General features: G+C 60.8%; 54 protein-coding genes and 1 tRNA gene (1 of these 55 running past the window's edge). 20 read left to right on the top strand and 35 right to left on the bottom strand.

What is annotated here, in order from left to right:
* The 6 genes from Q0562_RS08390 to Q0562_RS08365 all read right to left on the bottom strand — a co-directional run.
* Positions 1–13, bottom strand: partial view of a hypothetical protein gene (locus Q0562_RS08390; protein WP_298643442.1) — the 5' portion only. The gene continues 224 nt to the left of window position 1, outside the view; only the first 13 of its 237 coding nucleotides appear in the window; the start codon lies at positions 11–13; its stop codon lies beyond the left edge, outside the window.
* Positions 13–993, bottom strand: a complete 981-nt coding sequence (locus Q0562_RS08385) for a hypothetical protein (protein WP_298643441.1) — start codon at positions 991–993, stop codon at positions 13–15. The genes Q0562_RS08390 and Q0562_RS08385 overlap by 1 nt, the downstream gene beginning before the upstream one ends.
* 34 nt (positions 994–1,027) lie before the next feature.
* Positions 1,028–1,615: a hypothetical protein gene (locus tag Q0562_RS08380; RefSeq protein ID WP_298643440.1), complete on the bottom strand. Its 588-nt coding sequence runs from the start codon at positions 1,613–1,615 to the stop codon at positions 1,028–1,030.
* Between the two features lie 200 nt (positions 1,616–1,815).
* The gene (locus tag Q0562_RS08375; protein ID WP_298643439.1) at positions 1,816–2,613 is read right to left on the bottom strand and encodes a hypothetical protein; all 798 of its coding nucleotides are present in this window, start codon (positions 2,611–2,613) and stop codon (positions 1,816–1,818) included.
* Positions 2,614–2,911: 298 nt separating this feature from the next.
* A complete protein-coding gene (locus Q0562_RS08370; RefSeq protein ID WP_298643437.1) occupies positions 2,912–3,709 on the bottom strand; it encodes a hypothetical protein in 798 nt (265 codons plus the stop codon).
* A gap of 385 nt (positions 3,710–4,094) precedes the next feature.
* Entirely contained in the window at positions 4,095–4,721 is a 627-nt protein-coding gene (locus tag Q0562_RS08365) for a hypothetical protein (RefSeq protein WP_298643435.1), read from the bottom strand.
* Positions 4,722–5,089: 368 nt separating this feature from the next.
* Between Q0562_RS08365 and putP the strand changes: the two genes are divergently transcribed.
* Both putP and putA read left to right on the top strand, forming a co-directional pair.
* On the top strand, positions 5,090–6,631 hold the full coding sequence (gene putP, locus Q0562_RS08360; RefSeq protein WP_366144741.1) for a sodium/proline symporter PutP: 1,542 nt from the start codon (positions 5,090–5,092) through the stop codon (positions 6,629–6,631).
* Positions 6,632–6,685: 54 nt separating this feature from the next.
* The gene (gene putA / locus Q0562_RS08355; protein ID WP_298643432.1) at positions 6,686–10,294 is read left to right on the top strand and encodes a bifunctional proline dehydrogenase/L-glutamate gamma-semialdehyde dehydrogenase PutA; all 3,609 of its coding nucleotides are present in this window, start codon (positions 6,686–6,688) and stop codon (positions 10,292–10,294) included.
* Positions 10,295–10,387: 93 nt separating this feature from the next.
* On the opposite strand, the gene Q0562_RS08350 is transcribed toward putA, so the two are convergent.
* From Q0562_RS08350 to uvrD, 3 genes are all read right to left on the bottom strand, one after another.
* Complete coding sequence (locus Q0562_RS08350) at positions 10,388–11,149, bottom strand: MipA/OmpV family protein (RefSeq protein ID WP_298643430.1); 762 nt, start codon at positions 11,147–11,149, stop codon at positions 10,388–10,390.
* A 17-nt stretch (positions 11,150–11,166) separates the two neighbouring features.
* Positions 11,167–11,997: a GyrI-like domain-containing protein gene (locus Q0562_RS08345; RefSeq protein ID WP_298643428.1), complete on the bottom strand. Its 831-nt coding sequence runs from the start codon at positions 11,995–11,997 to the stop codon at positions 11,167–11,169.
* Between the two features lie 111 nt (positions 11,998–12,108).
* Positions 12,109–14,277: a DNA helicase II gene (gene uvrD / locus Q0562_RS08340; protein WP_366144740.1), complete on the bottom strand. Its 2,169-nt coding sequence runs from the start codon at positions 14,275–14,277 to the stop codon at positions 12,109–12,111.
* A 134-nt stretch (positions 14,278–14,411) separates the two neighbouring features.
* Here uvrD and Q0562_RS08335 point away from each other — a divergent pair.
* Together Q0562_RS08335 and Q0562_RS08330 are read left to right on the top strand one after the other, a co-directional pair.
* Positions 14,412–14,488, top strand: a tRNA-Met gene (locus Q0562_RS08335).
* A 100-nt stretch (positions 14,489–14,588) separates the two neighbouring features.
* On the top strand, positions 14,589–15,212 hold the full coding sequence (locus Q0562_RS08330; protein WP_298643424.1) for a DUF882 domain-containing protein: 624 nt from the start codon (positions 14,589–14,591) through the stop codon (positions 15,210–15,212).
* A 58-nt stretch (positions 15,213–15,270) separates the two neighbouring features.
* On the opposite strand, the gene Q0562_RS08325 is transcribed toward Q0562_RS08330, so the two are convergent.
* On the bottom strand, positions 15,271–15,618 hold the full coding sequence (locus Q0562_RS08325) for an EthD domain-containing protein (protein ID WP_298643422.1): 348 nt from the start codon (positions 15,616–15,618) through the stop codon (positions 15,271–15,273).
* Positions 15,611–16,195 carry an alpha/beta hydrolase gene (locus tag Q0562_RS08320; protein WP_298643421.1) on the bottom strand — a complete coding sequence of 195 codons (585 nt, stop codon included), beginning with the start codon at positions 16,193–16,195 and terminating at the stop codon, positions 15,611–15,613. Before Q0562_RS08320 ends, Q0562_RS08325 begins: the two co-directional genes overlap by 8 nt.
* Before the next feature lie 70 nt (positions 16,196–16,265).
* Between Q0562_RS08320 and Q0562_RS08315 the strand changes: the two genes are divergently transcribed.
* On the top strand, positions 16,266–16,601 hold the full coding sequence (locus Q0562_RS08315; protein ID WP_298643419.1) for a MerR family transcriptional regulator: 336 nt from the start codon (positions 16,266–16,268) through the stop codon (positions 16,599–16,601).
* A 114-nt stretch (positions 16,602–16,715) separates the two neighbouring features.
* Complete coding sequence (locus Q0562_RS08310) at positions 16,716–17,489, top strand: transferrin-binding protein-like solute binding protein (protein WP_298643417.1); 774 nt, start codon at positions 16,716–16,718, stop codon at positions 17,487–17,489.
* Between the two features lie 75 nt (positions 17,490–17,564).
* Here the strand turns inward: Q0562_RS08310 and Q0562_RS08305 are convergent, their stop codons facing one another.
* The 12 genes from Q0562_RS08305 to Q0562_RS08250 all read right to left on the bottom strand — a co-directional run bounded on the left by Q0562_RS08305 (position 17,565) and on the right by Q0562_RS08250 (position 28,142).
* Positions 17,565–18,644, bottom strand: coding sequence for an AAA family ATPase (locus tag Q0562_RS08305; RefSeq protein ID WP_298643415.1), 1,080 nt, complete (start codon positions 18,642–18,644; stop codon positions 17,565–17,567).
* On the bottom strand, positions 18,641–19,222 hold the full coding sequence (locus Q0562_RS08300) for a DUF4291 domain-containing protein (RefSeq protein ID WP_298643413.1): 582 nt from the start codon (positions 19,220–19,222) through the stop codon (positions 18,641–18,643). Before Q0562_RS08300 ends, Q0562_RS08305 begins: the two co-directional genes overlap by 4 nt.
* Positions 19,219–20,691, bottom strand: coding sequence for a DUF5691 domain-containing protein (locus Q0562_RS08295; RefSeq protein WP_298643411.1), 1,473 nt, complete (start codon positions 20,689–20,691; stop codon positions 19,219–19,221). Before Q0562_RS08295 ends, Q0562_RS08300 begins: the two co-directional genes overlap by 4 nt.
* Before the next feature lie 3 nt (positions 20,692–20,694).
* Positions 20,695–22,023 carry an SWIM zinc finger family protein gene (locus Q0562_RS08290; RefSeq protein ID WP_298643409.1) on the bottom strand — a complete coding sequence of 443 codons (1,329 nt, stop codon included), beginning with the start codon at positions 22,021–22,023 and terminating at the stop codon, positions 20,695–20,697.
* Position 22,024: 1 nt separating this feature from the next.
* Complete coding sequence (locus Q0562_RS08285; RefSeq protein ID WP_298643407.1) at positions 22,025–22,453, bottom strand: hypothetical protein; 429 nt, start codon at positions 22,451–22,453, stop codon at positions 22,025–22,027.
* Between the two features lie 124 nt (positions 22,454–22,577).
* A complete protein-coding gene (locus tag Q0562_RS08280; RefSeq protein ID WP_298643405.1) occupies positions 22,578–23,333 on the bottom strand; it encodes a DUF6683 family protein in 756 nt (251 codons plus the stop codon).
* Positions 23,334–23,458: 125 nt separating this feature from the next.
* The gene (locus tag Q0562_RS08275; protein WP_298643404.1) at positions 23,459–24,139 is read right to left on the bottom strand and encodes an ABC transporter permease subunit; all 681 of its coding nucleotides are present in this window, start codon (positions 24,137–24,139) and stop codon (positions 23,459–23,461) included.
* Complete coding sequence (locus Q0562_RS08270) at positions 24,140–24,856, bottom strand: ABC transporter permease subunit (protein ID WP_298643403.1); 717 nt, start codon at positions 24,854–24,856, stop codon at positions 24,140–24,142.
* A gap of 3 nt (positions 24,857–24,859) precedes the next feature.
* Positions 24,860–25,636 (bottom strand): transporter substrate-binding domain-containing protein, encoded by a 777-nt coding sequence (locus Q0562_RS08265; protein WP_298643401.1) that lies wholly within the window; start codon positions 25,634–25,636, stop codon positions 24,860–24,862.
* Positions 25,637–25,775: 139 nt separating this feature from the next.
* Positions 25,776–26,558, bottom strand: a complete 783-nt coding sequence (locus Q0562_RS08260) for a transporter substrate-binding domain-containing protein (RefSeq protein ID WP_298643400.1) — start codon at positions 26,556–26,558, stop codon at positions 25,776–25,778.
* Between the two features lie 36 nt (positions 26,559–26,594).
* Positions 26,595–27,365, bottom strand: coding sequence for a transporter substrate-binding domain-containing protein (locus tag Q0562_RS08255; RefSeq protein ID WP_298643398.1), 771 nt, complete (start codon positions 27,363–27,365; stop codon positions 26,595–26,597).
* A 3-nt stretch (positions 27,366–27,368) separates the two neighbouring features.
* A complete protein-coding gene (locus Q0562_RS08250; protein WP_366144738.1) occupies positions 27,369–28,142 on the bottom strand; it encodes an ATP-binding cassette domain-containing protein in 774 nt (257 codons plus the stop codon).
* Between the two features lie 89 nt (positions 28,143–28,231).
* On the opposite strand from Q0562_RS08250, the gene dapE reads away from it, so the two are divergent.
* Both dapE and Q0562_RS08240 read left to right on the top strand, forming a co-directional pair.
* Complete coding sequence (gene dapE / locus Q0562_RS08245) at positions 28,232–29,371, top strand: succinyl-diaminopimelate desuccinylase (protein ID WP_298643396.1); 1,140 nt, start codon at positions 28,232–28,234, stop codon at positions 29,369–29,371.
* Positions 29,372–29,405: 34 nt separating this feature from the next.
* The gene (locus Q0562_RS08240; RefSeq protein WP_298643394.1) at positions 29,406–30,818 is read left to right on the top strand and encodes a hypothetical protein; all 1,413 of its coding nucleotides are present in this window, start codon (positions 29,406–29,408) and stop codon (positions 30,816–30,818) included.
* 31 nt (positions 30,819–30,849) lie between these two features.
* Here Q0562_RS08240 and Q0562_RS08235 read toward each other — a convergent pair whose 3' ends face one another.
* From Q0562_RS08235 to def, 8 genes are all read right to left on the bottom strand, one after another.
* A complete protein-coding gene (locus Q0562_RS08235) occupies positions 30,850–31,020 on the bottom strand; it encodes a hypothetical protein (protein ID WP_298643392.1) in 171 nt (56 codons plus the stop codon).
* Positions 31,021–31,050: 30 nt separating this feature from the next.
* On the bottom strand, positions 31,051–32,532 hold the full coding sequence (locus Q0562_RS08230) for a DUF4178 domain-containing protein (RefSeq protein WP_298643390.1): 1,482 nt from the start codon (positions 32,530–32,532) through the stop codon (positions 31,051–31,053).
* Between the two features lie 435 nt (positions 32,533–32,967).
* Entirely contained in the window at positions 32,968–36,690 is a 3,723-nt protein-coding gene (locus tag Q0562_RS08225) for a phosphoribosylformylglycinamidine synthase (RefSeq protein WP_298643388.1), read from the bottom strand.
* 64 nt (positions 36,691–36,754) lie between these two features.
* Positions 36,755–37,255: a hypothetical protein gene (locus Q0562_RS08220; protein WP_298643386.1), complete on the bottom strand. Its 501-nt coding sequence runs from the start codon at positions 37,253–37,255 to the stop codon at positions 36,755–36,757.
* Positions 37,256–37,269: 14 nt separating this feature from the next.
* Entirely contained in the window at positions 37,270–38,013 is a 744-nt protein-coding gene (gene pflA, locus Q0562_RS08215; RefSeq protein ID WP_298643384.1) for a pyruvate formate lyase 1-activating protein, read from the bottom strand.
* A 109-nt stretch (positions 38,014–38,122) separates the two neighbouring features.
* The gene (rsmB, locus tag Q0562_RS08210; RefSeq protein ID WP_298643382.1) at positions 38,123–39,382 is read right to left on the bottom strand and encodes a 16S rRNA (cytosine(967)-C(5))-methyltransferase RsmB; all 1,260 of its coding nucleotides are present in this window, start codon (positions 39,380–39,382) and stop codon (positions 38,123–38,125) included.
* Positions 39,379–40,314, bottom strand: coding sequence for a methionyl-tRNA formyltransferase (fmt, locus tag Q0562_RS08205; RefSeq protein ID WP_298643380.1), 936 nt, complete (start codon positions 40,312–40,314; stop codon positions 39,379–39,381). Before fmt ends, rsmB begins: the two co-directional genes overlap by 4 nt.
* Positions 40,311–40,871, bottom strand: coding sequence for a peptide deformylase (def, locus tag Q0562_RS08200; RefSeq protein ID WP_298643379.1), 561 nt, complete (start codon positions 40,869–40,871; stop codon positions 40,311–40,313). Before def ends, fmt begins: the two co-directional genes overlap by 4 nt.
* Before the next feature lie 133 nt (positions 40,872–41,004).
* On the opposite strand from def, the gene Q0562_RS08195 reads away from it, so the two are divergent.
* From Q0562_RS08195 to Q0562_RS08150, 10 genes are all read left to right on the top strand, one after another.
* Positions 41,005–42,183, top strand: a complete 1,179-nt coding sequence (locus Q0562_RS08195; protein WP_298643377.1) for a LysM peptidoglycan-binding domain-containing protein — start codon at positions 41,005–41,007, stop codon at positions 42,181–42,183.
* Positions 42,183–43,304, top strand: coding sequence for a DNA-processing protein DprA (dprA, locus tag Q0562_RS08190; RefSeq protein WP_298643375.1), 1,122 nt, complete (start codon positions 42,183–42,185; stop codon positions 43,302–43,304). The genes Q0562_RS08195 and dprA overlap by 1 nt, the downstream gene beginning before the upstream one ends.
* A 23-nt stretch (positions 43,305–43,327) precedes the next feature.
* Positions 43,328–45,727 carry a type I DNA topoisomerase gene (gene topA, locus Q0562_RS08185; RefSeq protein WP_298643373.1) on the top strand — a complete coding sequence of 800 codons (2,400 nt, stop codon included), beginning with the start codon at positions 43,328–43,330 and terminating at the stop codon, positions 45,725–45,727.
* Positions 45,724–46,173, top strand: coding sequence for a MarR family transcriptional regulator (locus Q0562_RS08180; protein WP_298643372.1), 450 nt, complete (start codon positions 45,724–45,726; stop codon positions 46,171–46,173). The genes topA and Q0562_RS08180 overlap by 4 nt, the downstream gene beginning before the upstream one ends.
* Before the next feature lie 127 nt (positions 46,174–46,300).
* On the top strand, positions 46,301–46,801 hold the full coding sequence (locus tag Q0562_RS08175) for a DUF6636 domain-containing protein (RefSeq protein WP_298643370.1): 501 nt from the start codon (positions 46,301–46,303) through the stop codon (positions 46,799–46,801).
* Between the two features lie 7 nt (positions 46,802–46,808).
* The gene (locus Q0562_RS08170) at positions 46,809–47,900 is read left to right on the top strand and encodes a thiol:disulfide interchange protein (RefSeq protein WP_298643368.1); all 1,092 of its coding nucleotides are present in this window, start codon (positions 46,809–46,811) and stop codon (positions 47,898–47,900) included.
* A gap of 20 nt (positions 47,901–47,920) precedes the next feature.
* Positions 47,921–48,943 (top strand): metallophosphoesterase, encoded by a 1,023-nt coding sequence (locus Q0562_RS08165; protein WP_298643366.1) that lies wholly within the window; start codon positions 47,921–47,923, stop codon positions 48,941–48,943.
* Positions 48,944–48,963: 20 nt separating this feature from the next.
* Positions 48,964–49,665 (top strand): SprT family zinc-dependent metalloprotease, encoded by a 702-nt coding sequence (locus Q0562_RS08160; protein WP_298643364.1) that lies wholly within the window; start codon positions 48,964–48,966, stop codon positions 49,663–49,665.
* 58 nt (positions 49,666–49,723) lie between these two features.
* Complete coding sequence (locus tag Q0562_RS08155) at positions 49,724–50,293, top strand: hypothetical protein (RefSeq protein WP_298643362.1); 570 nt, start codon at positions 49,724–49,726, stop codon at positions 50,291–50,293.
* An 88-nt stretch (positions 50,294–50,381) separates the two neighbouring features.
* A complete protein-coding gene (locus tag Q0562_RS08150; RefSeq protein ID WP_298643360.1) occupies positions 50,382–51,131 on the top strand; it encodes a hypothetical protein in 750 nt (249 codons plus the stop codon).
* Between the two features lie 100 nt (positions 51,132–51,231).
* Here the strand turns inward: Q0562_RS08150 and Q0562_RS08145 are convergent, their stop codons facing one another.
* Positions 51,232–52,206 (bottom strand): CAP domain-containing protein, encoded by a 975-nt coding sequence (locus Q0562_RS08145; protein ID WP_366144739.1) that lies wholly within the window; start codon positions 52,204–52,206, stop codon positions 51,232–51,234.
* A gap of 370 nt (positions 52,207–52,576) precedes the next feature.
* Complete coding sequence (locus Q0562_RS08140) at positions 52,577–53,353, bottom strand: SDR family oxidoreductase (protein ID WP_298643356.1); 777 nt, start codon at positions 53,351–53,353, stop codon at positions 52,577–52,579.
* A 229-nt stretch (positions 53,354–53,582) separates the two neighbouring features.
* On the opposite strand from Q0562_RS08140, the gene Q0562_RS08135 reads away from it, so the two are divergent.
* A complete protein-coding gene (locus Q0562_RS08135; protein WP_298643354.1) occupies positions 53,583–54,047 on the top strand; it encodes a hypothetical protein in 465 nt (154 codons plus the stop codon).
* Positions 54,048–54,072: 25 nt separating this feature from the next.
* Positions 54,073–54,930 carry a LysR family transcriptional regulator gene (locus Q0562_RS08130; RefSeq protein ID WP_298643352.1) on the top strand — a complete coding sequence of 286 codons (858 nt, stop codon included), beginning with the start codon at positions 54,073–54,075 and terminating at the stop codon, positions 54,928–54,930.
* Positions 54,931–55,079: 149 nt separating this feature from the next.
* Here Q0562_RS08130 and Q0562_RS08125 read toward each other — a convergent pair whose 3' ends face one another.
* Both Q0562_RS08125 and Q0562_RS08120 read right to left on the bottom strand, forming a co-directional pair.
* Positions 55,080–56,159: a Fic family protein gene (locus tag Q0562_RS08125; RefSeq protein WP_298643351.1), complete on the bottom strand. Its 1,080-nt coding sequence runs from the start codon at positions 56,157–56,159 to the stop codon at positions 55,080–55,082.
* 118 nt (positions 56,160–56,277) lie between these two features.
* Positions 56,278–56,714 (bottom strand): S1 RNA-binding domain-containing protein (locus Q0562_RS08120; RefSeq protein ID WP_298643349.1); only part of this gene is annotated, 437 nt, incomplete at its 5' end.

Genomic DNA, 56,714 nt, shown 5'->3' with positions numbered 1-56,714 from the left:
TTTGATTACTCATCACTTACTCCTTTTGCTTAAGGCTTTTTTAAAATAAAAAAGCCAACTGATAATAAATTTTACGCCTACAATTATAGAAACAAAACCCAAATTAACCCAAAGTTCATATGGCCACGCCCCCTTATATACCATGTTTAATTTAAAGTCAATACTATTAACCAAGGAAAGTAAACCACCTATCAGTACAAACGACATTACCAAGGTGGCAGTTAGAGACCATAAAAGTGCTTTAACTGAATTAGCATTGTATAGTTTCAACGCTTCCAACCCTGCTGCGTCAAAAAAATCCCATAATAATATGGAGAATGAAGCCAGCATGGGAACAAAAAATAATGTTCTAAAAAAATTAAATAATAACACAGAATCTCCTGCCTTTGAGAATAAAAACTCTCTTTCTGTAACCAACCCACTAACTACCGTCCTGTTTAAAGATATTGAGAATAATTTTATGCTTCTAGTTTTTTCAGAAGACAAAGAGGTGTTATCAATCATCCAGGCAACAATGCTCTTAACCAGGGAGGGTTCCCATATGAGTTGAAAATTTTTTACCCAAGCGCTGATATAAAATATCTCAAATAAAAAATAACAACCAAGAAAATACAGTGCTATTTTTTGATACTTTCTACGTAGCAATTCACCTTTATTTATTAGGTATTCCTTAACACTCATTGCCAATTCTTTATTTTCTATTTGACATACTGCCAAAAGAATTTTATTTTTCAGCTTTTTATTTGTTGCAGCATTAATGAAAAATAGAGAATACCAAAAAGGGGTTAATAAAACTGCTGCACACAGAAGAAGGAAATAGAAAAAATTCAGCAGCAAGTTTTGTTGCAAGCTATAAATTGATATTTCAAAGCCTAAGGTATAGTATCCCAATACTATCCAAAAGCATATTATGGCTAAATATATTAACAGACTTTCCTTATAAAGCCCTTCATTATCCAACCAATTTAAAGCGATCTGATTTCTTGTTTTCAACAACCTCTCCCAATTAATTTAATCCATATCTATCTCAATACAGGGTGTCAAAAACTGTTGCCAAACGCCCTCCCAGGCTGTATCCGGTCAGGCTGATTTTCTCGCCATCACCAATAACCTTATTTTCACGCAAAGACTGATACCAGCGTTCCATATCATCAATTTGACCAAATGCCCAACCTTTTTCAGCAATTTCCAGCGTATTGGTTGCCTGGTTGTCACGCGTACTATCATCAATAAATTCAGTACTGTGGAAAGACATGACCAACTGGTCTTTTTCAACAATCACGTTACCTTTATTATCCTCGATAGGCTGCTTTACCCTAAACAGGGTGCCGGAAAAACCGGTATCGGTGATTGGCATATAGGAAATGACTTCCCAGTTATTTAGGAATTTTTCAGCTTGAATTTCAGTTAACTTACTTGTGTAATTATTTCCATATGTCAGTAAGTCCTTATTTATTCTTATGTCGTCTTTCTCATAGGACTTCCTAGGAGAGGGAACCCTATTTTCATTATCTTCAAGCTTTCCTTCTAAAAAATTTTCTGCTACGATTTGTAGCTTTGCCATTTCTAACATTTCAGCTGCAGAAGGAATGTTTTGCAATTGTTCATCAGGCATGGCTTAGTCTCCTTGCTTGGGTTTAACAACTTGATCAACGAAAAAGCGAATAACATCACGTTGATTTTGATTAGAACTAGGACAAACATTAGCAAATGCCCAAGGCACCCGCTGGTTTCTATTTCCTTGCCCAGGCTCCATACTATACCAAGTCTTACTTGCCATTAAAGTATCAGTCTCATTATCGTAAATATTGATAGTTAATCCTGCAACCCAGTATTGACGATCAGCAGGATTAATAATGGGGAATACTCTACGGCATAGCGCGCAGGCTTTCTATCCAGGGGAGTTGTTATTATTGTATCCCTATCTTTTCTTTCACTAGCACTTGGATATTGATAACGTAAATAAGAACCATCCGGTTGTCTGACATCAGTATAACTGTATCCATCATAAACTCTATCATCAATTTCTAACTTTTTTTCATACCCAAATATGCGTTTAAACGTTTCTTTATTTCTTGGGCTGGGATCAACATCTCTTAGAGAACGTTGAGGAGTATTAGACTTACTTCTTAGTTCCCAATCTAAGAAATTTCTTATATAATTATTACCCCCACCAGAATAAGGTAATGCGGCCCCTTCCCACATTGGATCATCAATTAATGCATGTGTATATTCCTGTGGTACATTCAGGAGCGTAATTCCCTCTACGCCTTCCACGGTGTGATAAATCTTTTCTCCTGCCGTTTTGCAGCGTTCATCAAAAATGGCTTTGGCTTTGTTGTAGCGCGCCTGAAATTCATCCCGTTTGGCTTGCTGTTTACGGATATAGGTTTGCCGCTCTATATAGTCTTTGCCGATGGGGATCATAAAGAGTGCGGTAACAGCAAGGCAGGCCACGCTTTGCAGCCGTCGTCGCCATCGATGATTCTCCATCGCTTTGCCGACGATTATCCATGCGATAAGCAGACAAAGCAGGAACGTGAATAAGTATGTGTAGAACAGGATATTGCCCAGCAGGGCCAGTGCGTTGAAGATATTGGCAGGAGTTAGCATAATGACATCTTGGCTATTTCATCGTATGATGGCTTGTTATTAGGCCATTTCCAGCATTTTAGCGGCAGAAGGAATATTTTGCGGTTGATTGTTGGACATGATTAGTCTCCTTGCTTGGGTTTAACAACTTGATCAACAGAAAATCGAATAATATGCCTCCTATCTTCTTCAAATGGAGGACACATATTGGCAAAAGCCCATGGGACACGCTGGTTACTATTTCCCTGTCTAGGTTACATACTATACCAAGTCTTGCTTGCCATTAAAGTATCAGTCTCGGTATCATAAATATTAATGGTCAATCCCGCAACCCAGTATTGACGATCAGCAGGATTAATAATGGGGAATACTCTACAGCATAGCGCGCAGGCTTTCTATTCAGGGGAGTTGTTATTATTGTATCCCTATCTTTTCTTTCACTAGCACTTGGATATTGATAACGCAGATAAGAACCATCGAGTTGTTTGACATCTGCATAACGATATCCATCATAAATAACATCATTTTTTTCTAATCTTGGCTCGTATCTAAATATGCGTATAAAAGTTTCTCTTGCTTGAGGCCTAGTATCAACGTCTCTTAGGGTTCTCTTTAGTTCATTAGTTTTATTCCTGACCTCCCAATATAAAAATTCACTAATATAGTTTTTTCCTGTGCTTGATTGCGGTATTCCTGCGCCCTCCCACATTGGATCATGCCCTAACGCATCTGTATATTTCTGCGGCACATTCAGCAGCGTAATTCCCTCTACGCCTTCCACGGTGTGATAAATCTTTTCTCCTGCCGTTTTGCAGCGTTCATCAAAAATGGCTTTGGCTTTGTTGTAGCGCGCCTGAAATTCATCCCGTTTGGCTTGCTGCTTACGGATATAGGTTTGCCGCTCCATATAGTCTTTACCGATAGAGATCATAAAGAGTGCGGTAACAGCAAGGCAGGCGGCACTTTGTAGCAGACGGCGCTGTTTATGATCTACCATCGTTTTGCCGACAAATTTCCATGCCGCCCGCAGGGAGAGCAGGAATACGGCCAGATAGACGAGAGACAGGATATTACCCAGCAGGGCCAGTGCTTTGAAGATATCGGCGGGGGTCAGCATGACAGATTCCTCCCGGTGCAGGGGATGGCGGGGGAAACGTAGAGATGCTGCCGGATGGCGTAGGGATTCCGCAGCAGCGGAAGGTGAGGGGCGGTGTTGGCAGTGGGCTGTTGCATGAACGCCTCCTTGCGATTGGTTTATTAGATTATTCTCTCAAGGTCATATCACGTCAATGTGTTTTTTTTTACGATATTTACATCATTTATTCAGGTTCTCTATTTGTTTTTGTTGTTCTGAGTGTTTTTGTTTGCCCGGTTACGGTTGCCTGCCGCCGATGTGTTGCGCGCAGTAGCGTTGAGTTGTCGTCAGGTGGGGCTTCAGCCGCAGTAATAATGCCGAGGCGGGCTGAGAAGCCCGCCCTGCGTAAGTTATTCTTTTCCGGGAATTATTCCGCCTTGATGCGGCAGGCGCCGTGTGTTTGTTCGTCGCAGGGTTCGCAGTGCTCGCGTTCGTGGTAGCTCGCGGCGAGTTCGTGCAGCGCGGCTTTGCCGGCGGCGTGGTCGGCACCTTTGCCCAGTTGCAGCACGAAGAAGTCGAGGGTGTTTTTGCCGGGGAAGTAGGCGGCCATTTCTTCGACATCGGGGCCGGCGTAGCCGGTGTAGTGCCACAGTTCGCCGTGTGCGCCGTCCCTGCCCGTGATGTCGGCTTCTTTGGTGGCGCTAACCGTCTGTTTGGGTTCGGAATCCCGGTACATGGCGATGGTTTCGTCCACCTGCTTCTTGATGATGGCCTGCGCGTCGGCGGCGGTGTCGTTGTTTCTGGTGCGGGTGTACATGACCATCGGCGCGTTTTTCCAGGCGCTGCCTTCGGGCAGGAAGATCATGGGGATGCCTTCGGCGGCCAGGGTGGTGTTGTCCATTGTCCAGCCGCCGGGGGCGGTGAAGCCGTAGCAGTGGTTTCCACTGTGGGCATAGCCGGAAAGCGGGGTAATGCCGCTTTGTGGCGCGCTAGCGGCGGTGTGGGCAGAGGCAGCAAGGGCAAGCGCGCAGGCGGTGATGAGGGGTTTGTGCATGGTGTTTTCCTTATGGCTGGGGGGCAGTTGATTGACCGGGCGACGGGCGGGTGGTGTCCGGTCGGTGCCAGACGTATGTTAGCGCTTTTGCGCGCGGGTTGGGCTAACGTTTGGGGTTATGCGTTCTTTATATAGGGATTTTCGTGGGTCATTGTGGTTATGCGCGGTAGTACTTGTTACCGTTTTCCGTCTTGTTCCGTGATTATAAAATTTTTCGTGTATCTCTTTGTTTTTACAGGGATTGACTTACGTGGGTTTTTCTGTATAAATTGTTAAATGCACGTTATCTTCTGTGCAGGTTAACGTTGCTGTACCCGTCCGCGCTGCGGATTTTTATCTCAATATTTATTCATGATGAGGGCTTTTTTATGGGTAATTTCAATGCGATGCACGTAACTTTCGGTCTGTATCTGATTGTCGTGCTGTTAATCGGAATTGCGGCGTATTTTTCGACACGCGATTTTAATGACTATATTCTCGGCGGGCGCAGCCTCGGCCCGTTTGTAACCGCCATGTCGGCCGGTGCTTCCGATATGTCCGGCTGGTTGTTGATGGGTTTGCCGGGGGCGGTGTTTCTTTCCGGCCTCAGCCAATCGTGGATTGCCATCGGCTTGATGGTCGGCGCGTATTTTAACTGGCTGCTGGTAGCGGGCAGGTTGCGGGTGCATACGGAATTGAACAATAACGCCCTAACGCTGCCGGATTATTTTTTTCACCGCTTTGGCTCGCTGGGCACAGTGATTAAGGTGGTTTCCGCGACGATTATTTTGTTCTTTTTCACGATTTATTGCGCGTCGGGTATTGTTGCCGGGGCGCGTCTCTTTGAAAGCCTGTTCCATGTTTCTTATACGCAGGCGATGTGGCTCGGTGCGGGGGCAACGATTGTTTATACCTTCCTCGGCGGCTTCCTCGCGGTGAGCTGGACGGATACGGTACAGGCGACTTTAATGATTTTCGCCCTGATTCTGACGCCTGTCATGGTGCTGATTGTGGTCGGTGGTCCGGATGATGTGTCGCTCTCGATTGCCAATATGGCGCAGGAAACGGGCAAGTCGTATAGCGGCCTGTTTGCCGGCACGACTTTCCTCGGCATTGTCTCCACGGCCGCTTGGGGATTGGGCTATTTCGGCCAGCCGCATATTCTTGCCCGCTTTATGGCCGCCGATAATGTGCCTTCATTAAAAAGCGCGCGCCGCATTGGCATGACCTGGATGATTTTGTGCCTGGGCGGCGCGGTTGCCGTTGGTTATTTCGGCATTGCCTATGCAGGCGTGTTTGGCGATAAGCTCAATGCGGAATTGCAGGGCAATCACGAGCGGATTTTTATTGCCCTTGCAACGCTTTTGTTTAATCCGTGGATTGCCGGGGTGATTCTCTCCGCCATTCTTGCCGCCGTGATGTCCACGCTGTCCTGCCAGTTATTGGTGTGTTCAAGTGCGATTGCCGAGGATTTTTATAAGGGCTTTTTGCGCCCGGCGGCGAGCCAGTTTGAAATGGTATGGGTTGGCCGCCTGATGGTTTTGGCGGTCGCGGTGATTGCCATCGTGATTGCCGCCGACCCGAACAGCCGCGTGCTGGGGCTGGTGTCCTACGCCTGGGCGGGTTTTGGTGCCGCTTTCGGCCCGGTGGTGATTCTCTCGCTGTTCTGGAAGCGGATGACCGCCGCCGGCGCGCTGGCCGGGATGACCATCGGCGCCATCGTCGTCGTCGCCTGGGCGGAAGGGGTCAATCCGTGGCTCGCCGCACACGGTTATGCGACGATGTATGAAATCGTTCCCGGTTTTATCGCCTGTGCGCTCGCCATCGTGCTGGTGTCGCTGCTCTCGCCCGCCCCCTCTCGCGCCGTCATCGAGCGCTTCGAGCAGGGCGACCGCGAATACCACAGCAAAAAACACGGCCAATCCGCATAAATCACCATATAATGCGTTTTAACGCATTTATTTTCACAACGAAGGAGTTTCATCATGTTCGCATTTTCCCATCCTCAATCCGCCCTGCGCGACGCTATCACTACCGCTTATCGCCGCGACGAGGCGGAGGCCGTCGCCGATATGCTGGCGCGCGCGCAGTTAAGCGAGGATGAACGCCGCGAGGCGGAAGCGCTCGCCCGTCGTCTGGTCAAGCAGGTGCGCGAAAGCCGCCGCAAGGCCAGCGGCGTGGACGCGCTGATGCACGAGTTTTCCCTGTCCAGCGAGGAAGGCGTGGCGCTGATGTGCCTCGCCGAAGCGCTGCTGCGCATTCCCGATGTCGAGACGCGCAACCGGCTGATTCAGGACAAGATTTCCGGCGGCGACTGGAAAAGCCACCTGGGACACAGCCCGTCCATGTTCGTCAACGCCTCCGCCTGGGGGCTGCTGATTACCGGCAAGCTGACCGCGCCAAGCGATGAAAAATCGCTGGGCAGCGCGCTCACCCGCATCATCGGCAAGGGCGGCGCGCCGCTTATCCGCCAGGGCGTGAACTTCGCCATGCGCATGCTCGGCAAACAGTTCGTTACCGGGCAAACCATTGAAGAAGCGCTGAAAAACGGCAAGGCGCGGGAAAAAATGGGCTACCGCTACTCCTTCGACATGCTCGGCGAAGCGGCGATGACCCAGGCCGACGCCGACCGCTACTTCCAGGACTACGTGGATGCCATCCACGCCATCGGCAAAGATGCGGCGGGCGCGGGCGTCTATGAAGGCAACGGCATCTCGGTGAAACTCTCCGCCATCCACCCGCGCTACTGGCGCGCGCAGCACGAGCGGGTGATGACCGAACTGCTGCCGCGTCTGAAAGAACTTTTCCTGCTCGGCAAACAATACGACATCGGCATCAACATCGACGCCGAAGAAGCCAACCGCCTCGAACTCTCGCTCGACCTGATGGAAGCGCTGGTTTCCGACCCGGATTTGGCGGGCTACAAAGGTATCGGTTTCGTCGTGCAGGCCTATCAAAAACGCTGCCCCTTCGTCATCGATTACCTGATCGACCTTGCCCGCCGCAGCAAGCAGAAACTGATGATTCGTCTCGTCAAGGGCGCGTACTGGGACAGCGAAGTCAAATGGGCGCAAGTGGACGGCATGGACGGCTACCCCGTCTATACCCGCAAAGTCCACACCGACGTCTCCTACCTCGCCTGCGCGCGCAAACTGCTTGCCGCACAAGACGCCGTCTTCCCGCAATTCGCCACCCATAACGCCTATACCCTCGGTGCCATCTACCAGATGGGCAAGGACAAAGACTTCGAGCACCAATGCCTGCACGGCATGGGCGAGACCCTCTACGACCAGGTCGTCGGCCCGCAAAACCTCGGCCGCCGCGTGCGCGTCTATGCCCCGGTCGGCACCCACGAAACCCTGCTCGCCTACCTCGTCCGCCGCCTGCTCGAAAACGGCGCGAACTCTTCCTTCGTCAACCAGATTGTGGACGAAAACATCAGCATCGACGAGCTGGTCAAAAGCCCGCTGGATGCCGCCGCCGCGACCCACGGCAAGATGCACGCCGCGCTGCCGCTGCCGCAGAACCTCTACGGCGACAAACGCGCCAACTCGCGCGGCGTCGATTTCAGCAACGAACACGTCCTGCAACAACTCGAACGCGACATGAACGCCGCCGCCGCGCGGCCCGTCCAGGCGGCAAGCATCGCCGCCGTGCCCATAGAAAGCGACGCCCCGCACGACGTGACAAACCCGGCGGATCACCGCGACATCGTCGGCAACGCCGCCTTCCTGCAAGCCGCCTCCGTCCCCGCCATCATCAGCGCCGCCAAAGACGCCGAAAGCCGCTGGGCCGCCGTCGCCCCCGCCGCACGCGCCGCCATCCTGCGCCGCATCGCCGACCTCTTTGAGGCCCACGCCGCCGAACTCATGACGCTCGCCGTCCGGGAAGCGGGCAAAACCCTCGGCAACGCCGTCGCCGAAGTGCGCGAAGCGGTGGATTTCTGCCGCTACTACGCGAACGAGGCAGAAACTACCTGCGCCGCGCGCGCACCCGTCGGCACCATCGTCGCCATCAGCCCCTGGAACTTCCCGCTCGCCATCTTCACCGGCGAAGTCGTGGCCGCCCTTGCCGTGGGCAACACCGTCATCGCCAAACCCGCCGAACAGACCGGCCTCATCGCCTACCGCGCCGTGCAGCTCATGCACCAGGCCGGCATCCCGCGCGACGCCCTGCAACTCGCCCTCGGCGCGGGCGACATCGGCGCGGCGCTCACCGCCGACCCGCGCGTGAACGGCGTCGTCTTCACCGGCTCGACCGAAGTCGCCCAGGCGATCAACCGCACCCTCGCCGCGCGCGACGACGACCCCGTGCTCATCGCCGAAACCGGCGGGCAGAACGCCATGATCGTGGACAGCACCGCGCTCGCCGAACAAGTCTGCGCCGACGTCATCACCTCCGCCTTCGACAGCGCCGGCCAACGCTGCTCCGCCCTGCGCATCCTCTGCGTCCAGGAAGACGTCGCCGACCGCACCATCGCCATGATCAAAGGCGCGATGGACGAACTGCGCGTGGACAACCCCGCCAAACTCGCCACCGACGTCGGCCCCGTCATCGACAAAGAAGCACAGCAAAACCTGCTGGCGCACATCGACAACATCAAAAAAGTAGCGAAAAGCAGCCATCAGAGCAAACTCGCCGCCGACATCAACCCCGCACACAGCACCTTCGTGCCGCCAACCCTGATCGAACTCACGAACCTCGACCAGCTCACCCGCGAAAACTTCGGCCCCGTGCTGCATGTCCTGCGCTACAAAAACAGCGGGCTTGACCGCCTCATCGCGCAAATCAACGACAAAGGCTACGCGCTGACCGGCGGCATCCACAGCCGCATTGACGGTGCCATTGAGCACATCGGCGCACACCTCGAAGCGGGCAACCTCTACATCAACCGCAACATCGTCGGCGCCGTCGTCGGCGTCCAGCCCTTCGGCGGCCACGGCAAATCCGGCACCGGCCCCAAAGCAGGCGGGCAAAACTACCTGCAACGCCTCTCACGCGGCGGCCACTGGCAAGCCCCCGCCGTTACCCGTGCAGGTGAAGCGGACGAAGCCGCCCTCAGCCAAATCCTCGACGCCGTCGCACAAAGCGATCTCCCCGGCGACGTCAAAACCCGCCTGCAACAAAGCGCCGACGACGCCCGCAAGAACACCCTGCGCCTCGCCGTCGAACGCCTCGGCGGCCCGACCGGGGAAACCAACGAGAACCGCTGGCACATGCCCGCAACCATCGCCCTCTACGGCGGCGACCTCGCGCAAAGCCTCGCCGTGCTCATCCCCGTCGCCGCCGCCGGCGGGCGCCTCGGCGTCGGCAAAGCGCACCCGCTCGCCGCCTGGAAAGACCGCCTGGGCGGCCTCGTCCGCGTCAGCGACCAACCCGTTGCCGACGACGCCGGCCACGTCATCGCCCTCACCGCGCTGCCTGCCGAAGAAAAAACCGCACTGGCAGCACGCGATGGTGCCATCGTCAAAATCCACTCCGCCGATGCGGATGGCAACGTGGACATCCTGCCGCTCTACCGGGAAAACAGCCGCAGCACCAACACCACCGCCGCCGGCGGCAACGCCAGCCTGATGGCGATGGCCGAAGTCTGAATCTGAAGCGGCATCTGCTAACAAAAAACCCTTCCGTCCGGAAGGGTTTTTTCATGGATGCCGCCAGGCGGTGTCATGCCGTGAAGATAGGCATCAGAAGTTGTAGGTCGCGCCGACCATGCCGCTGTATGCGGCCTTTTTCTCCGTCATCGGGCTGTCCTTGACCGCGCCGGATAGTTTCTCGGCGCGCACGCCGGCAAAGGCGCTGATGTGCGGGCTGATGTGGTATTGCGCGCTGAGGTCAACATAGGGGCTGATGCCGCCTTTGGCGTGGTAGGCGGAGAGGCCGCTGCGTGCCGCTTCTGTCTCGCTCACGCCGTAGTAGTACCGGTTGTATTTTTTGCCGGCCCAGGTCGCACCCACGGCGGGGGTGATGGCGAGTTGCGGACTTACCGCCCAGGTGTAGTCGTATTGCACTTCGATTTGCGTGCCTTTGCTGTTGCCGGAGATGTCCTGCGAGAGGGTGGTTTGCAGGCTGCCGTAGCCGGTGTCGAGGCGGTAGCCGAGGTCGGCGTTGATGCCCGGTTTGCGCCGGTCGAGCTGTTGCAGGCGGGGATCGCGGCTGCGGTTCGGTTTGAACGCGTTGCCGTCGTAGCTCGCGCCCAGGGTGAGGGTCTGCGTTTCGCTGTTGTAGAGTTTGACGCCGGCCGAGGCACCGTCGAGGTAGATGTGCGGGCTTTCGTAGTGCAAGAGCGGCGCGGCGTGCCAGTGGTTGCCGTCGTAGTCTTTGTACACGCCGCCGGTGTAACCGGCGGCGATGCCGAGGCTGAAGCGGCTGTCGCTGTCTTCTCCGGCGGCATGGGTGCCTGCCGTGAGGGCAAGCAGGGCGAGTAGTGCGGGTTTGCTGTGGTGCATGGTGTCTCCTGATTGACTTAGAGGATGCCGCCATTCATCGGCGGTAGCGGGTTTTTGCGCGGTGCCAGCGGGACGCAGATATCGACGCGGTATTGTTGTTGCGGGTCGTCGTGGTGGGCGTCGAGGTATTCGAGATGGATGGGCGCGTCGGCGGCGGTTTCGCCGCACTGCGGCAGGTAGTGATGCAGCAGCCAGTCGCCGGCGTGGTCGAGATCGGCATAGGTGCCGTGATAATGCAGCACGGCGTGCTCGCCACCGGCAATGGTGCCGCTGTGCAGCGGCGGGGCGATGTGTGCGGGCGGCAGGGTCACGGCGATGTAGCAGCCGCAACGGGCGAAGACAGGCGGGATGTGGATGGAAAAAGCGCGCGATTCCCGGCAGGAGTGGCCGCGCAGGCTGAGGAGGATGCGCAGTTGGTGGAAGGTGTCGGTGAGGCGGAGGTAATGGCCTTCGTGCTTGAGAATGGCGACGGGGACGGGCGCGAGGGTGGTGATTTCGACGGGGTAGTGGTCGCGGCGGTGGTAGTCGCGGTAAGCCTGCGGGCTGAGGCCGTAGGCACGGGCGAAGATGCGGGTGAAGGATTGGGCATTGCCGCCGTAGCCGCAGGCACGGGCGATGGCGGCGATGGGGCGGTTGTTGTTGCGCAGCAGCCAGGCGGCGTGGTGCAGGCGCTGCCATTTCAGGGTTTGGTAAGGGGTTTCGCCCATCAGGGCGCGGTAGCGGCGGTGCCAGTGCCACGGCGACAGTGCCGCTTCGGCGGCGAGGCGGTTGAGGTCAATGTCGCGGTCGTAGTGGCTGTGCAGGTAGTGCAGGGCGCGGCGGAAACGGTGTTCGTCGTGTGTGTTCATGCGGGCAGGGTAGGGCAGGACGATGGATGGTTCTTGCGCTTTTGTACGGGATGTCGTACTGCCGTTTTGCCGTCAGCCCGCCCCCGGCCGCGTTGTTTTTGGGGACGGGTTTCAGGTTTTTTCCAGTTTGGCGTAGGCCAGTACCAACCATTTTTCCCCGGCGTCGGCGAAGTTGACGAGGATGCGGCGGTGCTCGCCGCTGCCTTCGAGTGCCATGACACAGCCGTCGCCGAATTTGGGGTGGCGCACGTTCGTGCCGATCGGGTAGGGGCTGCCGTCGTCATGGGCGGGCGCGGCGTGGCGGGTCTGCCGCATTTTGCTGATGCCGCTGTACACCATCGGGCGCACCGCTTCGGTCAGTTCCGCCGGGATTTCGTGGATGAAGCGCGAGGGCTGCGGGTAGGTGTCCTGCCCCTGGAAGCGGCGGCGTTCGGCGAAGCAGAGGGTGAGGTGCTGTTCGGCGCGGGTCATGCCGACGTAGGCGAGGCGGCGCTCTTCTTCGAGTTTTTCCGGGCTTTCGCAGGCGCGCTGGGTCGGGAACAGGCCTTCTTCCATGCCGACGATGTACACGTTCGGGTATTCGAGGCCTTTGGCGCTGTGCAGGGTCATGAGCTGGACGCTGTCTGTGCCTTCTTCAGCCTGACCGTCGCCTGCGTCCAGCGCGGCGTCGGCGAGGAAGTCCATGATGCGGTCGCTGTCGGGGTCGGTGGTGAGGTCTATGTAGCTGCCGGCGTTGATGAGTTCGTCGAGGTTGTCGCGCCGCGCTTCGGCCTGTTCACTGTGCTCGGCTTCAAGGGCAGCGTAAAGGCCGCTGTCATGCACGGTGTATTCGAGGGCTTTTTTCAGCGAGGGTTCGTGATTGATTTTGTGCGCGAGGTCGTCGATAAGGCGGACGAAGTCGCGCAGGGCGTTTTTGGCGCGGGCGGGGTAGTGGCTGTTGATGAGGGTGTCGTTGGTGAGGATTTGCCACAGGCTGGCGCCGTGCTGTTGCGCGTGCTGACGCAGGTCGGCCAGGGTTTTCTGGCCAATGCCGCGCGGTGGGGTGTTGATGATGCGTTCGAGGGCGCCATCGTCATCGCGGTAGCGGGCGAGACGCAGGTAGGCGAGCGCGTCTTTGATTTCGGCGCGCTCGAAGAAGCGTAGGCCGCCATAGACGCGGTAGGGCAGGCGGTGCTGCAAGAGCATTTCTTCGAAGACGCGCGATTGGGCGTTGGAGCGGTAGAGGATGGCGCAGTCGTCGTAACGGCCGCCTGCTGCCTGCCAGCGCTGGATTTCGGCGCAGATGTAGCGTGCTTCGTCGTGTTCGTTAATGGCGGGGTAGATGCGCACCGCCGCGCCGCGCGCGCCATCGCTCCACAGGGTTTTGCCGAGACGCTGGCTGTTTTGCGCAATGACGGCGTTGGCGGCATCGAGGATGGTCTGGGTTGAACGGTAGTTTTGTTCGAGGCGGATGGTGGCGAGGCCGGGGTAGTCGTGTTCGAGTTGCAGGATGTTTTCGACGCGCGCGCCACGCCAGCCGTAGATGGACTGGTCGTCATCACCCACGACGAAGAGTTGCGCACCGCCCGCGCTGATTTGTTGGACAAGGCGGTATTGCAGGGCGTTGGTGTCCTGAAATTCGTCCACAAGGATGCTCTGGAAACGCTGCTGGTAGTTACGCAGCACGTCGGCGTGGTGGGTAAAGAGTTCGACGGTGAGCAGGAGCAATTCGGCGAAGTCCATCGTACCTTGCTGGCGGCAGAGGCGCTCGTAATCGGCGTAGAAATCGCGCACGGCGATGTTGGTCGGGTGCGGATTGGGCGGGATGTCAGCCGCGCGCAGGCCATCTTCTTTCCAGGCGTTGATTTGCCAGACTAGCGCTTTCGGCTTGATATGGTTTTCGTCCCACTGCCGCGCGCGCATCATGCGCTTCACCATGCGCAGCTGGTCATCGCTGTCCATGATGATGAATTGTTCCGGCCAGCCGAGCAGCATGGCGTGACGGCGCAGGATGCGGTGGCAGATGCCGTGGAAGGTACCCATCCACAGTTGCCCAAGCGGACGTTCCAGCGCGGCTTCGAGACGCTGGCGCATTTCGCGTGCGGCTTTGTTGGTAAAGGTGAGCGCCAGCAGTCCGTAGGGCGAGATGCCTTCAACCGCCATCAGCCATTGCATGCGCTGCACGAGGACGCGTGTTTTGCCGCTGCCCGCCCCGGCGATGATGCGCAGGGCGCGCGCCGGATGGGTGACGGCTTCGCGCTGGCGTTCGTTCAGGCCGCTGAGGATTTCGCTGACATCCACGTGTGTTCTCCGCAAAAAGGCGGGCATTATAGTGGCTGGTGGCGGCGGGTTTGGTAATGTTTGCCGGCAGGGCTTGACACTCTCCCGCGCGCTCGGCATAATCGCGCGCCTTCTTCCTTCCTCTTCTCCATTAAGGCTACGTAGCTCAGTCGGTTAGAGCACATCACTCATAATGATGGGGTCCCCTGTTCGAGTCAGGGCGTAGCCACCAAATCCCTTCTTCCATTCCCGTTTCCGGCACCGGTTTGTTGCAAATTCATTGCAATTACTTTAGTATCCGCCGCCTCAAACACGAAACGGTAAATCTCAATATGTTTTTCAAGAAACCCGACACTGAACGGGCGGTTACTTTTGCCGATTTTGAACACGGCGAAGATTGCCCCTGCTGCACCCGCAATGCCCGACGCACTTTCCTGAAAACTGCTGCGATCGCGACGGCGGGTCTTTTATTGCCTGCCGACTGGGCCAAAGCTGCCATCAGCCGCGAGCGGATGATCAAGATGCACAACCCGCACACCGGCGAAAATATCCGCGCGGTCTTTTGGTCTCCGGAATATGGTTATATTCAGCCTGCCATGGATGAAATCAGCAATTTCTTCCGCGATTTCCGCCAGAATCAGATTGTTTCTGTGGATATCGACCTGCTCAATATCCTCCACTACATGCAAAGCAACGTTGGCAATAATGCGACGATCGAATTGCATAGCGGCTACCGCTCACCGGCTACCAATTCCATGTTGGCGCGTCGCTCCAAGAATGTCGGCAAGCAGAGCTATCACATGAAGGCTCAGGCTGCCGACATTTCCATTCAGGGTTATAACGCGCGGCAGTTGCGCGCGATGGCGCAGCGCCTGAACGCAGGCGGCATCGGCATTTATCGCGGCTCGAATTTTATTCACGTGGATTCCGGTCCGGTACGCACCTGGTACTACTAACGAATGAATACGAAAAAGCGGGCGTTCTGCCCGCTTTTTCATTTTGGTGCAGCCGGATTCAGATAATGCGTTCTTCCGTCCCGAACCACATCACCGATTGCGCCATATCGACGAAGCGCAGTTCGTCCGCGCGCAATTCGGCAAGCGCAGCCCGTCCTGCGGCGGTGCTGCGGGCGCGCAGGAAATCATCGCGGCTGTCGTACCACAGTTCGCCCATCGCGTCGTAGGCAAAGGGCAGGGTGTCGCGCATGGTATCGGCGGCTTCCGGCAGGGTTTTCGCATAGGCACGGATGCCGAGTGCCGCCTGATGATGCAGGACTTTGGCGGCATGTGCGCGCCAGCAGGCGAGAAATTCGTTCGTGTCGAGTTCGGCGCGTTTTTTGACGAACATGATGATTTTAAACATGATTTTCTCCGTTGATGCAGGTTTGCAGGGCTGCCCATGCGGCGGGTAGCCGGGTAATGCCGTCGGTGCTTAAAAAATGGCCGTGTTGCGGCAGTTCATGCACCGTGCCGCCGAGTCGCGCGGCGAGGGCATGGCTGTTGACGGGGGCGACGACGTAATCGTTGTTGCTGATGAGGTGGTGCATTTGCGCGGCATGGCGGCGCAGGGTGGCGTCATCAAGATGGCAGCGGTCAATGTAGGCATCTATATTGAAACCGCCGATGGTCGGCAGCGTCGGCAACCGCGTACCAAAGCCTGCCACCAGCACGAGGCCGCCCACCGCTGCGGGACGGGTCGCATTCAGGTAATGCAGCAGGCTGATGGTGCCGAGGCTGTGCGCGATAAGCAAAGTGTTGCGATCGGGCATGCCGACGGTTTGCGCCAGCACCGTCTGCCAGGCGGCAAAATCGGGATGCTCGCTGTCGGGTAGCGGCGGGACGATGGTTGGAATGCCCGCCGCCTGCAAACGTGCCTGCAACCAGGGGAACCAATGATCGGTCGGGCCCGCGCCGTAACCGTGGATGATGTAAGCGTGCATGGCATGCTCCTGTGTGAATGACGACGCAAGGGTAGACTATGACACCTTGTCAGGGTCAAGCGGAGGACGCATGAAAATAGGGGAATTGGCGCAGCGCACACAGGTGAGCATACGGATGCTGCGTTTTTATGAAGCGCAGGGACTGCTGGCGCCCGCGCGCAGCGCCGCCGGTTATCGCCTTTATGGCGAGGCGGATGTGGCGCAGGTGGCGAAAATCCGCCTGCTGCAACAGGCGGGGCTGGCACTGAAAGATATTGCCCTGCTGCACGATTGCCTGCACGACCGCCCGCAGGCGTTCTGCCCGGCGCTGCGCGACAAGCTGCGCGCCTGTCAGGCGGAGACGGCGGCGCGCATCACGCAGTTGCAGGAAACGCAGGCGCTTTTGGCACGGTTGCTGGTGGGGTAACGCCCGGCAAGGTTAAGAAAAATGACGGTTTTGTTCACCACCGCTTCATGTGGGTGGGCGGATAATGCGTCAAGTGGCAACCGCCGCTTTTTCAGTCATTTACGGAGCATTACGATGAACAAACCCACTTTCGCGCTTATCGCCGCAACGACCCTGCTGCTTGCCGCTTGCGGTGGCAAGGACGACAAAAACAATACCCCGGTTGATCCGCAGCATCCGAATAACGACAATACCGGCCGTTACAATAAAGATGCGTATCACGGTACCGCGTTCGCCATTCCCAACGGCGCGACGTTCAACAGCGCCAGCCACGCCAAAGCCCTGAACAGCACCAGCCTCAATGTGCTGCATATCGACGGCAAGTACTTCCCGTCGCAACAGAGCGGCATTTACTCCGGCGGTCTTCCCAACATCCGCAGCAATTCAATACAAATTAACGGCGTCAGCTACAAGAATTTCCTGGTCAGCGGCCACAATTACCGCAACAGCCGCTTCGGCTACATCACGCATGACAATACCGACTACATCTTCAGCCAGGGCGCCTTTACCACCAATATGCCAAGCCGAGGTATCGTCGAATATGACGGCGATGCGGCAGTTGGTCGTAATGGCGTCGCCGGTGTCGCTGATGCCGATTTCACCGTTAACTTCGGCAATAAGACTGTGAGCGGACGCATCAAAGCGGAACGGGACAGCAATATTCAATTCAACCCGATCTATCTAACCGCGACCATCAACGGCAGTCATTTTTCCGGCAGCACCAACAGCGCCGGGGTCAGCACCGCCGGGCATTTTTACGGCGACAACGCCCGCGAATTGGGCGGCATTTTCCACGACAGCACGCAGAACTTGAGCGGCAGCTACGGTGCCGTGCGTGATGATGAATGAAGGCCGTGCCTGATAAACAAACCCCGCCACGGCGGGGTTTGTTTTTGGGCGTGCGCAGACGGGCAGGCGGTGTGTTCAGCTTATGTCGCGGGCGGCGCGGTACAGGTCCTTCCAGTCATCACGCGGTTTGACGGCGGTTTCCAGGTATTCGCGCCAGACGATGGCATCCTGCACCGGGTCTTTGACGACCGCGCCGAGGAGTCCGGCGATGAGGTCGTGCGCGCGCAGGACGCCATCGCCGAAGTAGGCGGAGAGCGCCATGCCGTTGTTGACCACCGAGATGGCTTCGGCGGTGGAGAGGGTGCCGCTGGGGCTTTTCAGTTTGTTTTTGCGGTCGGCAGTCGTTCCCTCGCGCAGTTCGCGGAAGATGATGACGATGCGGCGGATTTCCGCCAGCGCCGGTTTTTCGGCGGGCAGTTGCATGGTTGTGCCGTAGTCTTCAACGCGGCGGCGGACGATGTCCACTTCTTCGTCCAGGGTTGCCGGCAGCGGCAGGATGACGGTGTTGAAGCGGCGTTTGAGCGCGCTTGAGAGGTCGTTCACGCCTTTATCGCGGTTGTTGGCGGTGGCAATGACGCTGAAGCCGCGCACTGCCTGCACTTCGTCGGTGAGTTCGGGGATGGGCAGGCTTTTTTCGGAGAGGATGGTGATGAGGGTGTCCTGCACGTCGGCGCCGATACGGGTCAGTTCTTCGATGCGGGCGATTTTGCCGTCACGCATGGCGCGCATCAGCGGGCTTTCGACAAGCGCCGCGCGGCTCGGCCCTTTGGCGAGCAGTTCGGCGTAGTTCCAGCCGTAGCGCAGCGCTTCTTCGCCGGTGCCGGCGGTGCCTTGCACGACGAGGGTGGAATCGCCGCTGATGGCGGCAGCGATGTGTTCGCTCACCCAGCTTTTGGCCGTGCCGGGCAGGCCGTAGAGGAGGAGGGCGCGGTCGGTGGCAAGCGTAGCGACGGCGATTTCCATCAGGCGGCGGTTACCGATGTATTTGGCGCTGATGGTGTAACCGTTGTCGAGTGTGCCGCCAACGAGGTAGGTGACCACGGCGGCGGGCGAGAGTTGCCAGTTTTCCGGACGCGGGTTGTTGTCCTGTTTTTGCAGTTCGTGCAGTTCTTCGGCGTTTTGCTGTTCGGCGTGTTGGCGGAGGATGTTGTTCATGGTTGGGGTTCCTGTGGGTTGGGATAGGGGCGCTCCTGCGGTAGCAGGGCTTGGGCTTCGTCGTAGCGGCGTTGTTGCACCAGTTGGTGGATGTTGTGGGCGAGCGCGGTGATGTCGGTGATGCGCGTGATCCAGTCGTTGCAATAATGTTCAACGGCGACGCCGCTCAGGCCAATCTGGATGGCGCGATGCGGCAGGGGTTGAAGGTTGAGATCGCGTTCGGGATCCCATTGGATGCGCACCGGCGCACGGGCTTTTTCGGCCTGCCAAGCTTCCACATCCATGCCGGGCGGCACACTGCTCGGCGCACTGTGGGACAGCGCCCAAGCAAAGCCGCTGCGGCGGATGTCGATGGCGAGGATGCGGCGCTGGTTATCGTCTTTCTGCGCCCAGCCGCTGCGGTACATCATCCAGAGGAAGGAGGGCTTTATCCAGGTCATGCGCGTTTTTTTGTACGGCGGCGAGACGAAGGTGCCGTGGGCAAGGGCGCTATCGGCGATAGCGTCGTTATAGGCTTGATAGACACGGATGGTATCGGCGTCGTACACGGCGCGAATTTGGCGGACGGGGATGGTCATGATTGGCTGTCCAGCAGGTCGAGGAAGGTTTGTTTTTCGCCCGCGTATTGATGAAGGGCGTCGATAAAGGTGCTGTGCGGATAGGCGGGGTGCGCGGGCAGTGCAGCGATGGTATCCGCCGTGGCGCGGGTGTCGAGGCAGACAGCGCAGCGCTCGGCGTCGTTGGTGCTGCCGTATTTTTGCAGCAGGGTGCTGTGCAGGATGCCGTCAAATACCGCCCGGCTGTACAACGGCCCCCAGGGCTGGGCGGGTTCGAAGGTTTCGCTGTTGTTGTAGCTGCGGGATAGCAGGCCGTGGTCAAGGCCGGGCGTGGCCAGCACGACTTCGCGTTCGGCAGGGGTGAGGCGCGCGAGCAGGCGGTGGCGGATGTCGTCCGGCAGTTGTGGCCAGCGTGCGGTGAGGATGGCGCGGGTGAAACGCGGGTCGTCCATGCTGTCCACCCAGTATTCGCGGTGCAGGTTGCGCAGCAGCGGGCGGTGCGTAGCGAGGATGGTGGCGGCTGTGGCGGCGTCGGTGTGCAGCACCTCCGCCCAGGCGTCCAGCGGCAGGGCGAGGATGAGCTGGCGCAGGATGTAGTCGTCGTCGCTTTCTTTTTTATCCGGGCTGATTTGCTCGATGCCGAGCTGTTTCAGCGTGTCGGTGTAGGGCTGCGGCGTGTAGTGCCACGGTTTTTTTGCGTCGCCGCTGTATTGCAGACGGGCGGCGAGTTCGCTCTGGTACTGGCGTTGCAGGGCGCTACCGGGCAGGCGGCGCAGCAGGTCGGCGGCGGTGCGGCGCACGCTCTTGCTGCGGTCGCTCAATGCCTGGGTCAGGAAGGCTTCATCGTCCGCGCCGAGGCCGATGGCGAAAAGGGCCAGATATTCGTCGCGCCGCGTGGCGGGGGCGCTTTGCCACCACTGCCCGACTTTATCGCGCGCGGCGGCGGGGTCGCTGGCACGGACGCGGCGCAGCCAGTGCTTGCGCCCGCTGTGGTTGGCTTCGTCCGGGTCGGTGGCGGTGTCGTTTTCATAATTGCGCTGCCCCAGTTCGCCAAGTAGCCAGCGCCCCCGGCTGCCGAGGAGGATGGCAGGTAAAGTAGCGGGATTGAGGGTGGCAAGCAGCGCGGGAACGGCATCGGGCGGCAGGCTGAAGCCGCGCGCGGCGAGGGCCCCGCAGGCCCAGGCGGCGAGATGACGCTGCCCGCCTTCAAGCCAGCGCAGGAGGATGGCAGTAAGCGCCGGGAGGGGATGGCGCTCCTGCGGGTCAACCGGCGCGACGGGAACGGCCTGCCATGCCCCGCCCGTCTGCACCGGACTACCGCCGCCGTAAGCGTAGGCGAAGGCGAGGGCTGCGAGGCGGTAGTGCGCCGCTTCGGGGTTATCCCCTTGCAGCTGCGGCAGATAGGCGGCCAGTGCGGGCGGCAGGTCGGGTGTGGCGGTTTGTTTGGCCGTGCCGAGCAGGGCGGTGTTGAGGATGGCGGGCGGTAGCATGGTTCAGGCGCGGTGGTAGTAGCGGTAGCTGCCGTCGCAGCAGGTGGCGAGCAGGTGGCAGCGGCGATCGAGGTGGTCGTAGCGGATGAAGGCGGTGAAGGGGCTGCCGCCGGTGTGTGCGAGTAGGGCAGCGGTTTCATCGCCGGGGTGGGCGAGGGGCAGGATGCTGCCGTCGTCGCCGAGGGCGTAGTCGTCGCCCAGGCGGTAGAGGCGGATGTGGTCGAGGCGGCCGGGGGTCATGCTGCGGAAGGGGTTGTCGCGCGCTGCCGCGTGCAGGCGGGCGGTGAGGGCAGCGAGGGTGTAATCGCCATCCGGCAGCGGTGGCAGGGTGGGTAGCGCCTGCCATTCGCGCGGCTGGGCGCGTTGGGGGGCGATGCCGGGGTAGTAGCAGAGTTCGCCGTCGTAGGCGATACCGGGCAGGACAGGCGCCGCTTGTGGCGGTGCGCCGGGGATGCGGAATTCGAGGATGTAGGCGTAACGGCCACTGTGGCTGCCGTAGAGCCAGTGGTAGTGGGCTTCGCCCCGGTCGAGGTCGATACTGTGGCTGCCGATGTTGTGCCAGTGGTCGTGCTGCGGCGGGTTTTGCAGGACGGTTTCTTTGGCGACGGGGATGCCGAGGCGTGCGGTGATTTCAGCCTGCCAGTCGGGGTCGAGGCGGTCGTAGCGGGTGTAGGTGTCGGCAAGCAGGTAGAGGGTGGTGTAAGCGGCGAGCAGGGTTTCGTGAGCGGTGGCGGGGAGGCTGGCAGCGTGTTGCAGGCGGGCGGCGATGCCGGGGAGTTGCGCGTCGTTCATGCGCCGCGCGAGGTGGTGCAGTTGCTGGTAGTATTCGCCGCGTTGGGCAAGGCCGTTGCGCAGTTGGTCTTCCAGCCAGCGTTGCAGGTCGGCAAGGCCGTCGGCAGCTTTGGCATGGCGCGCCCGGCGGCGTTTTTCCTGGACGGCGGGATCGGGGGCTTTTTCGGCTTTTTCGGCTTTGTCGGCGCGCTCGGCTTTGGCTGCGCGGGTCTGCCGGCGTTTGTCGAGCCAGGCGGTGACCCAGTCGGGTGGCGCGGCTTCCTGGAAGCGTTCGGGGCTTTCAGCGTAGCGCAAGAGCAGGGCGAGGCCGTGTTTGCAGGGGAATTTGCGGCTGGGGCAGCTGCATTTGAAGGCGGGTTCGGCGCTGAGGTCAACGGCGGTTTGGTAGGGGTTTTTGCCGCTGCCCTGGCAGTGACCCCATAGGGCGTCGCCCTGTTTTTCGAGCAGGGGCCATTTGTTGGCGCCGAGGGCAGCGGCGGCTTTGTTGGAGGCGGCGTCAGGGGCGAGGTGGGCGATTTGGGCGACGGTGTAGGTGGGCATGTCAGAGGGCGTGGATGGTGATGCCTTTGGGGGCAGCAAGTTGTTGTAGTGCGGCAATGTCTGCCGGCGCAGCGTGGATGTAAACGTGGGCGTTGCTGTGGCCGTTGTAGTCGTTGAGCGCCCGTTTGAGGGTGGCGAGGTTGACGCTGCTGCTTCTGCCGCTGATGCCGATATGGACGTTGTCGGCGGCGAGTGCTTGCAGGATGTTGTGGACGGAACCGGAGGCGGTCATGCCGCTGCTTTGGGCGGCCACTATCATGCTGTTGGCGAGGAAATCGGCTGATGCGGGGACGTCCGCGATGAGGATCTGGCTGCCGGGCGGTGCGCTGCGGGCGATACCGGCGGCGACGGCGTCGGGGGATACGCCGCCGCCCGTGGCACAGGCGACGAGCAGGCAGGCGGTGAGGGTTGTGGGCAGGATATGGCGCATGTGGTTCTCCTGGTTGTTTGGGTAAAAACCGCGTAGTTATCCCGCTTGGCGGGTGTTGGCGTTTATGGTGGCAACGCAGGACGGCGGGTTTGGGCCCGCCGTGCGAGGCAGTCTGTTCAGGCCATCAGCGGATTTCCAGGCCGTTGCTGCCTTGGGTAATCTGGTCGCCGGATACGCCCAGCATGGAGAGTATCGAGCGGGCATCGTTGGCAATGATGCCAAGTGCCTGGCTGTCGCCATTCTTTTGGGCTTCCATGTACATCGCCATTTCCAGGCTGCCTATCCAGTACAGGGTCTCGGCCATTTTCTGTTTGTCGGTATTGGACAGGCTTTGCATGGTGCTGTCTTCTTCCATGACTTCCTGCAACTGGTGCACCAGCCCGTGGGCTTTGAGCTGGCTGAGATCGAGGTTGTTGGCGATGCCGTAGCTGATAGTGATCGCATAGGCGGTTGCAGTGGCAATGCTGGTTGTGTCGTAGCCTTCAGATTCGAGAGCCTGCCGGACCTGTTTGATGAGATTGGCGTTTTTCAGGGCGGTGAGTTGCTGTTCGCTTTGATCGTTATAACTGCCTTTGTTTTTGAGTTGCTGCGCGAGTGCGGCGAACATGGCTTCATTGACTTCGTGCGTCGTGCTGTCGCTATGTTTGTATTTATGGACGTTTTGTGTGGTCGTAGCCTGTTTGGCAGATTCGCTGCTGGTTGAATGGCTATTTTCACTTTTTAATTTTTGTAGGGCTTTTTTGTTGCGTTCGATATTCTCGTTTACTGTCTTGTCAATCCAGAAGGTATCGCTCCAATCGTAAAGTATTTGTGCCTGGACTTGCGGTGTGGTGAACAGAATGCCGGTGCTGAAGAATGCGGCGAGCAGGGTACGTTTCATTGTGGTCTCCCAAATGGATTTGTGCAGGATTGCGCATCCTAATGTACGTATTTGTATGTGCCGTCGGGATTACGGTTTTTAGATGTTAAAAAGCCCGCTGTTGTCTCTCTTGGCGGGCTATCAGGTCAGAGTGAGACGCTAAGCTGTTTTTCAATGAGGCGGAAGGTGGCGACGATGCACAGTGTGATGGCGAGGTAGATGGCGGCGGCGGTGAGGAAGGGGCCGAAGGGTTCGTAGGTTTTGGTGTAGAGGGTGTTGGCGACGCCGGTGATGTCGAGCAGGGTGGCGGTGCTGGCAATCGCCGAGCCGTGCAGCATGAAGATGATTTCGTTGCCGTAGGCGGGCAGGGCGCGGCGCAGCGCGCCCGGCAGGATGATGCGGGTGCGGATCTGGTTGCGGCTCATGCCGAGGGCTTTGGCGGCTTCGATTTCGCCGCGCGGGGTGGTCTCAATCGCGCCGCGCACGATTTCGGCGGTGTAGGCGGCGGTGTTCAGGATGAAGGAGAGCATGACCCACGGCCAGGCCTGGCGCATGAGCGGCCACAGGGCGAGTTCGCGTACGCCGGGGATGCGGCCGATGACGAGGCCGATGCCGTAGTAGAAGATGTAGAGCTGGACGAGCATCGGCGTGCCGCGAAAGATGTAGCTGAAGGCCATCACGGGCAGTTTCCAGAGGATGGCGCAGCGCGCGGCGAGCAGGACGCCGCAGGGGATGGCGATGGTGAGGCCGATGGCGAGCGAGAGGCCGACCAGCCACAGGGTTTGCCACAGGCCGCCGAGCCACATGAGGAGTTCGGAGTGGTTCATTTATTGTCCTTGTTGTTCGTAGCCGACGGAGTAGCGCCGCCGCAGCCACCAGAGGATGGCGATGGAGAGGGTGGTGAGGAGGAGGAAGTAGCCCGCCATCGCGCCGTAGAACCAGAAGCCGGCGTAGAGGTCTTTTTTTTGCGCGGTGCGGGCGGCGGAATTGGCGATGCGCACGATGTCTTGCAGGCCGATGATGGAGACGAGCGCGGTGTTTTTCATCAAGACCAGCCAGTTGTTGCCGAGCGACGGCAGGGCGTAGCGCAGCATTTGCGGCCAGGAGATGTGCCAGAAGATGGTGCTGCGCGGGAGGCCGTAAGCACGCGCGGCTTCGATTTGCCCTTTGGGGATGGCGAGAAAGCCGCCCCGGAAGGATTCGGCCATGTAGGCACCCATGACGAAGCCGATGACGAAGATGCCGGTGTAGAGGGGGCTGAGGTCGAGGTGCGGCCAGCCGAGGGCGGTGGTCAGCGCGTTCAGCAGGTATTGGCCGCCGTAGTAGATGAGGAAGAGCTGGATGAGGTCGGGCACGCCGCGCACCAGGGTGGTGTAGGCGACGGCAGGCAGGCGCAGCCAGGGGTTTTTGTGCATGCTGCCGAGGCAGGCGAGGATGCCGAAGATGAGGGAGACGAGGAGGCCGCAGACGGCGAGTTCAAGGGTGACGAGTGCACCCTTGACGAGTTGCTCTTTGTAAGCGAAGAGGATGGTGTAGCCGTGCATGGGTTATTGCGCCGTGCCGCCGGAGATGTCGTATTTGAAGTATTTGTCGTTGACTTTCTTGTATGCGCCGTTGGCCTTGATGGCTTTGAGGGCGGCGTTCAGGTCTTCGCGCAGTTTGTCGTCGTCTTTGCGGATGGCGATGGAGATGCCTTCGCCGAAGTAGGTTTTGTCGTTGACTTCCGCGCCCGCCTGTTCGAAGTCTTTGCCGACATCGCGTTGCAGGAAGCCGTCTTCCATCACGATTTTGTCGGCAAAGAGCAGATCGACTCGGCCCGCGACGGCATCCAGATTCGCTTCTTCCTGCGAGGTGTAGCGCTGGATGTTGGCGTCGGAGAATTTGTCGGTCACGTAGTTGTCGAAGATGGAGGCGCGCAGCACGCCGATGGTTTTGCCTTTGACGCCTTCCGGGGTCGGCTCGATGTTGCTGCCTTTGGCGCGGACGAAGAGGCCGGGGTTGCTGTAATAGGGATCGGTGAAGGCGACGCTTTCGCGGCGTTTCGGCGTGTCGTTCATGGAGGTGACGAGGGCATCGACTTTTTTGGCTTTGAGCGCCGGAATCAGCCCTTCCCAGTCCATTTGCTCGAAGCGGCACTGGCGCTTCATCTCGGCGCAGAGGGCGAGGCCGATGTCGATGTCGAAACCGGTCATGTGGCCGCTGCCGTCGATTTCGGAAAACGGCGGGTAGGTGCCGTTGGTGGCGAGGATGAGGACGCCGTCATCGGCGGCAAAGGCCGGGGCGGTGATGGCGGCGGCAAGCACCAGGGTCAGGATTTTTTTCATGTGTCCACCTTGGGGTTATGTAGGAGCGGGGCGGTTATACCAATCCCGGAAAATTATCTGAGTGTGTTGGCGCGTCTCGCCGTACTATCTGTACTGTCTTCGCCGCGCCGCCTTCTCGGCTTAATTCCCGGGATTGGCATTATTTGGCGGTGCCGCCGGAGATATCGTACTTGAAGTATTTGTCGTTCACTTTTTTGTATGCGCCGTTTGCCTTGATGGCTTTCAGGGCGGCGTTCAGGTCTTCGCGCAGTTTGTCGTCGTCTTTGCGCACGCCGATGGAGATGCCGTCGCCGAAGTATTTTTTGTCGTTGACGTCGGCGCCTGCCTGCTCGAAGTCTTTGCCTTCGTCGCGTTGCAGGAAGCCGTCCTGCATGACGAATTTGTCGGCAAAGATCAGGTCAAGGCGGCCGGCGACGGCGTCCAGGTTCGCTTCTTCTATCGAGGTGTAGCGCTGGATGTGGGCATCGGGGAATTTGTCGGTCACGTAGTTGTCGAAGATGGTGGCGCGCTGCACGCCGATGGTTTTGCCTTTGACGCCTTCGGGCGTTGGCTCGACGCTGCTGCCTTTGGCGCGGACGAAGATGCCGGGGTTTGAGTAATAAGGGTCGGTGAAGGAGATGCTCTCACGGCGCTCCGGCGTGTCGTTCATCGAGGCAACGATGGCGTCGATTTTGTGTGTTTTCAGCGCCGGGATGAGGCCTTCCCAGTCCAGTTGCTCGTAGCGGCATTCGCGCTTCATTTGCGCGCAGAGGGCAAGGCCGATGTCAATGTCGAAGCCGGTCATTTTGCCGTCGCTGCCGGTTTCGGAGAACGGCGGGTAGGAGCCGTCGGTGGAGAAAACGAGCACGTCACCGGCGGCGATGGCCGGGGCGGCGAGGGCGGCGAGGACGGCGGTGAGGGCGAGGGTCAGGATTTTTTTCATGGTTGCACCTTGTGGTTTGTGGTGTGGGAGCGGGCGTTATTGCGCGGTGCCGCCGGAGACGTCGTACTTGAAGTATTTGTCGTTCACTTTTTTGTACTCGCCGTTGGCGCGGATGGCTTTCAGCGCGGCGTTGAGGTCTTCGCGCAGCCGGTTGTCTTCTTTGCGCACGGCGATGGAGATGCCTTCGCCGAAGTATTTTTTGTCGTTCTCTTCCGGGCCGACGGCTTCAAAATCTTTGCCTTCGTCGCGTTGCAGGAAGCCTTCTTCCATCACGACTTTGTCGGCAAAGAGCAGGTCAACTCTGCCCGCAACGGCGTCCAGGTTGGCTTCTTCCTGGCCGGTGTAGCGCCGGATATTGGCATCGGGGAATTTGTCGGTGACGTAGTTGTCGAAGATGGAGGCGCGCAGCACGCCGACGTTTTTGCCTTTCACGCCTTCGGGCGTCGGCTCGATGCTGCTGCCTTTGGCGCGGACGAAGATGCCGGGGTTGGTGTAATACGGGTCGGTGAAGGCGACACTTTCGCGGCGTTCGGCGGTGTCGTTCATGGAGGCGACGATGACGTCGATTTTTTTGGTTTTCAGCGCCGGAATCAGGGCTTCCCAGTCGATTTGCTCGAAGCGGCATTCGCGCTTCATTTCGGCGCAGAGGGCAAGGCCGATGTCGATGTCGAAGCCGGTCATCTTGCCGTCCTTGATTTCGGAAAAGGGCGGATAGGTGCCTTCGGCGGCGAGAACGAGAACATCACCGGCGGCGAAGGACTGGGCGGCAAAGCCTGCTGCGAGGGCAAGGGCGAGTGTTTTTTTCATGATTTATCCTTTCAGGCTGTTGGACAAAAATTGCCGGACGCGCTCGGATTCGCTGTGGAAAAACAGCTTTTCCGGCGGTCCCTCCTCTTCGATCTGCCCCTGATGCAGGAACATCACATGGCTCGATACCTCGCGGGCGAAGCCCATTTCGTGGGTGACGACAATCATCGTCCGCCCTTCGGCTGCCAATTCCTGCATCAGGCGCAGCACATCGCCGACCAGTTCCGGGTCGAGCGCCGAAGTCGGTTCGTCGAACAACAGGGCATCCGGCTCCATCGCCAGCGCACGGGCAATCGCCACCCGCTGCTGCTGCCCGCCGGAAAGCCTGTTCGGATAATAATCGCGACGGTCATACAGACCGACCTTGTGCAGAAGCGCCGCCGCGCGTTCCATCGCTTCCGCCTTCGGCACTTTCAAAACGTGCACCGGCGCCTCAATCAGATTTTGCAACACCGTCTTGTGCTGCCACAGGTTGAAATTCTGGAAGACCATCGCCAGCTTCGAGCGTACCCGCTGAATCTGGCGCAGACTGCCCGCTTCGCGCGTCCCCTTCTTCTCCCTGATTTGCACCACCTCGCCGGCGACGCGCACCTCGCCGCGATCCGGCATTTCCAGAAAATTCAGACAGCGCAGGAACGTACTCTTGCCCGAACCGGAGGAGCCGAGGATGGACACCACATCGCCCCGGTGCGCGGTCAGGGAAATCCCTTTCAGCACCTCGACCTCGCCGAAGGACTTGTGAATATCAACAGCTTGCAAAGCAGGAATCTCGCTCACCGGGGCCTCCAAAAGAAAGAAAGGGGGGCAATTCTACACCAAGCCCCCTGCATGTCTATACAATGTCAACCCCCTCCGGAAGCATCCTCATGAACCCCACCCTCGACCTCCTGCACGACCTCATCCGCCGCCCTTCCATCACGCCCGACGACGCCGGCTGCCAGCAACTCATCGGCGCGCGCCTGCAAGCGGCTGGCTTCACCGTGCGCCACCTCCGCCTCGGCGACACCGACAACCTCTGGGCGACGCATGGCAGCGGCGCACCGCTTGTCGCGTTTGCCGGCCACACCGACGTCGTCCCGCCCGGCGACGAAACCCTGTGGCAATCGCCGCCCTTCACCCCGACCCTGCGCGACGGCAACCTCTACGGACGCGGTGCCGCCGACATGAAAGCGGGCGTGGCGGCGATGACCGTCGCCCTCGAACGCCTCGCCGCCGCGCCGCACAGCGGCACCCTCGCCCTGCTGCTCACCGGCGACGAAGAAGGCGACGGCATCCACGGCACCCGGGCCGTGCTGCAACAACTGCATGACGAAGGCACCCGCATCGACTATGCCCTCGTCGGCGAACCCTCCTGCCACGCCCAGCTTGGCGACCGGGCGCGGCACGGGCGGCGCGGCTCGCTGCACCTGCACCTCACCATCCACGGCAAACAGGGGCACGTCGCCTACCCGGAAAACGCGCGCAACCCCATCCACGCGCTTGCCGCCGTCATCCAGCGCCTCGGCACCACCGTGTGGGACAACGGCAACGCCCACTTCCCGCCGACCTCCTTCCAGGTCAGCAACATCGCAGGCGGCAGCGGCGCGGAAAACGTCGTCCCCGCGACCGCCGCCTGCAAAATGAACTGGCGCTACAACAACGAACACCACAGCGGCCACCTGCAACAAAAAACCATCGCCCTCATCGAGCCGCTCATGGCAGAACGCGAAACCCGCGCCGAATACCGCTGGAAACTCAGCGGTGAACCCTTCCTCACCGCAAACACCGCTCTCAAACAGGCACTGCGCAGCGCCGTCGCCCGCCACTGCGGCATCGCCCTCGATTACGACACCGGCGGCGGCACCTCGGATGCCCGCTTTCTCGCCAAAAGCGGCGCGGCGGTCATCGAATTCGGCCCCGTCAACAAGAGCATCCACCAAACCGACGAGCACGTCCGCATCGCCGACCTCGCCCCGCTCGCCGCCATCTACGAAGACACCGTGCGCGAATTGTGGCGGCGGATCTGACAAACAGCTTTCCCAACAGCACAAGGAATCCAGCATGAAACGCCGTACCTTCATCGCCCAGACCGCCGCCTTGCCCCTGATAGCACTGCCCGCACACCGGGCGCTTGCCGAACAGGGCTACCGCGTAGAAGCCAAAGAAGAACCCGGTGCCGCTTACCAATCCTACCTTGCCCGCACCGTTGACCTGCTGTCCGGCTTCGACACCCGGAACGCAGACCCGCAGAAAAACGCCTTCGGCGGCTGGCAGGCGGGCAACCCCTTCGCCCGCACCGGCCGCTTTCATACAACGAAGGCCAACGGCCGCTGGTGGCTGGTCGACCCCACGGGCAACCCCTTTATCCACGTCGCCCCGGCGGCCCTCTTCACCGGCCCGTCCAAACGCAGCCAGAGTGCGCTCAAGCAAAAATACGGCTCCCTTGCCAACTGGGCGGAGCAAACCATACAAATGTTGCAGGACGCGGGTTTCAACGGCGGTGGCGGCTGGACCAGCATCAACGAAATCAAGGCGGCCCGCCGCCGCTTCACCTACTGCGCCTACATCGAGCCCATGCAGAAATTCCGCGAATACCTCAAACAGCAGGGCGATTTCCGGGGCAAAGCAGGCTGGCAGGGTTATCCCAACGACATCGTCCGTGTCTTTGACCCACGCTTTGACCGCTTCGTCGAATCCGAAGCCCGCAAACTCATCCCCTATGCCCGCGACCCCTACATGATCGGCTACTTCACCGACAACGAATTGCCGTGGAAAAATGATGCCCTTGACCGCTTCCTCACCCTGCTGCCTGCGGGCGATCCCGGCCATATTGCCGCCCAACGCTGGCTGGATGCGCGCAAAGGGCGCAAAAGCACGACTGCCGACATCGGCGACAGTGACCGTCGGGATTTCCTGGGTTACTACATCCGCACCTATTTGGAAAAAGTTACCCGCGCCACCCGCCGCTACGCGCCCGACCGCCTCTACCTCGGCTGCCGCTTCAACCAGCACCGCGAAGAACTGGCAAGCGAAGCCATCTTCCGCGAAGCGGGCAAATACATGGACATCATCTCCATCAACCACTACCACAAATGGCAGCCGGAAGCGGTGCAAATGCGCGACTGGGAACGGTGGGCGGGCAAGCCGTTCATGATTACCGAGTTTTACGTCAAGGGTGAGGACACCGGCATGGCGAACACCTCCGGCGCGGGCTGGATCGTGAAAAGCCAGGCCGAGCGGGGCTACTTCTACCAAAACTTCATCATGGAACTGCTGAAAAGCCGCGCCTGTGTCGGCTGGCACTGGCTCGCCTACCAGGACAACGACCCGGAAGGCCAAAGCGACGAATCCAACCGCGATGCAAACAAGGGGCTTGTTACCTGGGATTACCGCCCTTATCAGGCTGCGCTGGAACAGATGAAAAGCGCGAACCGGCAGATTTACCGGCTGATTGAATATTTCGACAGAGGTTGAAACGGCTGTATCGCCGATTACCGGGGCGTGATTATTTGTGCCAGCTGCTGCCACTGCCACCACCGCCCCAGTTGATGCTGCTGCCGGAGTAACTGCGGCTGCCGGGCGTCGTGCCGGGCGTCGGGTTGCTCAGGCTGTAATTGATGGCGGTACTGGTGAAGAGGGCGATGATGGCGATCAGACGGTATGTTTGCGGATTCATGGGAATGCTGCCGGGGGCAAGGGATGCGGTTCAATCATCATCCTCGCCGCTATCCGCGCGTTTGCCGATGCGGTAGAGGACGGTGAGGATGATGCCGCTGATGGCAAGTGAAGCGATGAGGGCATCGCCGTCCATCGCCAGCCAGGCGGGGAAATTCAGGATGAGGTAGATGATGAGCAGGAGGTAAAAACAGCCGAGGCGGCTGTTCTGCCCGGCGTTTCCGCCGGCCTCTTTCAGCTTGAGACCGAACCATTCTTCAATCTGCTTGCGGCCGGTCGGCACGCTGCGGCTCCAGTTGAGCTCGTGCGCGTTTTGTTCGGCGCTGAGTTTTTCCTGTTTGCCCGCGTCAAAATCGTGGTGCACGAGTTCGTCGCCTTTCCGGATGTGCCAGTAGAAGGCGCCGGCGGCGTGGCGGACGCGGCTTTTGTAGTCGTAGAGTTCGGCCATGCCGCGCGGTGCGCCGCTCGCGTCCAGCGGCGGCCAGTCGTTCAGGGTCTCGCTGACGCTCCATTCGCCGTCGTCAGTCTCGACCAGCCAGAGGAAGCCCTGTTGCGGGTGATAGAGCAAATATTCCGTCCAGCCGCTGTCTTCGCCGATTTCTTCCTTATAAATCAGGCCGATGAGGGTGTATCGATTGCCGTGGATGGCGGCTTCCGCGCCCAGCGGCAGGCTGTGGCGTTCGGCAATTTTCTGCTGCCGTTCGCCGGTGGCGCGGGCATTGGCGATGAGGCTGTCGCTCGCCAGATCGCTGCCGCAACTGGGGCAGATGATGGTCGGGGTGAGGCCGCGCAGCCAGTTGACCGGCGCGCCGCACTGCGGGCAGTTGCCGCTGGCGCGGCTGCCTTTGAGCGCCCCCGCGCTGTCGAGGATTTGCGCGTCGCTGCGGGTGTTGGCGAGATTGAGTTCGGCGAGGGTAACGCCGCGTCCGGTGAAAATTTCCGGCGGGTCTTCGCCGTAATCCAGCGTCAGGAAGTGGTTTTCCGCGCGGTAATCGGCGACGCGGTTGTGGCGGGTGCCGCTGAAAGGGTAGGGCAGTTCGCCCTCTGCACCGGCGCGGTCGAGGGTGATGTCGCGCACGTCGGCGGCGAGATAAACATGGCCATCCACGGTAAGGCGGCTGTCGCCCGCGCGGATGTCGGCGAAGCGGGGCAGGGCGGCGCTTGTCGTGGCAGGGCGGGTGAGGACGTACTGATCGCCGCTTTCGGAAAGCCAGCCGCTGCCGCCGTCATCATAGTAGAGATACCATTCGTTCCAGACACCGGCATCGTAGCGCGCTTGCAGGCGGCCGACGAGGGTGAAGCCCTGTCCCCGGTCACGCCCGGTGGTGCCGATTTGCAGCGGGCTGAAATCTTCAAAAGGGGCGCTGTCTTCGCCGCTGTCGCTGACGCTCGCGCCATCGCGGATGAGCAGGCTGCGGCAATAGGGGCAGACGAGGGTTTTGGCGCTGGCGCTGTGGCTGTGCACGGGGCCGCCGCAGCTGGGGCAGGTGGTGTGAAAAAGACCTTGGGTCATGGCGGGCTCGTAGCGGGCGGTGATTCAGGAGAGTGGCGGACAAGCGGCAGGCTGCCTGTCCCGGCGGGCAGTATAGTACGGAAAATTCACGTCGGAACAAACCATACCGCCGTGCCTATGCGGCGGCTGACGGCATTTCCTTTTGGCCGGCTTGAGCGCCCGGATTGCGGCTATGCAATAGCCGGGAAGCCATAACGATTGCCAGCCGCCTGAATCAGGCTAATGGATAACGTCTTGGGTAATGCTGATACCAAAGGCAGAAAATAATCCGCCGCAGGGCGGGCTCAGCCGACCGCGTAGATGGTGATCAGGGTGCCGATAGCAAAGAGGGTGATGATGACGGCTCTATCCATTATGGCTTTTGGGGTGTTCTGAATGGGTTTGGGCGATGGATGGGCGAGCCTTCCCCCGGTGCTGGGGGAAGGTTTTGTGCCTTTATTTGAAGGCCTTGATGCCCGCCGCGATGATGGGTTGGGCGCGGAAGTCGGGGTAGTTCTGCTGGCCGAATGGCTGGTGGCGTTCGCTGTGCCCCATTTTGCCAAGGATGCGGCCGCAGATGCTCGTGATGCCTTCGATGGCGTGCAGGGAGCCGTTCGGGTTGTGCTGCGGTTTCATGCTCGGCATGAGGTCGCTGGGCGAGGCGTACTGGAAGGCGATTTGTCCGTTTTTGATGAGGGTTTTCAGCACGGTGTCGGAGGCGGCGAAGCGGCCTTCGCCGTGTGAGAAGTTGACGTCGTGCGCTTCGCCGATTTGGCAGTCCGCTAGCCACGGGCTGTGGTTGTTGGCGACGACGGTGGTCGCGACGCGGGCGATGTGGCGGCCTATGCGGTTGTGGGTAAGGGTGGCGTCGCCCGGCTGCGGCGCTGCAATGACGCCGTTCGGCAGCAGGCCGCTTTTGATGAGCGCCTGGAAGCCGTTGCAGATGCCGAGGATGAGGCCGTCGCGTTCGAGCAGCGCCATCACGGCATCGGCGATACGCGGGTTGGCGAGCAGGTTTGCCATGTATTTGCCGGAGCCGTCCGGTTCGTCGCCGGCGCTGAAGCCGCCCGCGAGCACGAGAATTTGGCTCGCGGCAAGGTTATCGGCGAGGGCATCCAGGCTGGCGGCGAGTGCATCGCGGTTGCGGTTGCAGATGACGGTTTCGATGACTTCGCCCCCGGCACGGCGGAAGGCGCGCGCGGTGTCGAGTTCGCTGTTGGTGCCGGGGAAGACGGGCAGGCAGACGCGCGGGGTGGCGAGGCTGCTGTGGTTACGCGGGCGGCGCGGTGCGTCTTTGGCGGTGGCAAGCGGCGGGCGGGTGCTGTCGTTGTCGGCGGGGTTCGGCGGGTACACGTCGGCAAGGACGCCGCTCGCGATAGTGTAGAGGTCTTGGATGGCGGCGCTTTGGCCGTTGATGGTGAGGTTGCCGTCGTCGGTGGTGTAGCCGAGGTGGTGCAGGTGTTCGCTGATGCCGAGACCGCCGTCGCTGGTGATGAGGTAGCCGCCGTATTCGGGCTGGAAGGGGTCGTCGAGGCGGTCGATATGTACGCCGATGTGGTTGCCGAGCGCGCTTTCGTAGAGCGCCTGGATGATGCCACCGTGGCGCACGGCGCGGATGCTTTTGATGTTGCCTTCGCGGATGGCTTCAAGGATGAAGCGGTTGTTGGCGGCGAAAGCGGCGAGATCGGGGCGCCCCAGCGCGTCTTGCGGGCAGCGCAGCCAGTAGATTTGCTGGTTTTTTTGTTTGTATTCGGGGCTGATGACGTGGCGCACGTCCACAGTGCCGACGGCGAAGGCGATGAGGGTCGGCGGGACGTGCAGGTTGTGGTAGCTGCCGCTCATGCTGTCTTTGCCACCGATGGCGGCGCGACCCAGGGCGGTGAGGGCGTGGTGCGCGCCGAGCAGGGCGGCGTAGGGTTGACCCCAGTTGGTGGGATCGTCGCCGAGGCGGCGGTAGTATTCTTGCAGGGAGTAGTGGGCGCGGTCGGCGTCACCGCCGCAGGCAACGAGGCGGGCGGTGGCATCGACGATAGCGAGCAGACCGCCGTGGTAGGGCGACCAGGCGCTGACGGCAGGGTTGTAGCCGTGCGCGAGGATGGAGGCGGTGTGGGTTTTGCCGTCGGTCGGCAGTTGGTACACGCTGGCCTCAACCGGGGTGCGCTGGTGTTTGCCGCCGTAGGGGAGGAGGACGCAGGAGGCGCCGACGCTGTGGTCGAAGCGGTCGCCGAGGCCTTTCTGGTCGGCATGGGCGAGGCTGGCGAGTTGGGTTTTGAGCGCGTCCACCCAGTTGTCGGTTTTCGCGACGTTAAGCGGGCTGGCAGCGGGATCGGGTTCGGCGGGGGCGACGCCGTGCTGGTGGTTTTCCGCGCCGTTGCTGTCAAGCAGGCTGCGTTTCAAGCTGACGATGGTGTCGCCCTGCCAGCGCATGGTGAGGGTGTCGTCGGCGGTGACGGTGGCGACGTGGGTGGCGTCCAGGTTTTCGGCGGCGGCGTGTGCCTGCATCACGGCGAGGTCTGCGGCGGCAATGACGATGGCCATGCGTTCTTGGGATTCGCTGATGGCGAGTTCGGTGCCGCTGAGGCCCTGGTATTTGACGGGGACAGCATCGAGGTTGATGTCAAGGCCGTCCGCCAGTTCGCCGATGGCAACGGCGACACCGCCCGCGCCGAAGTCGTTGCAGCGTTTGATGCGGCGGGCGAAGTCGGGGTTGCGGTAGAGGCGTTGCAGTTTGCGTTCTTCCGGCGGGTTGCCTTTTTGTACTTCGGCGGCGGATTCGTGCAGGGAGTCGGTGTGCTGGGCGCGGGATGAGCCGGTGGCGCCGCCGCAGCCGTCGCGCCCGGTCGCACCACCGATGAGCAGGACGAGGTCGCCCGCCTGCGGGGTGTCGCGACGCACGTTTTCGGCGGGCACGGCAGCGACGACGGCGCCAACTTCCATGTGTTTGGCCTTGAAGCCTTCGTGGTAGTACTCGACGATTTGCCCGGTGGCGAGGCCGATCTGGTTGCCATAGGACGAGGCGCCCGCTGCCGCGCCTTCGGCGATGACGGCCTGCGGCAGTTTGCCGGGCAGGGTGGCGGCGTAGGGTTCGCGCGGGTCGGCGCTGCCGCTGATGCGCATGGCCTGATAGACGTAGGCGCGGCCAGAGAGCGGGTCGCGGATGGCGCCGCCGATGCAGGTCGCCGCCCCGCCGTAGGGTTCGATTTCGGTGGGGTGGTTGTGGGTTTCGTTTTTGAATTGCAGCAGCCACGGGCGGGTTTTGCCATCTTCGTCCACGTCCACGTAAACGGAGCAGGCGTTGATTTCCGCCGAGACTTCCACGTCTTGCAGGCCGCCGGTGGTGCGGCGGTGTTTGGCGTCGATGGTGGCGAGTTCCATCAGGGTGTCGGGGCGAGCAGCCGCAGCCTCGCCATAGACAGCTTCACGCTGGGCGCGGTAGTCGGCGTAGTCGGCGGCCAATGCCTGGCCGAAGGCGCTGTCAGGGAAGCGGATGTCGTGCAACTGGGTGGCGAAGGTGGTGTGGCGGCAGTGATCCGACCAGTAGGTGTCGAGGACGCGGATTTCCGTTTCGCTGGGGTCGCGGCCTTCCGCCTGGTAGTAACGCTGGATGTGGGCGAGGTCGGCAGGCGTCATGGCGAGGTCGTGCGCAGCGTGCCAGGCGGCGAGGCCGTCGCCATCCAGCACGCGGAAGCCGTCGTAACGCGGCACGGGGGATGCGGCGTGATACGGCGGCAGGCTGGTGTCGGCGAGGTTCTTTTCGCGGCTGTCGATGGGGTTGATGAGGTGGGCGCGCAGTTTTTCCCGCGCAGCGTCGTCCAGGTTGCCTTCAAACAGCCAGGCGGTGGCGCTGGTAACGACGGTCGGCGCGAAGGCATCGTCCAGCAGGCGCAGGCATTGTCCGGCGGAATCGGCGCGCTGGTCGTACTGCCCGGGCAGCGGCTCGATAACGAGGGTGTAGTCCGCTTCCGGCAGGGCGTCGCGGGCGCGGTCGGTCACCGGGTCGGTGAAAACGCGGCTGACAGCGAGGTCAAGCAGTTCCGCCGGGCAGTCGTAGAGGTCATACACCGCGAGGCGGCGCACCCGCTGTAATCCGGCGAGGTCGAGGCGGGTTTTCAGGCGTTCGGTGAGGGCGTGGTCGTCGGCGTATTCAGGGCGTTTTTCGATGTAGAGGCGCTGGTGCATGGCGGTGTCCTGTGAAGAGAAAGTGGCGGGGATTGTACTGCGGCGGGGGGAATCTGCGGCTTTCTTAACGCGGCGGCGCGCTGTTGGCAGACGTGGTAAAGGTTTGCAGGCTGTAGTAGCACTGGGCGGCGGTGCAGGAGGCCATGATGACGCTGGCGCGGTATTTGCCGCTCACTGTCGGGGTGTAGTGCAGCACAGGAGCCTTGCTGCCGCCGCTGGTATCAACGGCAAGCGGCTGGCTGAGGTTGTCGCTGCGGGTCAGCGCCAGGTCGAGGTCGTGGCAGTCTTCGGTGCAGTTGGCAAAGAAGGTGTAGGGTTTGCCGGCGTCCAGTTCGATTTCGATATCCGCCTGTTCGCCGGGGAAGAGTTGGCTGATCACGGGTTTGTGCGAGAGTTTGCCCGGCTTCATCCGCTCGCGGTTGGCTTTCATCAGGTGGTGTAGCTGGGCGAGGTTGACGTCGTCGGGGACGTGTTCGATGACGGCGTCTTCTTCGTCGATACGGGGCTGAAAGAGCTGGCAGGCGGCGAGTGGCAGGCAGATGAGAAGGATGAAGGCGTGTTTCATGGCGTTCCTTGCGATTAGTAGATGACGTCTTTACCGTAGCTTTTGACGATGTCGGCGATGTGGGCAACGGTTTCTTTCGGCGGCGGGTGTACGCCTTCGAGCTGGTAGGTATCGCCGCACAGCGCCCATTTGTGTGCGCCGAGTTCGTGGTACGGCAGCAGCTCGACTTTTTCGATGTTGTCCATCGGTGCGATGTATTCGCCGAAAAGGTGGGCAGAACGGTCATCGTCGGTGTAGCCGGGGACGATGACGTAGCGGACGCGGGTAAGTTGCCCGCGCTCTTGCAGGTGTTTGGCGAACATCAGGGTACGGGTGTTCGGCACACCGACGAGTTTTTTGTGGATTTCGTTATCGAGCTGTTTGAGGTCGAGCATGACGAGATCGGTGTGATCCAGCAGCTCTTTCAGGGTGTCGTCGTAGTGGCGGGCGTAGCCGTTGGTGTCGAGGCAGGTGTGGATGCCGTAGGCCTTGCAGGCGACGAACCAGTCGCGGATGAATTCGGGTTGCAGCAGGGATTCGCCGCCGCTGGCGGTCACGCCGCCGCCGGTGGCTTTCAGGTAAAAGCGGTACTGGATGACCTGCTGCATGAGTTCGTCCACGGTGACCTTGCGCGATTTGTCGGTTTCCATGTCCCAGGTGTCGCGGTTGTGGCAGTAAAGGCAACGCATCAGGCAGCCCTGGGTGAAGACGACGAAGCGCAGGCCGGGGCCGTCCACGGTGCCGCAGGTTTCGATGGAATGGATGATGCCGTAACGCATGGGAGTTCCCGGATGGTGGATGGCGTAATTTTAACGGATTGCGCGCTGGGCGGCGTGTGTCGGGCCCGCCAACGGGTGCGCGTCGGGCAGATACCCGGGTAAGGGATAATCAGGCGGTTTTGCCAAGCAGGGCGTAGAAGAAGCCGTCGCCGTCGGCATCGGGCAGGTGCAGACTGCCGCAGCCGGTGTCGCGGCAGGCGGGCAGGGCGAGCGGTTGCAGGCGGGCGTCGGGGTGGGCGGCGAGGAAGGCGCGGATGTTGTCCTGGTTTTCCGCCGGCAGGATGGAGCAGGTGGTGTAGAGCAGGCGGCCGCCCGGCTTCAGGGTCGGCCAGAGGCGGTTGAGCAGGTGGCGCTGTTGGCCGGGCAGGCGGTGCAGGTCGGCGGGGGTGCGCAGCCAGGCGATGTCGGGGTGGCGGCGCAATACGCCGCTGCCGCTGCATGGGGCGTCGAGCAGGATGGCGTCAAACGGGGTGCCGTCCCACCAGGCGGCGGTGTCGGCGGCGTCGGCGTGGAGGAGGGTGGCGTGCCGGTGCAGGCGGTCTAGGTTTTCTTGCACACGGGCGAGGCGGGCGGCGTCGTGGTCGAGCGCGGTAACGCGGGCGTCGGGCGCGAGTTCGAGCAGGTGGCAGGTTTTGCCGCCGGGCGCGGCGCAGGCGTCGAGGATGCGCTCGCCGTCACGCGGGGCGAGGAGGGTCGCGGCGTGCTGGGCGGCGGCGTCCTGGACGCTGGTGTCGCCGTCGTGGAAGCCGGGGATGTGCGCGACGTTGCTGCCCTGGTGCAGGGTGACGGCTTGCGGGTGCAGCGGGTTGGCGCGGGCGTCGGGGTGTGCCGCCAGCCAGGCGGCGCGGTCACGGCGCTGATGCAGGCGCAGGGTGAGCGGCGGTGGCAGGGTGTTCACTGCGGCAATGGCGGCGTTTTCGGTGGGGTAGTGCGGGCGCAGCCAAGCGGGCAGGTTGTGCTCGCAGGCGGCGCGCAGGGCGCGTTGCCAGTGCTCGCGTTCGCGCTGGACGCGGCGCAGGATGGCGTTGATGAGGCCTTTGGCGCGGATTTGGCCGTTATGCGCGGCGAGGTTGACAGTTTCGTTGATGACACCGTGGTCGCCGAGGTTCATGGTAAGCAGCTGGCAGAGGCCGAGGTTGAGGATGATGGCGAGCGGGTGGCCGGGGCGCGCCGGCGGTTTGGTCATCATTTGCGCGCAGAGGTGGCTGTAAGCGCGGTATTGGCGCAGGGTGCCGTACACCAGCGCCTGGTAGAGGGCGTGGTCAACGGGGGCGGTGTGGCTTTTGTGCTGGGCGATGAGGGTGTTGAGGGTGCGGTGCTGGTTGATGACGCCGTGGAGGGTGGCGTAAGCGGCTTGGCGGGCTTTCATGTGAGGGTTTTTCCGCTGAGGTTGCGGCCATGACGCAGGGCGGCGGCGTCGGTGGCGGGTTTGCCGGGCTGTTGCAGGCGGGTGACGCGCAGGATGCCGTCGGTGCAGGCGATGTCGAGGCCGCCGGCGTGGTGGGCGGTGATGGTGCCGGGGGCGGCGGCAGGCGCGGTGGTGCTGTGGATGTGGGCGTCGTAGAGGCGCAGGGTTTCGCCGTCCAGGTTTGCGCAGGCGATGGGGACGGGGTTGTAGGCGCGGATTTTGCGCGCGAGGGTGGCGATGGGCTGCTGCCAGTCGAGGCGGGCTTCGGCTTTGCTCAGTTTGTGGGCGTAGGTGATGCCGTCTGCGCTTTGCGGGATGGGCGCGCGCTTTTGCGCGAGGATGTCGGGCAGGGTGCGCAGGAGGGTGTCGGTACCGAGTTGCATGAGGCGGTCGTGCAGGGTGGCGGCGGTGTCGTCGGCGGCGATGGTGAGGCGTGCTTCTTGCCAGACGGCACCGGTGTCCAGGCCTTCATCCATTTGCATGATGCCGATGCCGGTTTCAGCGTCGCCCGCTTCGATGGCGCGCTGGATGGGCGCGGCACCGCGCCAGCGCGGCAGCAGCGAGGCGTGGATGTTGATGCAGCCGAGGCGCGGGTAGGCGAGGAACCACGGCGGCAGCAGCAGGCCGTAGGCGGCGACGATGATGAGGTCGGGGCGGGGCAGGCCGGGGAAGGGCGGCGTGTCGGCGTGCAATTTTTCCGGCTGGGCGACGGGGATGTGGTGCGCCTCTGCGGTTTGTTTGACGGCACCGGCGGTGAGTTTGCGGCCGCGTCCGGCGGGGCGGTCGGGCTGGGTGAGGACGCCGTCGATGGTGTATCCGGCGTCGATGAGGGCGTGCAGGCTGTGCGCGGCAAAGGCGGGGGTGCCGGCGTACCAGAGGCGGGGGCTGTTCATGTGTCTTGTTCTTTATAGACCTGGCTTTTGGCGAGTTTTTTTTCGATGCGTTCGCGTTTCAGGCGGGAGAGGTGATCGATGAAGAGGACGCCGTTCAGGTGGTCGATTTCGTGCTGGATGCAGACGCCGAGCAGCCCTTCGGCTTCGCCTTCGCAGCGCGCGCCGCCGAGGTCGTAGTAGGCGTAGCGGATGGTTTTCGGGCGTTTGACATCGGCAAACTGGCCGGGCAGCGACAGGCAGCCTTCTTGCCAGACGGCGGTTTCCGCGCTGTGGCTGATGATTTCGGGGTTGATGAGGATGAGTTTGGTGTGCGGCACCGGGATTTCCGGCGGGGTGTCGCTGTCTTTGTCTTCTTCGCGTTTGTCGGGGACGTCCATGACGACGATGCGGCGGTGGATGTTGACTTGAGTTGCCGCGAGGCCGATGCCGTGCGCTTCGTACATGGTGACGAACATGTTGTCGGTGATGGTTTGCAGGCGGTTGTCGAAGGTTTCCACGGGGGCGGCGGTCCGGCGCAGGCGCTGGTCGGGGTGAATGAGGATGTCGAGCAGGGGCATTGGGTGCTTCTCTTGATTTTTTTTTACCGGAATATGAAATTTTGGTAGGAAAATGGTTACGAAAAGGCTATTATACGGGAACGGCCCCTCGCGGGCGTAATGGAAACCGATTGTTCAGATAGGAGTATTTATTGTGTTAAAAACCCATATTACAGGACTGGGCCTTGCCCTCGCCGTCGTCATCGCCGGTTGTACCTCCGCCCGCGATCCGTTCCAGAACCGGCAGGAGCGCCCGACGGAGCTGTGCCTCAACGACGGCAGTTTCCCGAAGGTGCTTGCTAATACGGATGAGGCGTTCCGTCAGGAATCGGAAGTGCCGATGCGCTATGTGGTCAAGAAGGGCGATACGCTGTGGGGTATTTCCAAGCGCTTCCTGATCCTGCCGTGGTACTGGACCAATATCTGGTACGACAATCCGCAGGTGAAAAACCCGCACCTGATTTATCCCGGCGACGTGCTCAGCGTGGTCTCCATTAACGGCTCGAAACGCGTCACGATTGTCGAAGCGAATGAGGAATATCACGGTGTCGATACCGGGCGCAGAACGCGCGACGGCATCCCGATCGTCCGCTATTCGCCGCATATGCGTGTCGATAACTTCGGCTCGCGTCCGGTATCCATCGCCGCCGATGTGGTGCAGGCGCATGCCTTGAAGACCCGCATCCTGAAATCGAACGAAATCCAGAATCTGCCGTTTGTCCTCGGCGATGCCGGCGATTACCTCACCCTCACCGAGCAGCAGGAAATCTTCGCCAAGGGCCTCAATAATCCGCAGCAGGATCAGGAATACGGCGTCTTCCGTGTGGTCGGCGATCCGATTCTCAAAGACGGCCGCAAAGGGCGGGTAGTCGGCTACGAACTGCGCCATATCGGCGATGTCGCCGTGACCGGCTACGATGTCGCGACCGATATGACCAAGCTGCAAATCCTTGAAGCGGTCGAACCCATGCACGAAGAGGATGTCATCCTGCCGATCAACGCGCATGACGAACCGGCCAGCTATTTCCCGAAAATGCCGAGCGGCCAGTGCTCGCGCGGTTATATCATCCGCAGCTCGAATATCTACCCGACCATCAAGGAATTCGACACGGTCATCACCAGCTTCGGCCGCGACAACGGCGCGCAAGTGGGCGATGTCTGGAAGATCGTCCGCGAAGGTCCGGGTCGTGTGATGAAAGGCCAGCCGGTACAAGTGCCGGGTAAAGACATCGGCTATCTGATGATTATTCGTGTGTACGATGACGTCAGTATCGGCTTTGTGCTCGATTCTACCCAGAGCATCTACGAAACCGACACGCTCGTCCATCCCTGATGACGGCGAACCTACGCGCTTGGTGTGCGCTCCTGCGCGCGCCGGGCGTCGGCAGCAAGACCTATCAAACGCTTCTGGAAGCTTTTGGCTCGCCGGAAGCGTTTTTTCATGCGCCGACAGCAGAAATCCGCAAACGCCTGCCGCAATACCGTGCCGAACAAATCAGCATCTGGCAGGCGGCAGAACATGATGTAGCGGCGAATGCCGACATGGATTGGCTGGCCGCAGGCAATGGCTCGCGTCACATCATTCCTTATGATGATCCCGCCTACCCACCACTTTTGCGCGAAATTCCCGACCCACCGCCACTACTTTTCGTGCAGGGCAACCCGGCATTGCTTACCACCGCACAAATTGCCATCGTCGGCAGCCGCAACGCCAGCGAACCGGCATTGCGCACCTGCCACGCCTTCGCCGAAGCCTTTGCACAAGCGGGATTGACCGTCACCAGCGGCCTCGCTCTCGGTATCGACGGTGCCGCACACGAAGGTGCACTCAGCAGCGGCAACACTATTGCCGTGGTTGGCACCGGCCTCGACCGTGTCTATCCCGCCCGCCATCGTGATCTTGCCCACCGTATTGCCGCGCATGGCGCTATCGTCTCCGAATATCCTATCGGCACCGGCGTGCGCGCTGGCAACTTTCCGCGCCGCAACCGTATCATCAGTGGTCTTTCGCTCGGCGTCCTTGTCGTCGAAGCCTCGGCGCAAAGCGGTTCGCTCATCACCGCCCGTCTCGCCGCTGAACAGGGGCGGGAAGTCTTCGCCATTCCCGGTTCCATCCACAACCCGTTGGTCAAAGGCTGCCACCGCCTCATCCGCGAAGGCGCCAAACTTATCGAAACCGCGCAAGACGTGCTGGAAGAACTTTATCCACTTGCTCTCGCCAACCTGGAATTGCAACAAAAACAACCGGAAAACGCTCCGGAGGCTACCGTAGCAGCCGCCGATACTCCTGAAGAACGTCTGCTGCAAGCGATGGGATATGACCCCTGCCGCGTGGACGACCTCGTGCCGCGCCTGGAATTGACGAGTGCGGAAATTTCGGCCATGCTGATAATACTTGAGCTGGACGGGCGCGTCGCTGCGCTGCCAGGCGGCATGTTCCAGCGCGTCACCTGAAACCGCAAAGCGACAGTATCCCCATGAGCAAGAACCTCCTCATCGTCGAATCGCCGGCGAAAGCCAAAACCCTGCACAAATACCTCGGCAACGATTACGAAGTCATGGCCTCCTACGGCCATGTGCGCGACCTCATCCCGAAAAACGGCGCAGTCGATACCGACGACGACTTCGCCATGCACTACGAAATCATCGAGCGCAACGCCCGCCACGTCAACGAAATCACCAAAGCGGCGAAAACCGCCGAAAACATCTACCTCGCGACCGACCCCGACCGCGAAGGCGAAGCCATCTCTTGGCACCTCAAAGAAATCCTGCACGAACGCGGTGCCCTGCGCGACAAAAACCTCTACCGCGTCGCCTTCCACGAAATCACCAAAAACGCCATCCGGCAGGCCGTCGCCCACCCGCGCCACCTCGAGATGGATCTCGTCAACGCGCAACAAGCCCGCCGCGCACTCGATTACCTCGTCGGCTTCAACCTCTCGCCGCTCTTGTGGCGCAAAGTCCGCCCCGGCCTCTCCGCCGGCCGCGTCCAGTCGCCCGCCCTGCGCATGATTGTCGAACGCGAGCGCGAAATTGAAGCCTTCAACAGCGAAGAATACTGGGACATCGCCGCCGCCCTCAGCCACGCCGGGCAAAACTTCCCCGGCAAACTCACCGTGTACAACGGCGAAAAAACCAAAAAATTCAGTTTCACCAACGCAGAAGACACCCAGACCGCCATCGACACCCTGAAAGCCACCGCCCAGGGCAGCTTGCTCGTTGCCGACATCAGCAAAAAAGACAGCAAACGCAACCCGGCACCGCCTTTTACCACCTCCACCATGCAGCAGGCGGCGGCGAGCAAACTCTACTTCGGCGCGCAAAAAACCATGCGCGTTGCGCAGCGCCTCTACGAAGACGGCCACATCACCTACATGCGGACCGACTCCGTCAACCTCGCGCAAGAAGCCATCGCTGCCATCCGCGACTGGGTCGCGCAACAATACGGCATGAACTATCTGCCCGACAAACCCCGCCACTACAAGACCAAATCCAAAAACGCCCAGGAAGCGCACGAAGCCATCCGCCCTACCGACTGCGGCCGCGACGGTGCCTCGCTCGGCCTCGGCGGCGACGAATACAAACTCTACGAACTCATCAGAAAACGCGCCGTCGCCTCGCAAATGGCCTCCGCCATCCTCGAAAACATCAGCGCCGACCTGCACGCCGGCAGCGACAAACACCAATTCCGCGCCAGCGGCAGCACCATCAAATTCCCCGGCTACATCAGCGTCTATCAAGAAGAACGCGAAGACAACAAAGAAGAAGACGACGACAACCGCCTGCTGCCGCCGATGAAAAACGGCGACCGCATCCGGCTGCACGACATCACCGGCAGCCAGCACTTCACCCAGCCGCCGCCGCGCTACTCCGAAGCCGCCCTCATCAAGGAACTCGAAGCCAACGGCATCGGCCGCCCCTCCACCTACGCCAGCATCATCGGCACCCTGCAAGAGCGCGAATACGTCGAACAAGAAAACCGCCGCTTCATCCCGACCACCATCGGCAAAGTTGTCAACGACTTCCTCACCAAACACTTCGAGCGCTACGTGGACTACGACTTCACCGCCCGCCTAGAAGACGATCTTGACGCCGTCTCACGCGGCGAACGCCAGTGGAAACCGCTGCTCGGCGACTTCTGGGGCGCCTTCTCCAACCGCCTTGACGAAAAAAAAGACATCCCGCGTGAAGAAGTCATGCAGGCGCGCGAACTCGGCACCGACCCGAAAAGCGGCAAGCCCGTCACCGTCCGCTTCGGCCGCTTCGGACCCTTCGTGCAAATCGGCAGCAAAGACGACGAAGAAAAACCCCAATTTGCCAGCATCCCGCCCGAGCGCAGCATGGACACTATCACTCTTGAAGAAGCGCTCGAACTCTTCAAACTGCCGCGCGTTATCGGCGAAAGCCCGGAAGACGGCGAACTCGTTGCCAATATCGGCCGCTACGGCCCCTACATCCGCTACGGCAAACGCTATGTCTCCCTGCCCAAAGACGAAGACCCGCTCACCGTCACCCTCGAACGCGCCCTCGAACTCGTTGCCGCCAAAAAAGAGGCCGATAACCAGAAATATATAAAAGAGATAAAAAATGGCGAAGAGATATTACAAATATTAAATGGTCGCTTTGGTCCATATGTAACAAATGGTAGTATTAACGCATCTATCCCAAAAACGATAGAACCCGCCGACCTCGAACTTGATGCCGCGCTTGAACTGCTCGAAAAAGCCAAAGAGCGCAAAGCCAAGCGGGGCGCGGGCAAAACAGGCAAAACGGCAGCCAAAACCGCGACAAAAACCACGACCGCGAAAAAAAGCGGCACAACAGGGAAAACCGGCCGCAGCAAAACGGCTGCGACAAAAAAAGAGACCAAAACATGACAGAAGAACACCACAGCCTGGACGACCTGCGCCACGGCTTCGGCTTCCTGATGCACGACACCACGCGCCTGATGAACCGCTACTACGACCGGCGCGTGCGCATCTACGGCATCACCCGCACCCAATGGACATTGCTCACCTACCTCTCGCGCTACGAAGGCGTCAGCCAGACCAAACTGGCCGAATACATGGATCTTGCGCCGATGACGCTGACCCGGCAAATTGACAAGCTTGAAAAAGACGGCCTGCTCGACCGCCGCCAGGACCCGCAAGACCGCCGCACCAACCTCATCTTCCTTACCGAAAAAAGTCAGCCGCTGATGAACCGCATGCACGAAATCGCGGTAGAAGCGAAAGAAGCGGCGCTGAAAAACTTCGGCGAGAGCGAACGCGAAATCCTGCGCGATTTCCTCGGCCGGATGCGGGAAAACATGGCATCCGCCTGAACAGAAAACATGGCCGCCCCCGCCGCAAGCGGGGGTTTTTCATGCCGGGCAAACCCTACAAAACCTCAACCCCCGGACGAAAACGCCGCTATACAATGCCGGGCAGGCACACAACCCGGTAACGACCATGAAAACCCTGACCCTGACCGCAATCCTTCTCACACTCGGCAGCCATGCCGTCGCAGAAGACAACAGTACCCCGCCCGCCCCGGAGCCAAGCCCCGTGTACCGGCAGGTCATCACCCTCGACAAGGACGGCGAACCGCTTATCCAGTGCGGCAGCGGCATCCGCGCCGGACAAAACAACAGCGACGACCCGCTGCCGCCCGACGGCCTCAACTGCTACTTTCATATCCCGCTCACCAATCCCGCCCTCGGCAAAGAAAAGCCCGCCGACTGCCCGCTGGCCAGGCAAGCCGTCTTCGTCCTGCCGCCCGCAGGCGAGGCAAGCCTCCACTGGCAATGCCGGGGCGACAGCGATTTCAGCGGCTTCGGTACCACCATTGCCGACGGCGAGACCCTCGACAACCCCAACTGGCATTGCACTCGCGCAGGCGACAGCCTGAGCTGCACCAACAAAGACGGCCACGGTTACACCCTCGCGCCGGACAACCAGCAAATCAACTGACCCGCCCATGAAAAAAGCACTCCTCACCCTCGCCCTCCTCGCCGCCCCGTTTGCCGGTGCCGAAGACCGGTCCGCGCCGCCGCCGCAGGAAACCCTCGACACCATCATGCAGAACCTCAAAAACGGGCGCAACACCGCCGCGATGGTGGAATACATCGACAGCATCAACCGCGTCCCCTTCGCGGACGACATCTACGAAATCACCTACAAAGACAAAAACGACGAAATTCTCTACGTCAACAAGGACGGCAGCTACATCTTCCGGGCCGACATCATCTCCGTGCCGGATGCCGTCAACATCACCCGCGAGCGGCGCGAAGCACTCGCCGCCGCCAAAGGCATCGGCAGCGCGGACGAGGGCGAAGCCCAAACTGCCGCGAAGAACCCGGACGATCCGCCGCCGAAAGCGGGCAAACAAAAAGGCGACGGCCAGTTTGCCGCCCTGCCCGTATCCCTCGCGCAAAAAGAAAAAAAAGGCGACGGCAACCGCCGCCTGTGGATCGTGACCGCGCCCGACTGCGACATGTGCAAAACCCTGGAAGAACAGCTGGGCAGCATCAGCGACGTGACCCTCTATCGCTACCTCTACACCGCAAGCGACGCCGAACGCCGGCGCGCGCTTGCCATCAACTGCCACCACAACCCGCCGGAAGCCCTGCGTGACCACTTGCTCTACGGCCTGCACAGCGAAGAAGCGCCGAAAGAAGACTGTGCCGCGCGTGAAGGCGAGAAACTCAAACAAATCAAAGAAGAAACGGGTGATGCCGACCGTGCCGAGTTGCCCGTACTCGTATTCCCGGATGGTTACGAGACCCGCGTCCTCGCCGCCGGCAGCGAAGAACTCGACAGCTGGATCACCATGCACCAGCCCGCGAAAAGCGACGATAAAGCCGGAGAGACTGGCAACAGCGGCGGTTCCGCATCATCTGCCGGCGACGAAGACAGCGACCCCGCCCCGGATAGCGCCCAAACTGCCGACACTCCCGCCGCCCAACCCATCAATGCCACAGAACAACCCGTGCCGGACGAAACCCCCGCCGCCAACCCGAACGGCGGTCGCGTCAAAATCGACGCCCCGCCCGTCCGTCCGCGCCCATAGCAGGCGGCCGTTTCCACACCATGCCCCACACCGCCACCCTGCCCGCCGGAGCGCTCGACATCATCGGCGACATCCACGGCGAATACGCTGCCCTGCAACAACTGCTCGCGCATCTCGGCTACCGCCCGGACGGCAGCCACCCGCAACACCGCCACCTCGTCCTCGTCGGCGATCTTGTCGATCGCGGCAACGACGTCCCCGCCGTGCTGGACTGGTTCATGCGGGCTCACGCCGCCGGGTACGCGCAGATGGTGCTCGGCAATCACGAAATCAACCTGCTGCTGGGTGACGCCAAGCAGGGTTCCGGCTGGTATTTCACGCAGCGCGCCGATAAAGACGCTGCCGATTTCGCCCCGTGGCGGCATTACCCCGCCGCCGGCAAAGCCGCCTTGCACCGCTTCCTCGCTGCCCAGCCGCTTGTCCTGACACGCGGGGATCTGCGCATCGTCCACGCTGCCTGGCTGCCCGCCGCCGTCGCCCGCCTGCATACGGCAGCGGGTGATGACCTCGTCGCCAACCACCGCCGCTGGGAAGAAGAACTGGACCGCGCAGCCGCCACGCAGCCGTGGTATCCCGCCTGGCAGGCGGAAGAGGCGCGCGGTGACGACCTGTACGACCCCGCGCATCCGCCTGCTTACCGCCCCGCCACCGCCGCCCGCGACAGCTATTACAGCCGGGGCAACCCCATCCGCGCCCTCACCTGCGGCAGCGAAAGCCCCGCCGCCGCGCCGCACTATGCGGGCGGACGCTGGCGCTTCGTCGCCCGCACACCGTGGTGGGACGACTACCGCGACGCCCCCGCCGTTGTCATCGGCCACTACTGGCGCCGCTGGCACGGGGAACATCCGCTCTTTCCCTGCCCGCCGCAGCAGTGGTTCGGCGCCCGGCACAATGTCTTCTGCTGCGACTACGCCGTCGGCGCGCGCTGGCGCGAGCGCAAGGCGGGCATCGCACCGCCGCACTCCGCCTATCGCCTCGCCGCCCTGCGCTGGCCGGAAAAAACGCTTGTCTTTGACGACGGCGCTACCGTCGCCACCGCCTGAACCGCCACAGCACGCCGCCCATGCAGACTCTCGACATCCCCTACCAAAACCACGCCTACCGCATCCACCTGCGCCCGCCGCGCCGCAACAACCGCCGCCTGCGCCTCAGCGTGGACGGCGGCGGCACCCTCTACCTCTCGCACCCGCCGCGCAGCCGCCGTGCCGACATCGAACACTTCATCCGCAGCAACCTTGCCTGGATCGCCGCCCACGCCCATCCGCAAGAAGAGCGCCCCGCCGCGCCCTACGCCGACGGCAGCCTGCACCACCTGCTTGGCGAGCGCTACCGCCTCATCCTCGACCCCGCCGCCACCGCCCGCATCCGGATAGACGGCAGCACCTTCATCACCCTTCCCGCAGCTGATGCCACCCTTGCTGCCCGCTTCCGTGCCTTCCACCGCGTGCAAAGCATGACGCATTTCCCCGTGCTCGTCGCCGCTGCCCTGCTGCATTGCCCGTGGGTCGCGGCCATGCCGCCGCTGCGCTACCGCCATATGCGCCGCACCTGGGGGAATTGCAGCCATGACGGCATCATCACCCTCAGCACCGCGCTTATCCAGTACCCGCCCGCGCAGATTCACCACGTCATCATCCACGAACTCTGCCATCTCCAAGAACACAACCACAGCGCCGCCTTCTACGCCCTGATGGACGCCGCCCAGCCCGACTGGCGCGCGCACAAGGCGGCACTTGCCGCCTACCGGCGCGAGCACCGCCTCTGAGCAAAAAGAAGCTGATACACTGCCACCCGTTAATCTTCCCGCAACACAAGGAAACCGCATGAAAAAGAACCTGCTTGCCGCCGCCCTCGCCCTGAGCACCGCCACCCTGTCCACTGCTAACGGCAACCCCACCTACGACGTGGACAACTTCGACATCTCCGGCATGAAACTGGGCATGGATGAAGCAGCAATCAAAGCCGCGCTCAACACCGCGCTGGAAATTGGCGACAGCGACATCAGCGGCGGCTACGACGATGACATCGAATGGCAGAAAGGCAACCATAAAGTCAAAGTCCATTTCATCGCGGACGCATGGCACGGCAAAGCGGACAGCCGGGTAGCCGATGAAATCCAGTACAGCCTGCCCTACACCGACGAGAACCGCCAAATGCTGGCAGAAGCTGCCGTGCAGAAATACGGCAAACCCACCCAGACAAGCGGGCTGGGCAGCTACTGGTGCACCGCCGGCGGACTGGAAAACGGCCTGTGCATCAACAAAGCAGCCGAATTGACCTTGCGTGACAGCCGCACGGCGGGGGCGGTTTACCTCACCCTGACGGACACGCGCTACAAAAAAGCCGTGCAGGCCGCGCAAAACCAAAACAAAACCGAAAAACCCAAAATCTGAAAACAAAGCCGGGGCAACCCGGCTTTGCGGCAAAAGCACCCAGAATCCACCCCCCGCCTTCCGCTTTTTATAAGCGCAGGAGTCCGTCATGACCATCATCATCATCACCGCTGCCGGCGGCAATGCCACCGCCATTGACACACTCGCCGCCCCGCTGACGCGCGCCGCTTATGCCGCGCACGGACAGGCGCTGGTCGCTGCCCACGCCGCGCAAGGCGTGGAGCAGGCGGGGTTTCTCATCAGGACGGCAAACGCCGCCCATTTCGAGATGGCAGGCGGCGAGTTCTGCGGCAATGCCGCCCGTGCCGCCGCGTTGTTGCTGGCGCCGCAGGGCGGAGCGGTGTCGTTTTCCATGTCCGGCTTTGCCGGACGGGTGCAGGCGGAAGTGGCGCGCCGTGCGGCGGATTTTTGGGTGCGCTGCCGTTTCCCCGGCATGCGGGCGGCGGTGCAGTCCGCCCGCCTCGATGACGGCAGCGCAGCGGCGTTGGTAGATTTGGGCGGCATCGTGCATGTCGTGCTGGAAGCGGCGTTCCCCGCCGCCGCAGACGCGTTCCGCGCCCGCCATCGCGCGCTGTGTGCGCAACTTGATTTGCTGACGCGCCCCGCCGTCGGCGTAATCTGGTGCGAACGCGTGCAGGGGCGCGTCGCCATTCATCCGCTGGTGTGGGTGCGCGCGGTGGACAGCTTTTTTTATGAGACTTCCTGCGGCAGCGGCTCCATCGCCGCCGCTGTGGTGTGCGGAGTGGGCGAAGTGCGCCAGCCGAGCGGGCAGGAGATTGAGGTCGCCCAAGATGCGGCGGGCATCGCGCTGGCGAGCGGAATGGCGGTGCTGCCGTAAGGTCAAAAGCAAAAAACAACTTGCCGCAGGGCGGGCTTCAGTCCGCCATTATCCGTGTTGCAGCAAGCTGAAAGTCAGGCTGTTTCCCGGGACATCATCCTTACCATTCCAGTGTTCTGCGTTTGCGGGTGCGGAAGGTCCAGCGTTCGGTGTGCTCTTTGCCGTCCTGGGTGTAGTGAAATTCGGCGGTATATTCGGTGTCGTAAGCGAGCGGTTCCGGCGCAAACAGGGCAAATTCGTTTGCCTGCATCAGGTGGTGGCGGTCGGTCGCGGCGGAGAGGATGGTCGGGTTGCGGATTTCGCCCTGATGGGAGCGCAGGGTGAAGGCGCGCATTGCGACGGGCGTTTGCTGCCCGTAAAAGGCGATGCTGACCGGGTTGCCGACGGCTTTTGTGCCCGGCATGGGGTTGGGGATTTCTTTGCCGTCGTAGGCGGGTTCGATGTTGCCGCCGGCGGGGTATTTGACGGCGCCGGTGTAGCGGCGCGGTGCGGCATCGAGCGGGATTTTCACCATTTGGCCGTTGCACTGCATGGTGAGGATGTAGCGCTTTGTCGCCGGGTTGCCCGCCTGTGCGCACAGTTCGCGGTCACGGCTGCTGCCCTGCACGATGACGAAGGCGGCGTGGCGGCCGCGCACCCAGGCGGCGCCCGCTTCGTCGTCGTCGGGGTTGAGCAGGGCGAGGCGGTGATAAAGCGCGGTCATCAGGCTGTCGGTATTGCGGATGCCGCTGCGCGCGAAATTGCCGGTGCTGAGGTTCTCCACCACCGGCGCGGGATAACCGGCGGCGGTGGCGCGCGCCTGCGGGTCGGCACCGGTGTAATGCGGATTGCTGCGGTTGGTTTCGTTGTGGCCGTGCGCGTCCTTGCCGAGATAGGCGGCATGATGCTGCGCCGCTTGGGTGAGCGCGGGGTTCGCGCGCAATTCCTGCAACCCCGCCTGCGCCCGCCAGCGGTTGAGGCGTTCCAGCCCCGCTTTCGCTTCTTTGTCGGGATCGAAATGCCATTGCGAGAACCAGGCGAGGCCGAGAAAGATGGCGGCAAGCGGCAGCCAGAATTTGACGATGCGCTGCATCATGGGGGAGTGTTGCGACATGGGATGGGCGGGTTGTGGATGGGCGGGGAATTGTACAGGGATTGGGGCAGCGGGCGGTTGTTGTGTCCGCATGGGCGCGTACCCAATATGCGGGGGGGCAGGGCACCATGACGCCAATGCGGGGAGGAACGGCGGCAGACGCTGCCGGGTGGGGAAAACGCCGTTCACCAATCCGCGACCGCTGCCGCCACCCATTTCACCACCGGCCGGATGATGACACGCGCGCAAGGGCCGCAGCGGATAGCCCGCGTCCGGCCCCGTGCGCACCGCGCCGACAATCAGCACCATCACTGCCGGGGTGTAAAGGGCAAACAGCATACCCGCGTATTTCCCCGGCAGTTTTTGCACGGCGTCAGTTCGTCGTCAAGCCGCCGTCCACCGCCAGCACCGCGCCGGTTATCCATTGCGCGTGGCTTGAAGCAAGGAAAACCGCCGCCCGGCCGATGTCGTCCGCCTGGCCGATATGCCCCAGCGGGTAGATGGTGCGGATCATTTCGGCAAACGCCGCCTGTTTGCCGGCGGGCATCACGGCGAGATTGTGCCGCAACTGCGGCGTTTCCACGCTGCCGGGGGCGATGGCGTTCACGCGCACACCCGCCGCGCCGAGCTCAAAGGCCAACGCTTTGGTCAGCGAATTGAGCGCGCCCTTACTGGCGGAATAGATGCTGGTGGCGCGGTCGGGCAGCATCCGCTGCGCAAAATAGGATGAGATGTTGAGGACGTTGCCGCGCGCGGCGGTGAGCGCGGGCAGCAGCGCCTGGGTGAGGAAATACGGCGCTTTGACGTTGAGGTTGAAATGCGCGTCAAAGAGCGCGGCGTCGCAGGCGGCGAAGGGGACGAAACGCCCCAATCCGGCGTTATTGACGAGGATGTCCACCTGCGGCAGTGCGGCGGTGATGCGTGCGGCCAGCGCGGGGATGGCGGCGGTGTCGGCCAGGTCGGCGGCGATGGTGTGCACGGCGGCGGGGCAGTCGCTCAGGCTGCTTTGCGCGGCGGCGAGTTTGGCGGCGTCGCGGGCAACGAGGCCGATTTGCGCCGCACCCGCTGCGGCGAAGGCACGGGCGATACCGAGGCCGATGCCGTCGCTGCCGCCGGTGATGACGGCGTGTTTGCCGGAGAGTAAGGGCATGATGAAGCTCCGTGAAGTAAAGGGGTGGGCAGTCTAGGCCGTTTGCAGATGCAGTAATACGCGATAAACCGACGGTGTCTGCCGAAATTTGCACAGAAGGCGGCGGCAGGCGGGCGCGCAGGCGGCTTTATTCCGACCCTCGCAGAGAATGATTAGAATGCCGGGCGGGAGCGCAGCGGGACCATACCGTTGCGCGTTCACCATCCACCCGTCAGATAAAGGAAAAGCCATGACAGCAACCGTCCCATCCAATGCGTCGCCAGACGAACAAAATCCCCCGCGTTTCGCCACCGGCTGGCTGATCACCGTGATGGCCGTCGTGCCCGGCATGCTCTTTCTTGCCGTCTATGGGCAGCGCGGCAGGGCCGTGTGGCTCTATTTCTCCATGCTGGCCGGCGCGGGGTTGATTTCCGCCGGCGTTATCGGTTGGCTGGCCAATCAAATGAAGCTGCGCCGCGACCTTGGCGGCGTCGTCATCTTTATCCTGACGGGCGCGGTCGTGGGCTGTCTGCTTGGCGGGATTACGTTTTACGTCATCACCTTCGCCATCGTCTTCACCTACCACCTGCCGCTCAGCGCCTTCATCAACAGCGTGCTGGCCACCTTCACCTACGCGATGATGGCACTGGCGGCGGGGCTGCTGGTCGGCTGCTTCCTCTTGCCCAAAAACAGCCGCGACGGGGACGGCGAATAAAGCCCGGCCGGGAGCATGAAGAACGATGGAACCCGACTGGAACGGCATCCGCCACTTCACCGCCCTGGTGGAAAAAGAAACGCTCACCGCCGCCGCCGAACACCTGGGCGTGCAACACAGCACCGTGGCGCGGCAAATCGCCCGGCTTGAAACCGCGCTCGGCCTGCGCCTCTTCGACCGCATCGGCAAACGCTACCTGCTTACTGCCGACGGCGAACGGCTCCATCGCCACGCCTGCAAAATCTGCAAAGACATGAACATGTTGCAGCGCGCCGCCCGCGAACAGGCGGCGCTGCGGCACAACGTCGCCATCTCCGCGCCGCCGTTCGTCGCCCGCCTGCTCTTGATGCCGCATCTGACGGCTTTCTGCCGCCGACACGCCGACATCCGCCTGCACCTGCTCGCCGAAGCGGCGCTGGCCGATCTGCACGAACGGCGGGCGGACATCGCTCTGCGCCTCGTCCGCCCCACGCAAAACGACCTCGTCGTGCGCCGCCTGCGCGGCTTTTCCTACCGCCTCTACGGCCACGAAAGCTATCTGAAAAACACCCGCCGCGAACATTGGCAATACGTGCAAATCGCCGTGGAAACCCGCTTCGCCCGCTGGTTTGCCGAACAAATCGGCGAAGAAGCGGACATCACGTTCGCCAGCAACGACTTCGCCGCCGTCAAACAGGCCGTATGCGGACAAATCGGCATCGGCATCCTGCCCGACTTCGCCGTTTCCCCCGCCGACGGCCTGCAAACGGTGGCATTGGCTGACGGCGAACCCCCGCCTGCGTTTGCGGCGGAAATCTGTCTGGTCATGCACGAAGACGTGCGCCGCAGCCCCGGCGTGCGCGCGGCGGCGGATTTCCTGGGGGAAGTGCTGGCGGACGAATGAGCGGCGGGCGATACCAATGCACCCTACGGCGGGAACGGCGCCAAGCGGCGTCGTTATAGGTCTCGTAATGCTGGTTCCGTGAGCGGCAGCAATACCGGGGGATGAATGGGATAGGCTTCAAACAGAGGCCGTCACCGGCGCAGTGAAAGCTATATGGTGGTGGGACGTTTTTCGGGCGGCAAGAGTATTTTCATCAGGGCAATATTGATGTAGTAATTGCTTCTGCTGATTTTTTCTTTTTGCAGAAAGCCATGGCCTGTTAATTCGTCCAGATATTTGCTGGCACTGGGACGGGATATATTCAGGCTCTTCATCATGAAGTCTATTTTTGTATAGGGATGGTTAAATAGGTGATTAATAAGATCCTGGCTGTAAAAGCTGAATTTTTCTCTAATGCCGTGTTTGTAGTTCATCATGGCCTGTTGGATTTGTTGTACGGTATCAATACCGTCTTTTGCTGTTTGTTCTACGGCTTTCAGCATATATAGCAGCCATGATTCCCATTGGCCTGTTTCGCGCACATATTGCAGCTGATGATAATATTCGTTTTTATGCTGCACGAGATAGCGGCTCAGGTATAGGACGGGAATATCCAGCAAGCCGGTTAAAACCAGATACAACACATTGATAATCCTGCCTGTTCTGCCGTTGCCGTCGTAAAACGGGTGTATGCTTTCAAACTGGTGGTGGAGCAGCGCCATGCGAATCAACGGGTCGGTATTGTTGTTATTGGTATTGATGAATTGTTCCAGATTTCCCATCAGGCGGATGATGTCGTCCGGGTGTTGCGGCGGCATGTACACGGTTTCCCCTGTCCGGTCATTTTTCAGTATGGTGCCGGATTGTTTGCGGAATCCGGCGTTATTTTTTTCCAATGTGGCTTGTATTGCCAAGATGTGGTTATTGGTAAGGATGCCGTGTTGACGGATAAGCGTGTAGCCGCAGTGCAGGGCAGCGGAATAGTTTTGTACTTCTTTGATGGCCGGGTTGCTTGGGGTTTCGGATACTGCGGCGCGATAGAGTTCATCATGGGTGGTTATGATGTTTTCGATGGCGGAGCTGTCCTTGGCCTCTTGCAAGGCCAAAGTATTGATTAATATGCCCTGGTTGGGAATGCTGCGGCAGATGCCTTTGAGTTCGGCCAAGTAGCGGTGAGCGGCCGCGAGTTGTTTGAGGACGGCAACGCTTTCAAAATCGTCTGGCGGGGGGAATTGGTCAATGGTGTACATGGCGGTGTGCTTCTTGGTGTAAAGAAAAGCCCGTTTTTTTGTCATGTCGCGGTGGATATGTAAAAAAATCGGGCTTTTTGTTTACATGAAGGGTTTAATGGGCCTGTTTTTACGGTAGTTACCGCTTCAGCTTGGCAAAGGCATCCGCCATTGCCGTGTTGGTCATTTTTTCCTGCTTCTGCGGCGGGCGTTTGTCGCCGCGTGGGCGGTCTTTTCGGCCGTTTGCCGCCGCGCCCGGTTCGTCATCCAGCCGCATGGTCAGCGCGATGCGTTTGCGGTCGGCATCAACTTCCAGCACTTTCACTTTTACCACGTCGCCGGCTTTCACCACTTCGCGCGGGTCTTGCACAAATTTATTGGACAGCGCGGAAATATGCACCAAGCCGTCTTGATGTACGCCGATGTCCACGAACGCGCCGAAGTTGGCGACGTTGGAGACCACGCCTTCCAAAATCATGTCGACCTGCAAGTCGCTGATTTCGTGGATGCCTTCGGCAAACGATGCCGTCTGAAACTCGCCGCGCGGGTCGCGGCCGGGTTTTTCCAGCTCGGACA

The organism is uncultured Cardiobacterium sp., from assembly GCF_938028825.1.
Taxonomy (GTDB): domain Bacteria; phylum Pseudomonadota; class Gammaproteobacteria; order Cardiobacteriales; family Cardiobacteriaceae; genus Cardiobacterium.
This window is presented reverse-complemented; position numbering and strand designations above follow the sequence as displayed.

Bases quoted from the DNA above. Each gene is read 5' to 3' on its own strand.
- Q0562_RS08365 (WP_298643435.1), bottom strand. From the start codon at position 4,721: ATGCACAAACCCCTCATCACCGCCTGCGCGCTTGCCCTTGCTGCCTCT.
- Q0562_RS08290 (WP_298643409.1), bottom strand. From the start codon at position 22,023: ATGCCCACCTACACCGTCGCCCAAATCGCCCACCTCGCCCCTGACGCC.
- Q0562_RS08140 (WP_298643356.1), bottom strand. From the start codon at position 53,353: ATGCCCTTACTCTCCGGCAAACACGCCGTCATCACCGGCGGCAGCGAC.
- Q0562_RS08255 (WP_298643398.1), bottom strand. From the start codon at position 27,365: ATGAAAAAAACACTCGCCCTTGCCCTCGCAGCAGGCTTTGCCGCCCAG.
- Q0562_RS08175 (WP_298643370.1), top strand. From the start codon at position 46,301: ATGAAAACCCTGACCCTGACCGCAATCCTTCTCACACTCGGCAGCCAT.
- Q0562_RS08315 (WP_298643419.1), top strand. From the start codon at position 16,266: ATGAAAATAGGGGAATTGGCGCAGCGCACACAGGTGAGCATACGGATG.
- Q0562_RS08275 (WP_298643404.1), bottom strand. From the start codon at position 24,139: ATGAACCACTCCGAACTCCTCATGTGGCTCGGCGGCCTGTGGCAAACC.
- Q0562_RS08145 (WP_366144739.1), bottom strand. From the start codon at position 52,206: ATGATGCAGCGCATCGTCAAATTCTGGCTGCCGCTTGCCGCCATCTTT.
- Q0562_RS08165 (WP_298643366.1), top strand. From the start codon at position 47,921: ATGCCCCACACCGCCACCCTGCCCGCCGGAGCGCTCGACATCATCGGC.
- Q0562_RS08265 (WP_298643401.1), bottom strand. From the start codon at position 25,636: ATGAAAAAAATCCTGACCCTGGTGCTTGCCGCCGCCATCACCGCCCCG.
- Q0562_RS08300 (WP_298643413.1), bottom strand. From the start codon at position 19,222: ATGACCATCCCCGTCCGCCAAATTCGCGCCGTGTACGACGCCGATACC.
- Q0562_RS08325 (WP_298643422.1), bottom strand. From the start codon at position 15,618: ATGTTTAAAATCATCATGTTCGTCAAAAAACGCGCCGAACTCGACACG.
- Q0562_RS08280 (WP_298643405.1), bottom strand. From the start codon at position 23,333: ATGAAACGTACCCTGCTCGCCGCATTCTTCAGCACCGGCATTCTGTTC.
- Q0562_RS08380 (WP_298643440.1), bottom strand. From the start codon at position 1,615: ATGCCTGATGAACAATTGCAAAACATTCCTTCTGCAGCTGAAATGTTA.
- def (WP_298643379.1), bottom strand. From the start codon at position 40,871: ATGCCCCTGCTCGACATCCTCATTCACCCCGACCAGCGCCTGCGCCGG.
- Q0562_RS08135 (WP_298643354.1), top strand. From the start codon at position 53,583: ATGACAGCAACCGTCCCATCCAATGCGTCGCCAGACGAACAAAATCCC.
- Q0562_RS08150 (WP_298643360.1), top strand. From the start codon at position 50,382: ATGACCATCATCATCATCACCGCTGCCGGCGGCAATGCCACCGCCATT.
- Q0562_RS08130 (WP_298643352.1), top strand. From the start codon at position 54,073: ATGGAACCCGACTGGAACGGCATCCGCCACTTCACCGCCCTGGTGGAA.
- Q0562_RS08125 (WP_298643351.1), bottom strand. From the start codon at position 56,159: ATGTACACCATTGACCAATTCCCCCCGCCAGACGATTTTGAAAGCGTT.
- rsmB (WP_298643382.1), bottom strand. From the start codon at position 39,382: ATGAAAGCCCGCCAAGCCGCTTACGCCACCCTCCACGGCGTCATCAAC.
- Q0562_RS08350 (WP_298643430.1), bottom strand. From the start codon at position 11,149: ATGCACCACAGCAAACCCGCACTACTCGCCCTGCTTGCCCTCACGGCA.
- putA (WP_298643432.1), top strand. From the start codon at position 6,686: ATGTTCGCATTTTCCCATCCTCAATCCGCCCTGCGCGACGCTATCACT.
- topA (WP_298643373.1), top strand. From the start codon at position 43,328: ATGAGCAAGAACCTCCTCATCGTCGAATCGCCGGCGAAAGCCAAAACC.
- Q0562_RS08295 (WP_298643411.1), bottom strand. From the start codon at position 20,691: ATGCTACCGCCCGCCATCCTCAACACCGCCCTGCTCGGCACGGCCAAA.
- Q0562_RS08310 (WP_298643417.1), top strand. From the start codon at position 16,716: ATGAACAAACCCACTTTCGCGCTTATCGCCGCAACGACCCTGCTGCTT.
- Q0562_RS08155 (WP_298643362.1), top strand. From the start codon at position 49,724: ATGAAAAAGAACCTGCTTGCCGCCGCCCTCGCCCTGAGCACCGCCACC.
- Q0562_RS08260 (WP_298643400.1), bottom strand. From the start codon at position 26,558: ATGAAAAAAATCCTGACCCTCGCCCTCACCGCCGTCCTCGCCGCCCTC.
- Q0562_RS08230 (WP_298643390.1), bottom strand. From the start codon at position 32,532: ATGACCCAAGGTCTTTTTCACACCACCTGCCCCAGCTGCGGCGGCCCC.
- Q0562_RS08370 (WP_298643437.1), bottom strand. From the start codon at position 3,709: ATGCTGACCCCCGCCGATATCTTCAAAGCACTGGCCCTGCTGGGTAAT.
- Q0562_RS08375 (WP_298643439.1), bottom strand. From the start codon at position 2,613: ATGCTAACTCCTGCCAATATCTTCAACGCACTGGCCCTGCTGGGCAAT.
- Q0562_RS08160 (WP_298643364.1), top strand. From the start codon at position 48,964: ATGCAGACTCTCGACATCCCCTACCAAAACCACGCCTACCGCATCCAC.
- Q0562_RS08270 (WP_298643403.1), bottom strand. From the start codon at position 24,856: ATGCACGGCTACACCATCCTCTTCGCTTACAAAGAGCAACTCGTCAAG.
- Q0562_RS08180 (WP_298643372.1), top strand. From the start codon at position 45,724: ATGACAGAAGAACACCACAGCCTGGACGACCTGCGCCACGGCTTCGGC.
- Q0562_RS08345 (WP_298643428.1), bottom strand. From the start codon at position 11,997: ATGAACACACACGACGAACACCGTTTCCGCCGCGCCCTGCACTACCTG.
- Q0562_RS08305 (WP_298643415.1), bottom strand. From the start codon at position 18,644: ATGAACAACATCCTCCGCCAACACGCCGAACAGCAAAACGCCGAAGAA.
- dprA (WP_298643375.1), top strand. From the start codon at position 42,183: ATGACGGCGAACCTACGCGCTTGGTGTGCGCTCCTGCGCGCGCCGGGC.
- pflA (WP_298643384.1), bottom strand. From the start codon at position 38,013: ATGCGTTACGGCATCATCCATTCCATCGAAACCTGCGGCACCGTGGAC.
- Q0562_RS08225 (WP_298643388.1), bottom strand. From the start codon at position 36,690: ATGCACCAGCGCCTCTACATCGAAAAACGCCCTGAATACGCCGACGAC.
- Q0562_RS08320 (WP_298643421.1), bottom strand. From the start codon at position 16,195: ATGCACGCTTACATCATCCACGGTTACGGCGCGGGCCCGACCGATCAT.
- Q0562_RS08240 (WP_298643394.1), top strand. From the start codon at position 29,406: ATGAAACGCCGTACCTTCATCGCCCAGACCGCCGCCTTGCCCCTGATA.
- fmt (WP_298643380.1), bottom strand. From the start codon at position 40,314: ATGAACAGCCCCCGCCTCTGGTACGCCGGCACCCCCGCCTTTGCCGCG.
- Q0562_RS08235 (WP_298643392.1), bottom strand. From the start codon at position 31,020: ATGAATCCGCAAACATACCGTCTGATCGCCATCATCGCCCTCTTCACC.
- putP (WP_366144741.1), top strand. From the start codon at position 5,090: ATGGGTAATTTCAATGCGATGCACGTAACTTTCGGTCTGTATCTGATT.
- Q0562_RS08220 (WP_298643386.1), bottom strand. From the start codon at position 37,255: ATGAAACACGCCTTCATCCTTCTCATCTGCCTGCCACTCGCCGCCTGC.
- Q0562_RS08330 (WP_298643424.1), top strand. From the start codon at position 14,589: ATGTTTTTCAAGAAACCCGACACTGAACGGGCGGTTACTTTTGCCGAT.
- dapE (WP_298643396.1), top strand. From the start codon at position 28,232: ATGAACCCCACCCTCGACCTCCTGCACGACCTCATCCGCCGCCCTTCC.
- Q0562_RS08285 (WP_298643407.1), bottom strand. From the start codon at position 22,453: ATGCGCCATATCCTGCCCACAACCCTCACCGCCTGCCTGCTCGTCGCC.
- Q0562_RS08170 (WP_298643368.1), top strand. From the start codon at position 46,809: ATGAAAAAAGCACTCCTCACCCTCGCCCTCCTCGCCGCCCCGTTTGCC.